The sequence below is a fragment of the Corynebacterium senegalense genome (assembly GCF_900411315.1).
In the GTDB taxonomy this organism is placed as follows: domain Bacteria; phylum Actinomycetota; class Actinomycetes; order Mycobacteriales; family Mycobacteriaceae; genus Corynebacterium; species Corynebacterium senegalense.
This window is the reverse complement of the sequence record NZ_LS990887.1, coordinates 338447-396117: the sequence shown is the minus strand read 5'-3', so window position 1 is coordinate 396117 and position 57671 is coordinate 338447. Positions and strand designations below refer to the sequence as shown.

Below are 57671 nucleotides of genomic sequence, written 5' to 3'. Positions count from 1 at the left end.
GCTGCTTTTTGCTTGTCGGCGCCCCACCGGTGCGACGGGGTAAGGATCACAATTTGGGGTTACATCTTTAACCTGCCCGGGGTCGTGGTTCGGATTGGGTTGGACTGGGTGGTCCAGGATGCAGTAATCGGTGTTGGTGGCCCGCATGGAGGGAGCCCATTCGTTGGAATACTCGTGGGTGTGCCGACCAGGCTCGTTGTAGCGAATATAGCTATGGATGGAGGGAAGTCGCGTTGAATGCGTGGCCAATTGGTTGCCGCGCGGGTCCTTAACCGGCTTTGGATCATGAGGTTCGCCGCTAAGCCAGGCCGGCGGAGGTGTCCCGCTCCTGGAATTGGTAGCCGGAGGCGTGTGGCTCGAACATAAGCTCGCAGGCACCGGGGGGCAGGATGGTGGAGCAGAATCTCGGGTTTGCATATTCTTGGTGGTCGCGCCCGCTGTTCTGCTCACCAGGCGACCGGTCTGCGGTATAATCACGGGGTTGTAATCAAGTGACGGTGGTCACTGTGAGGAGCATATGTCTGACAATCCTGATCAGCCGCAATCGGCAGTTGGAAGCCCTGATAACTCGAGAGTGGCATTCGGTGCTCACCTTTCGAATCATCAAGCAAAATACTTTGCAAAAGAGCTGGAGCGAAGCTACGCCAACGACCATGTTGGCAAACTTGCAGGGCTTCTCTTTGATGCCCAAGTGGAGCCGAAGCCGCATCAGATTGATGCTGCCTTATTTGCGCTGAAGGGAAATGCCACTCGCGGCGTCATTTTGGCGGACGAGGTTGGTCTCGGTAAGACGATTGAGGCTGGCATTGTCATTACTCAGTATTGGGCGGAGCGTAAACGCCGAATCCTGATCATTGCGCCAGCTAGTCTTCGTCAGCAGTGGAAGCAGGAGCTTTACGAAAAGTTTCTGATTCCATCCGAGTTGCTCGATTCTCAGTCCAAAGTGTCACTGCTCGCTGGTCAAGGCGCAGGGCAGGTATTGATCGCCTCCTACGAGTTTGTGCAGCAGAATAAGGCCGATTTGGTGCGGGCCTGGGACCTGGTGGTTGCCGATGAAGCGCATCGACTGCGAAATTTCTATAGGGGACAAGCTCAAGCGAAGGTGGCTTCGTCAGTTGGCAACGTGTTTGACGGGGCAAGCAAGATTGTTCTACTGACAGCAACTCCACTTCAGAACCGGCTCGAAGAAATTTATGGTCTGGTTTCCACATTTGATTCGGAGTATTTCCGGTCGTTGGATGTTTTTCGGGAACGGTATGTGAAGTCCGGTGGCGTCGGGTTTAGCACCAATGATCTCGCAGAACGTGTCGGTCACTTTACCAAGAGGACGTTGCGCCGGGACGCCGAAAAATACATTCGCTTCACTAAGCGAGACCCGCTGACGGTCACATTCCAGCCGTCAAAGGCTGAAATGGAGCTGTATGACCTAGTCAATAGCTACCTCCAACGCGAAACCCTTTACGCTTTTAACAATTCCCAACGGGCCCTTTCCTCGCAGGTGATTCGCAAGCGGCTTGGTTCGTCCTCCTACGCCGTTGGAATCACCCTCAGGAAGACGGCAAACCGTCTGGCCGAGGAATTGGCCATGGGAGGTCGACGCGGCGATCGTCTGCCATTGTTCGACTTCGACAGCGACATTCTGGATGAAGAGCAATCAGCTTACGAGTCGTTTGGCAATAGCCTTGAACCGTACGATGACTGGTCTGCTCCAGAAATTCGTGAACAAATACAGCTTGAGATTGACGAACTAAATGACTTTGCTGCTCTAGCAGAGTCAATTCATCAGAACCAAAAATCGCTGAAGCTTGGCGAAGCTATAGAGAGAGGTTTTGCCCGCCTTCGCGAGATCGGAGCTCCAGAAAAAGCCATCATTTTCACTGAGTACACCGATACCCAACATTTCTTGGCAGAAACACTTCGTCAAGCGGGGCATGGCGATGGGTTAGTACTTTTCAACGGCCAGAACGATTCGCCCGAGGCGACCAAGATTTATCGGCAGTGGCTGGACGAGAATGCTGGTAGCGACGTCATAACCGGCAATCCTTCAGCAGACCGGCGCAAAGCTTTGGTTGACTACTTCCGCGACTCGGGTTCGATAATGATCGCTACGGAAGCAGCCTCTGAAGGTATTAACCTGCAGTTTTGCTCGATGTTGATCAACTACGACCTGCCGTGGAATCCGCAGCGTGTTGAGCAACGCATTGGTCGTATCCACCGTTTCGGCCAAAAATACGACGTTGTGATTGTCAACTTCTTCAACGAAGGTAATGCGGCTGAAGCTCGGATCCTGGAGCTGCTTCAGAACAAGTTTCATCTCTTCGATAGCGTCTTTGGTGCCAGCGATGAGGTTCTGGGGCGGATTGAGAGTGGCTTTGACTTTGCCCAAGAGATCGCCCAGATCTACGACAGCTACCGGACGGCCGACGAGATCAACCAGGCCTTTAAGGAGCTGGAAGAAAAGTACGCCGACACGGTCAGTAAGGATATGGCGGAAGCCAGGGCCAAGGTTTTCGACAATCTCGACCCCTCCGTCCGCGACCGGCTGAAATCATATGACAAGCAGTCCGGCGAAGTGCTGAACAAGTTCGAGCAATTGTTGCTCCTGTTGACAATCAACCGCCTGCAAGGCCTGGCGGAGTTTGACGGCGATGGTCGTAATTTCGTCCTGCACACTGCACCAGCCGAGGGGATCGCAACTGGGCGTTACCATTTCAAGTCATCACCGACCGAACACTCCCGGCAGTACCGCTATAGCAGCGATCTAGCGAAGCACGTCATTAACGGTGCGATGAACGCTGATACGCCGCAGCAGACTCTTATCTTTGATATCAACAAGTCCGATCGTGTCAGCTCCCGGATGAAGGAATTGGTGGGCCAATCCGGGTCACTGACGGTTCGCAGCCTGACGTTCAAGATGAAGGCCAGCGACAGTGACATTTCTGAGAGCTACCTGTTGTCTGCAGGCGTGACTGATGGTGGCGAACTTCTGAACGAGGAAGATATCGCCGAGATGATGGACCTCCGGGTAATAGATCAAGCTGATGATGGCATATCGATTGACAACGAGTTATTCGAGGGCGCACTGAAGCAGCAGAAAGTTGTGCTGGAAAAGGAAGTTCAGCACCGTAATTCAAGGTATTACAACCAGCAGGAGGAGTTACTGGAAAGCCGGATCCTTGACCTGGATACGGAGCGCAGAAAAGCAATTCGAGAACTAGAGAAGAAACGGAAAGAGCTGCGGAAGCAAGCCAGCCGGGCCGACGATCCAATGGAGCAGCTCAGATTCAAGAAGAAAGCCCGCAACCTCGATGAGGATATCGATGCGATCGAAGACCGATATCGAAAAGAGAAGCGAGACCTACGCGACAATGTCGACGACCTACTTATTCTGATTAAACAGTCGCTACGAGGTAAGCGGACGGAAACAGAGTTGTTCACCATCAGGTGGCGAGTAACGACGTAATCGAAGTACCGGCAAATGAAGGAGAACCAGATGAACGACGAAGTAGAAATGATTAAAGAAGTACCAGGCAGCAGCCCTGATTTCCGCACAGAGCTGGCGGAGCAACTGGCCGAGTTAGCCCCTGAAGCAATTGCTGACGGAAAAATTGATGTCGGAAAGCTCAAGGAACTCCTGGAAGGGGATGCCTCCGACACCAGCGAACGTTTTGGTTTGTTTTGGCCGGGCAAGAAGCGCGCGATGCGTGCAGCTCAGACCTCGACAACTGCGACCCTGCGCCCCGACAAGGAGAACTCCAAGGATTGGGACACCACTCAAAACGTGTTCATTGAGGGTGACAATCTTGAAGTCTTGAAGGTTCTGCAGAAGAACTACCACGGCAAGATCAAGATGATCTACATCGATCCTCCCTACAACACTGGTAAAGACTTCGTATACCCGGACAACTACAAAGAGGGCCTCGACACCTACCTCGAGTGGACGCGCCAGGTCAACGAGAAGGGCAAGAGGGTCACGACGAACGCCGAGACCGAAGGCCGCTACCACTCCAACTGGCTCAACATGATGTATCCGCGCCTCAAGCTCGCGCGCAACCTGCTCACCGATGACGGGGTAATCTTCGTTTCGATCGATGACAATGAAGCGGCGCACTTGCGCAGACTATTGGATGAGGTTTTCGGCGAGGGAAACTTCGTTGCTGCTATCAACCACAAGTCGCGCGGATCCGTTTCGAATGACAAGATCATCTCTCCGAACCACAATACGATTCTCGTTTACGCGCGCCGTTTTGAGGATATCTATTCGAATCGCAAGTCGATTGGGCTCGATCCCGACTTGTCTGGCTTCGAGGCATCGGACGAGCGTGGAGCCTACAAATTAGTTCCGGTCGATGGGCCGGGTGGCGCTCGAAAAGGAAACCCGTACTATGAGTTTTTGGGAGTCGAGGGATACTTCCGATACTCGCGCGAAACTATGCAAGAACTCTACGACGCAGGTGAGATCGTAAAGCGAGGTAACACCCTTCAGCGAAAGTATTATCGAGAGAAGGCGGAGGCGAGTCGGAAGACCGACACTACATGGTGGGACGATGCCGGATATACGTCCAGCGCCACCACGGCATTGAAGTCACTCATGGGTGGTGCCTATTTCGATAGCCCGAAGCCGATCAGCTTGATCGGCCGTATGCTCACCCAGTTTTCAGACAAGGACTCCTTGGTTCTCGACTTCTTCGCGGGATCAGGGTCGACTGGCCACGCTGTAATGAAGCAGAATGCGCTCGACGGCGGTTCCAGACGGTTCGTTCTTGTGCAACTTCCTGAGCCGACCCCCGAGACCTCTGAAGCACACAAAGCTGGTTTCGCAACAATTTCAGATGTGGCCCGAAGGCGCTTGGACCTCGCGGGCCACCAGATCAAAGCCGCGGTCACGGCTCAGTCGGTGGACTGCGGCTTCCGCTCCTACAAACTTTCAGACACAAACTTCGCCAAGTGGCGCGTTTCGAGTGATGTTGAGGAGGACGCACTGCAGGAGCACCTGCTCAGCCTTCGTGACAGCGCGACCGATGATGCGACTGTCGATGACCTGCTCACCGAGATCCTGCTTAAACAGGGCTACTCGCTGGTGGAACAAATTCGCGATCGTGAGATTGACGGCTTGTCGTTCAGGGCGGTCGTCGAAATCGATGTCGAAGCCGACAAGGAAGATACGTTGGTGCTGGCATACCTTGATGAGCGCACCAAGCCAACGCTGGGGCAGCTACGTGCAGCAGTGGAGGCGAAACCAGTTCAGTTCATTATGCTTGAAGATGCTTTCCAGGGCGACGATGAACTAAAGACCAATTTGGCTCAGATCTGCAAGACAAACGGCATTGAGCTCTGGACGGTGTAGCGGTGGGTATGGAGTTCAAGTTTGATGCCAAACAGGAATACCAGCTCCAGGCGATTAGTTCTGTGACTGATCTGTTTGATGGTCAGCCCAGTGACGCCGGGGATTTTCTCACTGCGTTTCACACCACGAAGCTGCTGCCGGAAACGAGCAATCAGTCCCTCGACATTGATTTAAGTGAAGAAGTGGGCGCAGTCGGCAACAACTTCTTGCTGGAAGAAGAGACAGTGCTCGAGAACCTCCGGGTGGTGCAAAACCGCCAGGGGCTTAAACCGACGCGTGAGCTTATCGACGGGCTGCAGTTCGATATCGAGATGGAGACCGGTACCGGTAAGACATACGTTTACCTCCGAACCATTTTCGAGCTAGCAGAGAAATACAGCTTCACCAAGTTTGTCATTCTCGTGCCCAGCGTGGCGATTCGCGAGGGTGTTAAGACCAGTATTGAGTTGATGCATGATCACTTCCGTCAGCTGTATCCAGCGCGGCCATTCGATTACATGGTCTACAGCGGTAAGAACGCTGAAGAGGTGCAGTCGTTTGCTACGTCGACGAGCATCCAGATCATGATCATGACGATTGGTTCGGTGCGCGGTCGAGGCAATAACTTGATCATGAATCAGACGCGAGACAAGCTCAACGGATTGCGTCCGATCGATTTTCTGCGTGCAACCCGTCCTATACTGATCATGGACGAGCCACAAAATATGGAGTCGGAACTTTCGAAGACAGCGTTGTCGGGTATGGATCCAGCCTTCATCCTTCGCTATAGTGCGACACACCGTGAAACTCGCAACGTGACATACCGGCTGGACCCGGTGGATGCCCATGAACTCGGGCTAGTCAAGCAAATTGTCGTGGCGGAGGCGACGGAGCACGGTGGAGACGCCAAGCCGTACATTAAGCTCTTGAGCGTTGACAGAAATCCGTGGCAGGCGAGCCTGGAGTTGGTGTGCCGCAAAAAGGATGGTTCGCTTGATCGCCAAGTCAAGAAGGTCAAGCAGAACCAGGATCTAGCGAAAGTGACTGGCAACAATGCTTACGAGAACAACTGGCGTATCAATGAAATTAACCTCGAAGGTGCTGGGTTTATTGAACTCACTCACCACGGCATTCTGCAGGTCGGCGAGTCTATTGGCAGTAATGACGAGGCTGTTTACCGTGAGATGATCCGTGAGACCATCCGCGAGCACTTCCGCAAAGAGTCGCTGCTGCGTAAACACGGCATCAAAGTGCTAAGTCTGTTCTTTGTAGATAAGGTTGCAAGTTATTTAGGAGAGGGCGCAGATAACGCATCTGCTAACGGGAAGTTTGCGCAGTGGTTCGATGAACTATTCCTTGAGGAGAGGGAGCGGTTCTCAGAGTACAAGGAGCTCTTGCCGCAAGATCCGATCGACCTCAGGCGCGCATACTTCTCTCAAATCAAGAAGGGAGTGTATGGAGACACCTCGGGTGAAACCGCGAAGGATGATGACTCCTATGATTTGATCATGAAAGACAAGGCGCGTTTGCTGAGTGAAGAGGAACCGGTTCGTTTCGTCTTCTCTCACTCCGCTTTGCGGGAGGGATGGGACAACCCGAACGTCTTCCAAATTTGTACATTGCGCGAGATGGGCTCTGACACTGAGCGTCGCCAGACAATCGGACGAGGCTTACGCCTTCCAGTCAACCGGGACGGTGTACGTGTCGCTGATCGAGCAGTGGCCCAGTTGACCGTTGTCGCAAATGAGTCTTACCAAGAGTTCGCCACCAACCTGCAGAAGGAATACAAGAAAGCGGGTGTGGCGATCGGCTACATTCGCAAGGGCGATTTTGCCAAACTTCCAAAGCCAGGATCTGGAGGCCAAGAGAACCTAGGCTACAACAATTCGGCAGAGATTTGGGACCAGCTCAAGGATCGGGGATTCCTAAATCAAGACGGCTACGTTACAGAATCTTTCACTCCAGATGCTGATGATTTCTCTCTTGGCTTGGAGGCAGAGTTCAGCCCGGTCGAGACCGCGATTCGTGAGGTGCTGCGACGGGCTAACATCGGCCATTACGTGAAACCGAAACGAGCACGAACAACCCGCAAGCTAAACAAGCAGCTATATTTCACGTCGCGTGAGTTTGAAGAGTTCTGGGAAAAGATTAGCCAGCGCACCACATATAGCGTCTCGGTTGATCGCGATGTGCTGATCAAGAATGCAGTACGAAAGATTGAGAAGGCCGAGGGAATCGATCCACTTCGAATCGAAGTGAAAAAGGCAAAGCTGACCATTGCTCGTGGGGGCACTAAAGGAGCGGAAACCAGCAGCCGTACCGCTGACCTTCGGGGCGGGTATAAGTTGCCGGCTATTGTGTCGGAACTCCAGGAGGCGACGTCGCTAACCCGCATGACGATTATCGACATCCTGATCCAAAGCGGACGACTCGATGAATTCATCGCGAACCCGAACGACTACATCAAAATGGTCCGAGGAATCATTGAAGCTGAGCTTGCCGCGATTGTCACCGAAGGTGTCCAATACGAGCGGATCGGCGGCAGTGTTTATTCGCTTACCGAGCTCCAAAAAGACGGACTGGAAGAAAAGCAGTACTTTCTAGACAACCTTTACGAGGTCAACAACAAGGACAAGACTGACTATGACTTCGTTGTCTACGACTCGGAGACCGAGCGCCAGTTCGCCGAACTTCTCGATGAGCGCGATGACATCAAGCTGTTTTTGAAACTACCGCCCAAGTTCAAGATCGATACACCGGTAGGGGCGTATAACCCGGACTGGGCAATCGTGAAGCATGTGGATGGCGAGGACAAGCTGTACATGATTCGTGAGACAAAGAGCACAATGAGCGAGCATCTGTTGCGCGCCACAGAACAAGCGAAGATCGATGCCGCGACTGAACATTTCAAGACCATTGGCGTGGACTACGCGAAAGCTGCGCCAGGGAAGTGGAATGTGTGAGGTGTGCAGATGGGCCTAGTGTATGTGGGGAAAGAAGCCGATGATGAGTGGCATAGGGGAGACGATTGAGCTTCTGAGGTCTCGGGCCGTACTGTCTCAGGCTCTGTACCGTTTTGCGTGAGTGGTGCTTTAGGGGCGGGTATTCGATGGGAAGACTCGATCGCGGCGAAAGCGCCATGAAAACGAGTAACCCACAGGAATGACGTCGAAAAGCGGGCACCCGCAAGAGGGGCGCCCGCTGGAAAGGTTGCCGGGGGATTAGTGCTCGTCCCAGTGGCCCTCGTGGGCGGCGTGGCGGTGGCCGTCGTGGATGTAGTCCACGTGGTCGCCGTGGGGAACCGCGACGTGGCCGCAGCCCTCGCCGTGCTGGTGCTCGTGGTCCTCGTGGGTGCGGTGCTCGGCGGGCTCGCACTCGTCCCAGTGGCCGTCGTGCTCGCGGTGGATGTGGCGGTCGTGCAGGTAGTCCACGTGGTCGCCGGGGGGACCGCGACGTGCCCGCAGCCCTCGCTGTGCTCGTGGTCGCGCGTTTCGTGAACGGTGTGGTTGTTCACGGTGTCTCTTCCTGGAGCGGTGTGCGGAGGGGATTTTTAGTTCACTTTCATTAAACCTCGCCAGTTGCCCATTTCCAATAGGTTTTCAAGAAGGTGGCGGAATACACAGCCCTGTTGTGTGCGGGCTCGCGCGCTGGATAGAGTTTCTCCCGTGTTGCGCACCATGCTGAAATCCAAGATCCACCGGGCCACCGTCACGCAGGCGGACCTGCATTACGTGGGATCCTGCACCATCGACGCCGACCTGATGGACGCTGCCGACATCCTCGAGGGCGAGCAGATCGACATCGTCGACATCAACAACGGAAACCGCCTGACCACCTACGCCATCACGGGTGACCGGGGCACGGGCGTGATCGGCATCAACGGGGCGGCCGCGCGTCTGATCAGCCCGGGCGACCTGGTGATCATCATCGGCTACGCGCAGTACTCGCCGGAGGAGCTGGAGGGCTACAGCCCGCGCGTCATCTTCGTCGACGGGGACAACCGCCAGCTCGAGGCGGGAGAGGACCCGGCCCACGCGCCCGAGGGCTCCGGGCTGGTCAACCCGAGGCACCCGGAGTAGCCGGGGCGGCAAACGCTTGACTCTGTGGCGGGCCGCACTCTACGCTCACTTAAAGTCAAAATGACATTAAGTAGTCGGAGAGAGCAGGAGGCTCGCGATGCCCGGCTGGCACAGTCTCAACGTCGCGGAGCGGCGCCGGCAGAAACCCACGGTGGCGGTGTCCACCGTGGCCTTCGCCGTCGAACCGCCGCACCGCCCCCCGCGCCCCGGGGCGCTGTGGGTACCGCTCGTCCGCCGCACCCGCTCGCCCTTCAAGGGCGCGTGGGCGCTGCCGGGCGGGCCCACCGAGTGGAACAAGACGCTCACCGAAACGGCCCACGAGACGCTCGTCGCGGCGACGAACGCCGAGCCCAACCACCTGGAGCAGCTCTACGCCTTCGGCTCGGTGGAACGGTCGGCCCAGGCGGAGCGCACGGTCACCATCGCCTACTGGGCCCAGTTCCGGGCGGCGGACTTCCGGGGCGCGAAGCCTGTCGACGACCCCAACATCCGCTGGTGCCCCGCCGACGACCTGCCCGAGCTCGCCTTCGACCACGCGGAGATCATCCGTACTGGGGTGGAGAGGCTGCGGCGCCGCGCCGAGCAGGCGCTCATCGCCCACCGCTTCCTCGAAGACCAGTTCACCCTCGCTGAGCTGCGCTCCGTCCACGAGGTGATCGTGGGAAAGGCGGTCGACCCGGCCAACTTCCGCCGCCAGGTGCTCGCCTCCGGCGAGCTCGAGGAGACCGGCGCCACCCAGGCCGGGGCGAAGCACCGCCCCGCGAAGTTCTACCGTTTCACCAGCGACAGCAAGGACCAGCTATGACCTCCGTGACCAACCTCATCCTCACCGCCGCCCGCGCGGAGCGCGCGACCTGCGACTCCCAGCTCCCCGCCGAGCCCTGGGAGGTCGACCAGGCGGGCTCATACGGCCCCGGCGCCTCCCGCGCGGACCGCTTTCCCGCCTCCGCCCCGCAGCAGGGCCCCCTTCCCGAGCGCTACACGCGCGCCAGCGCGGAGGAGCTCGACGCCATGATCGCCGCGGCGAAGCAGCAGCTCGGCGACCGCGTGAAGATCCTCGGCCACTTCTACCAGCGCGACGAGATCGTGAAGTTCGCCGACTTCGTGGGCGATTCCTTCAACCTCGCGCAGGCAGCGAAAGCACACCCGGAGGCCGAGGCCTTCGTCTTCTGCGGGGTGCACTTCATGGCGGAGACGGCCGACATCCTCTCCGGCCCGGACCAGGCCGTGATCCTGCCCAACCTCTCCGCCGGCTGCTCGATGGCGGACATGGCCACCATCGGCCAGGTCGAGTCCTGCTGGGACGCGCTTGTCGACGCCCTCCCAGCCGCCCCGGACTCAGCTTCGGACTCAGTCCCGGTTAAAGCCCCGCTCGTGCCCGTGACCTACATGAACTCGAGCGCCGAGATCAAGGCGTTCTGCGGCCGCAACGGCGGCATCGTCTGCACCTCCTCCAACGCGCGCACGGTGCTGGAGTGGGTCTTTGAGCGCGGGGAGCGCGTCGTCTTCCTTCCGGACCAGCACCTCGGGCGCAACACCGCCCGGGCGATGGGCATCCCGGACGAGCAGATCATCCTGTGGAACCCGCACCAGCCCCTGGGCGGAAACACCCCGGAGCAGATCGCGCAGTCCAAGGTCATCCTGTGGAACGGGTTCTGCTCCGTGCACAAGCGCTTCACCGTCGCCCAGATCGAGCGGGCGCGCGCCGAGTACCCCGGGGTGCGGGTGATCGTGCACCCCGAGTGCCCGGCCCCCGTGGTCGACGCGGCGGACGTGTCGGGGTCGACGGAGGTGATCCGTCGTGAAGTGGAGGCGTCCGGCCCCGGCGACGTGCTGGCCATCGGCACCGAGATCAACATGGTCAACCGGCTGGCCCAGCAGTACCCGGACCGAACGATCTTCTGCCTCGACCCGGTGGTGTGCCCGTGCTCCACGATGTACCGCATCCACCCGGCCTACCTGGCGTGGGCGCTGGAATCGCTGGTGGCGGGGGAGACGCCGAACCGCATCGTCGTGCCCGACGACGTCGCCGCGGACGCCCGCGTCGCGCTCGAGCGCATGCTCGCAGCGAAGCCATGAGACACGTCGTCGTCCTCGGCTCCGGCGCGGCCGGCCTCGCCGCCGCCCTGGGCGCGGCGCGCGCGGGGGCGGAGGTTACCCTGGCCTACCCGGGCGAGGGCATCGATGCCAGCCCGGGGTCGACCCAGCTCGCGCAGGGAGGCATCGCCGCAGCCCTCGGGCCCGGCGACAGCCCGGAGGCGCACGCCCTCGACACCGTGGCCGCCGGGGCGGGGCTTGTCGACAAGCGAGCAGCCGAGCACCTCGCGCGGCGCGGGGCGGGGGAGGTCGAGGCGCTGCTCGCGGCGGGTTTCCCGGCTGATCCGGGCCTGTCGCTCGAGGCGGCCCACCGCGTCGCGCGCATCGTGCACGCCGGCGGCGACCGGACGGGTGCGGCCCTGCACCGCTTCCTCGCAGGGCGGGTGCTCGAGGAGCCTCGCATCCGCCACGCGCCGGGGACGCGGCTTCGCAGCCTCGTGCTTCGCGACGGCACCGTGGCTGGCCTCGACACCGCCGACGGCACCCGGCTCACCGGCGACGCCGTCGTCCTCGCCACCGGCGGCTACTGCGGCGTCTACCCGCGCTCGACGGGCGCCCCCGGGGCGATCGGCACCGGCATCGTCGCCGCGGCGCGGGCCGGGGCGCTGCTGGCGGACATGGAGTTCGTCCAGTTCCACCCCACCGTCCTCGAGGGCACCGGGCACCTTATCTCGGAGGCCGTGCGCGGCGCCGGGGCCCACCTCGTGGACGGCGAGGGCAGGCGCTTCCTGTTCGACACCGACCCGCGCGGCGAGCTCGCGCCGCGCGACGTCGTCTCCGCCGGGGTGTGCCGCGCCCTGGACGCGGGCCCGGTGTGGCTCGACGCGCGCCACGTGCCCGACCTGCCCGGGGCGTTCCCCGGCATCACCGCCCGGCTCGCTGAGGCGGGGATCGACTGGACCCGCCAGCTCGTCCCCGTCGCCCCCGCCGCGCACTACAGCATGGGCGGAGTGGTGACCGACCTGAGCGGGCGCACCACGCTGCCCGGCCTGTACGCGGTGGGCGAGGTGGCCCGCACCGGGGTGCGCGGCGCGAACCGGCTGGCGTCCAACTCGCTGCTCGAGGCGCTGGTGTTCGGGGCTGCGGCGGGGGAGGCGTCGGCAAGCGCGGGCGAGTGGGTGGCACCCGCCGTGAGCGGGGAGTTCCTCGACGTCGCCCTGCCCGGCCCCGGCCCCGACGGGGACGCCCGGGACGCGATTGCCGCCGGCCTCGGCGTCGAGCGCACCGGGGAGGGGATCGTGCGGACCCTCGCCGCACTCGACGGACCCGGCGGCGACGCAGCGAGTATCGGCCGGCTCATGGCCGCCGCCGCGCAGTCGCGCACCGAGTCGCGCGGGGCGCACCGCCGCCTCGACCACCCCGACACCGACCCCGCCCAGGCCCGCCCGATCCTGTTGCGCGCCACCGAAGGAGTAACCACATGCTGACCCACCGCACCATCACCGCCGCCGTGCGCGCCGCGCTCGACGAGGACGCACCCTGGGGCGACATCACCGCCGAGGCCGCCATCGCGCCTGACGCCCGCCTGCGCGCGGCGCTCGTCGCCCGCGAGCCGGGCGTGTTCGCCGGGGGAGAGGTGGTCCGCACCGCCTTCGCGCTCACCGACCCCGCCATCGAGGTCACCGACCTCGCCCCGGAGGGGGCGCGCTTCGCGGCCGGGGACCGCCTCGCACTCGTGGAGGGCCCCGCCCGCGGCGTGCTCACCGCCGAGCGCGTCGCGCTGAACTTCGCTCAGCGCATGTGCGCGGTGGCCACGCTGACCGCGCGCTACGTCGACGCCGTCGAGAGTTTCGACGTGCGCATCGTCGACACCCGCAAGACCACCCCGGGGCTGCGCGCCTTCGAGAAACACGCCGTGCGCGCCGGCGGCGGGCACAACCACCGCCACAGCCTCTCGGACGCCGTGATGGTCAAGGACAACCACCTCGCGGCCCTCGGCGGCGACGTCACCGGGGCGCTGCGGCGCATCCGCGACCGCGTCGGCCACACCACCCACATCGAGGTGGAGGTCGACGGCATCGAGCAGATCGAGGCCGTGCTCGCAGGGGGCGTCGACAGCATCATGCTCGACAACTTCACCCCCGACGAGCTGAGCCGCGCCGTCGCGCTCATCGACGGCCGCGCAGCCACCGAGGCCAGCGGCAACGTCACCCTGGAGACTGTCGCCGCCATCGCCGCCACGGGCGTCGACGTCATCTCCGTCGGCCGCCTCACCAACAGCGCGGGCGCGATCGACCTCGGGCTCGACGAGGTGAACTAGGTGGTTTACCTCGACGCCGCCGCCACCGCGCCGCTGCGCCCCCAGGCCCGCGCCGAGATGCTGCGCATCTGGGACGCCGGCGGGGCCAACCCCTCCAGCGTGCACGCGGCGGGGCAGTGGGCCGCCCGCGAACTCGCCGCCGCCCGCGCGTCCATCGCCGCGGCCTTCGGGGTGCGCCCCGACGGCGTCGTGTTCACCTCCGGCGGCACCGAGGCCAACAACCTCGGCATCATCGGCCGCGCGCTCGCCGACCCGCGCGGGCGCCGCGTGGTGACCACCCGCATCGAGCACTCCTCGGTCCTGGCCAGCTGCGAGCACCTCGCCCGTGTCCACGGGTTTGCGGTGGACTACCTGCCCGTCGACGCCGACGGGAGGGTCCGCGCCGACGCCCGCCCGCCTCACGACGCCACACTCCTCGCCCTCGGGCTCGCCAACGCTGAGGTGGGCAGCGTCGGTGACGTCGCGAAGCTTGCCGACGCCGCACCCTGCCACATCGACGCCGTGCAGGCCGCCGCCAACCTCCCCGTCAGCCTGGCCCCCGGCGGCTGGCCCGGGCCGGGCGCGGCGAGCATGGCGATCGCCTCCCACAAGTTCGGCGGGCCCCAGGGCGTCGGCGCGCTGCTCCTGCCGCGCGACGTCCCCCTCGAGCCGCTGATTCACGGCGGCAACCAGGAGGGCGGGCGCCGCGCCGGGACCCCCGACCTCGCCGGGATCGTCGGTTTCGCCGCGGCGGTGCGGGCGTGCGCCGCGGAGGTGGGCACGCGCGCCGTGGAGCTGATGCGCTCGCGCGACGCGCTCGTCGCGGCGATCGAGGGCGGCGTGCCCGGGGCAAGACTGACCGGCCACCGCACGGAGCGCCTGCCGAACCACGCCTCCTTCGTCGTCGAGGGTGTCAGCGGGGAGGCGCTGCTCGTCGCCCTGGACGCGGCGGGCTACGCCGTCAGCTCCGGCTCGGCCTGCCGCGCCGGGCAGTCCGGACCCTCGCCCGTGCTGCTCGAGATGGGCTACGACCCCGAGCTCGCGCAGTCCGCCCTGCGCTTCACCCTGCCCGCCCCGCTTGCCGACGCCGACATCGCCCGCATCGTCGAGGTGCTGCGCGCCGGCGCCCTCGCGGGAAGACCTCACGCCCCCGCGGGAAGACCTCACGCCCCCGCGGGAAGACCTCACGCCCCCGCGGGAAGACCTCAGCGTCAAAACGGGGTCAAAACGCGCCCCGAAACGCGCTGAGGTCTTCGCACGCCCGCGCGGCGGGATTAAGAACGCGTCAAGGCGCCTCAGATTTCAGTCAGGCCCCCCGCGTGCGGGAACTCGCGGTGGTTATTTATTCCGCATGACTCAAGATCTCATCGGAGCCATTCTCAGTGTCGGTGTCCTCGTGTACCTCGTGTACGCGTTGCTCAACCCCGAGAAGTTCTGAGGATGCCATGCCACTGCTAATCCAAACCATCTGCGCCCTGCTGCTGGTCCTGATCCTGCTCGCAGCGGCCCGCGTGCCCGTCGGCACATACCTGTACAAGTGCTTCACCGACGAGAAGCACAACCGCGCCGAGCGCGTCATCTAGAAGCTCATCGGCGTCAACCCGGACAACGAGATGCGCTGGGGCTCCTACTCCATCGCGGCCGTCGCCTTCGGCGGCCTCATGCTCAACTTCGCGGAGTCGGAGGCGTCGAAGGGCGGCCGGCCCTTCCACCTCACGCCCACCGAGTGGCGCATGCTGAGCACCCTGGCCAAGGCGCAGGGCAAGCTCGTGCGCCACGACGAGCTCCTCGCCTCCACCTGGGGCCCGGCTACGGCCGCGAGCTCAATTACCTGCGCGTCTACGCGCACCAGATCCGCAGCAAGATCGAGGACGACCCCACGCACCCGCGCCACCTGCTCACGGAGCCGGGGGTGGGCTACCGCCTCTCGCGCGGCGCGTAGCCCTGCGGTCCGGGGCGGGGTGTGCCACCCTGAAGCGGTGACATCTTCGCTTTCCGACGCCCCGGGTTCAGCCCCCGGTTCAGCACTGGGTGTCTTCCGAGTCTTCCTCCGCCTCGGCATGACCTCCTTCGGCGGCCCCGTCGCCCACCTCGGCTACTTCCGCGAGGAGTTCGTCGAGCGCAAAAAGTGGATGGGGGAGAAGGAATACGCCGACATCGTGGCCCTCTGCCAGTTCCTGCCCGGGCCCGCCTCGAGCCAGGTCGGCATGGCGGTGGGCCTGCGCCGCGCCGGGTTCACCGGGATGCTCGCGGCCTGGGCCGCGTTCACGCTGCCCTCGGTGGTGCTCATGGTGGCCTTCGCCCTGGGGGTGGCCCGGCTCGGCGACATCGCGGGCGCGGGCTGGCTGCTCGGCCTGAAGGCGGCTGCGGTGGCGGTAGTGGCCCACGCCGTTCTGGGGATGGCCACGAACCTGGTCACCGACCGCTGGCGGGCGCTCATCGCCGCCGCGGCGGCGTGCGTGGTGCTCCTCGTACCCGGCCCCTTCGCGCAGGTGGCCGCCATCGCGCTCGGCGCCCTCGGCGGGCTGGCGCTGCCGCGGAAGCGGTCCGAGGCTGGTTCCGGCACCGCCGAGCGTGCCTCGCGCGTGCCGGTTCCGGTGGCCGTGGCGTGCCTCGGCGCCTTTGTCGCCTTGCTCGTCGTGTTGCCGATCCTGGCTCGGGCCGGGGGAGCCGCGGCGCACATCTTCGACACCTTCTACCGCGCCGGGGCGCTGGTCTTCGGCGGGGGCCACGTCGTCCTGCCGCTGCTCGAGCAGGCGACGGTGCCCCCGGGGCTCGTGGACCACGACACCTTCCTCGCCGGCTACGGGGCTGCCCAGGCCGTCCCCGGGCCCCTGTTCACCTTCGCCTCCTTTCTGGGCGCGAGCGCCCACGGCGTGACCTGGTGGTGGGGCGCGCTGGTGGCCACCGTGGCGATCTTCCTGCCGGCCGCGCTGCTCGTCGTCGGCGCGCTGCCGTTCTGGGAGTCGCTGCGCCGCCACAGCGCCGCCGCCGGGGTGCTCGGCGGGGCCAACGCCGCCGTCGTGGGAATCCTCGGCGCGGCGCTCTACAACCCCGTGTTCACCGCCGGGGTCACGGGGGCGGCGACCATGGCCGTGGCCGTCGCGGCCTTCACCGCGCTGCAGGCGTGGAAGGCGCCGGCGTGGTCCGTCGTCATCGGCGCCGCCCTGGTGGGCGCCGTCGCGCTGTAGCCGCGAAAACGGTGCGTGAGCAGGCGATTTGTTAGATGATCATGCGATGCTTTAAGTTTAACGAGTCGCAAACGACAAGCGAACAAGCCCCGTTCGTCTAGCGGCCTAGGACGTCGCCCTCTCACGGCGGTAACACGGGTTCAAATCCCGTACGGGGTACACAGTGAAGCGGCCGGTGGAACACATCCACCGGCCGCTTTTTCGCGCGTGGGCCACATGCTCGTTAGCAAATGCTCGTTAGTCGAGCGGAGCACGTTGTAGCGCCCCCACCTTCTCGACTAACACGCATTCACTAACGGGCATGTGCGAGGACAGCACGGCAAACACTTTCCCCGCACATCACCCCTCGTCGTGCGCCACCACGATCACGGTGCGCAAGGGCTTTGGGCCGGGCAGCGGCCCGCGCAAGAGAGTGTCGAGCAGCGACTCAGCCGCGTCGGGGGAGAGGTGCGCCGTCGGCTCGTCGAGCAGGAGGACGTCGGCCTCGCTGCACAGTGCGCGGGCGAGCAGCAGGCGGCGACGCTGGCCCGAAGACAGCGAGTCGGCGCCGTTGGCCAGCAGGAAGTCCAGTGGGAACTCGAAGCCGACGGCGGCGAGGACGGCGGTTGCGGTGGCGTCGTCAAGCGAGGGCGCGGCGACGAGCAGGTTGTCGCGCACCGTGGTGGCGAAGACCCAGGCATCCTCGGCGAAGAGGCGGGTGCCGGCGGGGGCGAGGGCCTCGCCGGCGGCGGGGGCGCGCAACCCCGCGAGGGTCTCGAGCATCGTAGTCTTGCCGCAGCCGGACGGACCCTGGACGAGCAGACGCTCGCCCGGCTCGAGGCGGAAGTCCCACACGGCGTCCCCGTGGGTGGTGCGCAGCCCGCGGGCCTCCACAACCCCGCCCGTATCCGCCGCGGCGGGCGGCGGCGGCGGGTACGGGCTGGCTCTTATACACGGGCTGGCTCCTATACACATCTCCGATCNGCGGCGGCGGGGTGGGGTGGGTGAGGATGCGGCGCAGGCGCGCGGCGGACTCGGCGGCGTCGCGGGCGTGGACGGCGGCGTCCGGCAGCGCGGCGTGCGACTCGAAGGCGGCGAGGGGGAGCATGACCAGCATGCCCAGCCAGACCGGGGAACCGGGGTAGGCGGTGACCCCAATCAGGGTGATCGCCAGCGTGACCGCTCCCGTCGCCCACGCCTGGACGGCGTCGGCGGTTGCGAGGGGCCGCTGCGCGTCGACGACGGCGCGGGTGTCGCGCCCGGAGGCGGCGACGGCGGCGTCGAGGCGCTGCTCCGCCAGGCCCGCGGCGAGGAACTCCGCGCGGTGGCCCAGGACGTCGTCGAGCCGGGCGAGGTACTCGTCGGCGGTCTCGCGGTAGCGCACCTGCCCGCGCAGTGCGAGGCGGGGCACCGCCAGGCCCGTCACCGCGAAGGCGGCGGCGAGCACCGCGGCCGCGGCGGGGTGCAGCCACGCCGCGAAGATCACGCAGGCGAGCGAGAGCACCGCGGCCACGCCCCGGGGCACCACCGAGCGGACGATGTAGTCGGTGACCCGCTCGGTGTCGCCCACCAGGCTGGCGTGGCCGCGGGCGCGGGTGACGGGCGCGGAGGCGGCCATCGCGTCGTAGACCCTGGCGCGCAGCGTGGTCAGCGCCGACAGGCCCAGGCGGTGGGAGACAAGGCGGTCGACGTAGCGGAACACCGCGCGCGAGATGCCCAGGGCGCGCACGGCGGTGATCGCCACCGACAGGTGCAGCACCGGCGGCATCTGCCAGGCGCGGGTGATCAGCCAGCCCGACAGCACCGTCAGGCTCAGCGCGGAGAGAAGCGTCACCGAGCCCGCGAGCACCGCGGCGGCGAGGTCGCGGCGACGCACGCCCGCGACCCGGAGCAGAAAGGCGAGGTCCCTCACAGCCGCACCACCTCGTCGGCCGCCGCGACGACGCGGGGGTCGTGGCTGGCCACCACGACAGTGCGCCCAGCAACGGCCTCGCGGTGCAGCGCGGCGAGCACCTCGCCCACGAGCGCCGGAGAGAGGTGGGCGGTGGGTTCGTCGAGAAGCAGCACTGGCGCGTCCGAGGCGAGCGTCCGGGCCAGGCCGATGCGCTGCAACTGCCCGGCGGAAACCCCGCGGCCCGCAACGCCGATCCGCTGGTCGAGCGCGACGCCGACCGACGGGTCGCGGGGCGCGGTGCCCATCAGCGCCAGGTTCTCCCGCACGGTGCCGGGCACCGTGGCCGGGCGCGGCGGAGCGTAGGCAGCCTGTCCGCCGACGCGCACGGACCCGCTCACCGCCGCGTCCGGCAAGGCTCCCAGAGCGGCGAGGAACACGGTGGACTTCCCGGCGCCGTTGGGCCCGGCGAGCACGGTCACCGCACCGGGGCGCGCCGTGAAGGTGAGGTGGTCGGGGCGCACGCCGTCGCGGCCCCGCACGCAGAGGTCTCGGACGGCCAGACCCTCGCCGGCGCGCGAGAGGTAGGCGCCGGTGGCGGCGGGGGTGGCGTCGATAAGCTGCAACAGCTTCTCGGCGGCTTCGAGACCGTCGGCCGCGGCGTGGTAGTTCGTGCCCACCCGGCGCACGGGGGCGAAGACCTCGGGCACGACGATGAGCACGACGAGGCCCGCGAGCAGGGAGATCTCCCCGTAGACGAGCCTCAGGCCGACGCTCACCGCGACGAGCGCCACCGACAGCGTGGCCAGGAACTCGAGGGCGAAAGACGACAGGAAGGCCAGCCGCAGCACGCCCATCGTGGCCTCCTCGTGGCGGGCGCCGATCTCGCGGATCTGCCGCGCGGGGCGCGCGGTGGCGTGCAGCGCGCGCAGCGTGGGCGCCCCCCCGAGCAGGTCCGCCAACTGCTGGCCCAGCCCCGCCGTGACCCGCAGGCGGCGCTCGGTGCGCGAGACGGTCAGCCGGCCGATGAGGACCATAAACGCCGGGATCAGCGGCAGCGTCACCGCGGCGAGGACGCCGGAGACCCAGTCGAAGGCGAAGACGGCGGCGAGCGCTGCGGGCGTGGCCACCGCGAGCGCGACGAGCGAGGGCACGAACTCCGACAGGTAAGGGCGGAAGTCGTCCATCCCGCGGGTCAGCACGTGCCGCCACGTCGCCGCCTGCTCCTCGACCACCCGGGGATCCTCCCGCGCTAGCGCCCGCAGCGCCTGTTCGCGCAGCTTATCGACGCTCTGCCCAACCGCCCGGGCCGACGCGCGCCGCGCCGCCCACACCACGGCGCCGTGGGCGGCGAGGATCGCGCCCAACCCGAGGAACAGCGCCGCGAAGGAGACCTGTCGTTCTTCCACGACCGAGGCGGCGATGACACCCAGCACCACGCCGCGAGCGACGACGAGGGCGGTGGCGAGGCCCTGGTAGACCCCGGCGCGGACGATGAGCCCGCGGACGGGCGGCACCAGTCGCAACAGACGTGGGTTGACGGGGGAGGCCATGGCCTAGACCGTCACCCGCTTGCGGAACGCCCAGTACGACCAGCCCTGCGCCACCACGACGAGGGGCACCATGACCAGCGCCGCCCAGCTCATCACCTTGAGCGTGTACGGGCTCGAGGAGGCGGAGTAGATGTCCCAGCCCGGGTGCGCACCGATCGACGGCAGCACCTCCGGAAAGAGGGAACCGAAGATCAGCACCACCGCGGCGGTGACAGCGAGCGCGGTCAGCCCGAAGGCGAGGCCGTCGCGACCGCGCAGCGCCGCGAGCACGGAGGAGACCAGCGCCACGAGCGCAATCGCGAGCGCCGCCCAGGTCCACCGTGCCCCGGCGTCGTTCTGCAGCCACAGCAAGTACGCGGCGGCGGCGAGGACCGCGGGCGCCGTGATCCGGCGCGTGGCCAGGGAGTGCGCCCGCCCGCGCAACGGCTCCTCCGCCTTGAAGCCGACGAAGAACGCCCCGTGCAGCGCGAACAGCAGGGCGAAGGCCACCCCGCCGAGAAGCCCGAGCGGGCTGAACAGCCCGAGGAAGCCCTCGCTGAATGAGGTGACCCGGCCGGAGGCGTCGAGCGGGGCGCCCGTGACCAGGTTGGTGAACGCGATGCCCCACACGACGGCGGGCACGTAGGAGCCGAAGGCGATCCCGGCGTCGCAGCGCGCCCGCCAGCGGGGAGTGTCCACCTTGCCGCGCCACTCGAGCGCCACCCCGCGCACGATCAGGGCCGCGAGGATGAGAAGGAGGGGCAGGTAGAGCCAGGAGAACAGGGTTGCGTACCACTCGGGGAAGGCGGCGAACAGGGACGCGCCCGCGGTGATGAGCCACACCTCGTTGCCGTCCCAGACAGGCCCGATCGTGGCCACCTGGGCGGTGCGGCGGCGGTCGTTGTCCTCCGGGGTGTCGCCGCCGACGAAGGGCAGGAGCATCCCGACGCCGAAGTCGAAGCCCTCGAGCACGAAGTAGCCGGTGAAGAAGAAGGCGATGACGAGAAACCAGGCGGTGTTGAGGTCCATTACTTTTCTCCTTCGGTGGCGGTGCGGTCGGCGGGGGCCGGCGCGAAGCTCAGCGGGGCGAGCTCGCCGTCCTCGGCCGGCCCGTAGGTGGCGTCTGCGATGTGGGCCGAGTCGCCGGCGCGCAGCCCGGGCTGGTCGAGGCCGTAGCGCACGTAGCGGCGCATGAGCAGGAACCACACGATCGCCAGCGCGCCGTAGAGCAGCGTGAACACCGTGAGACTGAGCAGCACCTGCCACGCGGAGTGGTTGGTCACTCCGACGTCGACAAGCAGGCGGATCTGCTCCTCGCCGTTCGGCCCGCCGCCTTGGAAGGTGGGGTTGGGGTGAACCACCCAGGGCTGGCGGCCCATCTCGGTGAACACCCAGCCGGAGAAGTTCGACAGCCACGGGGCGGGCAGCGCCGCCAGGCAGGCGAGCGAGATCCAGCGGGCGGAGGGCACGCGGTTCTTCCTGGTCATCCACAGCGCCACCACCGCCATGATGACGGGCACGACGAGGAAGCCGATCATGAGGCGGAAGGACCAGTAGGTGACGAAGAGGTTGGGGATGTAGTTGCCCGGGCCATACAGCGCCTCGTACTGCGCGTTGAGGTCGAGCGCGCCCTGCAGCGTCACCCCGGTGAAGCGGCCCTGGGCGAGGAAGGGCAGCACGTAGGGCACGTCGATGACGCGCACGGCGGTCTCGCAGTTGTTCAGAGTGGAGATTGTCAGGATGGAAAACGCCGGGTCGGTCTCGGTGTGGCACAACGCTTCGGCGGAGGCCATCTTCATCGGCTGCTGGAGGAACATGAGCTTGGCCAGGAAGTCGCCCGTGAGGAAGACACCGGCGGTGGCGACGAGGATGACCCACGCCCCGAAGCGCGTGCACGTGCGCCAGATGGTGGCTGCGTCGCCGGAGGGGTCCCCCGCGCGGCGCTCGCGCACCATCCACCAGCCGGCCAGCCCGCAGACGAAGGTGCCGGCGAGCAGCCACGCGGCGAAGATCGCGTGGGGGACCGCCTGGACGGCGGTGGGGTTGGTCAGCAGCGCCCAGAAGTCGGTGAGCTCGGCGCGGCCGGTCTCGGCGTTGTAGCGGGCGCCGACGGGGTGCTGCATGAAGGAGTTCGCCACGATGATGAAGTAGGCGGAGAGGTTGACCGCCACCGCGACGGTCCAGATGGAGGCCAGGTGGGCCCAGGCAGGCACCCGGCCCCAGCCGAAGATCCACACCCCGAGGAAGATGGACTCGAAGAAGAAGGCCGCCAGCCCCTCGAACGCCAGGGGAGCGCCGAAGACGTCGCCGACGAAGCTGGCGTACTCGGACCAGTTCATGCCGAACTGGAACTCCTGCACGATGCCGGTGACCACCCCCATCGCGAAGTTGATCAGAAAGAGGTTTCCGAAGAACCGGGTGGCCCGGTACCAGCGCTCGTGGCCGGTGCGGTGCCAGATCGTCTGCATGATGGCCACCATCGGGGCAAGCCCGATGGTCAGCGGGACGAAAATGTAGTGATAGACGGTGGTGATGCCGAATTGCCACCGCGAAAGGTCGACCACATCGAGATCCATGGTCACGCCTCCTCGTGCACCCCGGCGGGGGCGCGGTTGCGTGGTCCGCGGCCGGTGCCGCGGATGGGGAAGCCACGGGGGCGGGAAGGACCGCCCGTATCTAACAGGTCGGAGGAACTTAATAGAGAGTTCCCATTCAAAAGGTTTACCTACAAAAGGGGGTGCACGCTTGTCGACGCCCCACCCGCGCTTAGCTCTCATCTGGCGGACATAAGTGGCCCGCGCCCAAAAATTACTCGATGTGATGTGGATCACGAACATTGGGAGTGTTCGCTGCGTGGGATTCCGCAGGTGGCGGCGCGTTAGGCGCAAAAAATATTTAGCCCCGCCGAGCGCCGTCGGGCGGTTCCGCGCCACCCCCATATGAGAGTAGTTTCTACCAGTTCCGGTGGTGTGGCCCGTTTCCGCAGTTCTAGCGTTGTCTCTGTAGCAACCACGCCATCGGAAGGAGTACCGACATGCGCTACACAAACGGCAACTACGAAGCTTTCGCCCGCCCCCGCAAGCCCGCCGGGGCGGAGGAGAAGACCGCCTGGATCCTGGGATCGGGCCTGGCAGGGCTGTCCGCGGCCGCGTTCCTCGTGCGCGACGCGCAGGTCCCGGGGGAAAACATCCACATCCTCGAGCAGGACGACATCGCCGGCGGCGCCCTTGACGGGATCAAGGAGCCGGAGGACGGCTTCGTCATCCGCGGCGGGCGCGAGATGGAGAACCACTTCGAGTGCCTGTGGGACCTGTTCCGCTCGGTGCCCTCCCTGGAAATCGAGGGTGCGAGCGTCCTCGATGAGTTCTACTGGTTGAACAAGGACGACCCGAACTACTCGCTGCAGCGCGCCACCCGGAACCGCGGCGAGGACGGCCACACCGACGGCAAGTTTACCCTGAGCAAGAAGGCCCAGAAAGAGCTGATCAAGCTCTTCCTCGCCACCCGCGAGGAGGTGGAGAACGTGCGCATCAACGAGTGGTTCGGCGAGGACTTCCTCGACTCGAACTTCTGGCTCTACTGGCGCACGATGTTCGCCTTCGAGGAGTGGCACTCCGCGCTCGAGATGAAGCTCTACGTGCACCGCTTCATCCACCACCTCGGCGGCCTGCCGGACTTCTCGGCGCTCAAGTTCACCAAGTACAACCAGTACGAGTCCCTCGTCCTCCCGCTGACGAAGTACCTGCAGGACCACGGGGTGAAGTTCGAGTACGGGGTGCGCGTCACCGACGTCGACTTCCGCATCGAAAACGGTGAGAAGCACGCCACCTACATCCACTGGGTCAAGGACGGTCAGGAGGGCGGCGTCGCCCTGGAGGACAACGACCTCGCCTTCCTCACCATCGGCTCGCTGGTGGAGAACTCGGACAACGGCAACCACCACCGCCCGGCCGCGCTCAAGGAGGGGCCGGCCCCGGCGTGGGACCTGTGGCGCAGGATCGCGGCGAAGGACGAGTCCTTCGGCCACCCGGACGTCTTCGGCTCGCACATCCCCGAGACGAAGTGGGAGTCCTGCACCGTGACGACGCTCGACGAGCGCATCCCCCGCTACATCGAGAAGATCGCCAAGCGCGACCCCTTCTCCGGCAAGGTGGTCACCGGCGGCATCGTGACCGCCAGCGACTCCAGCTGGCTGCTGTCCTGGACGGTCAACCGCCAGCCGCACTTCAAGAACCAGCCGAAGGACCAGATCGTCGTCTGGGTCTACGCCCTGTACTCGGACACGCCCGGCGACTACACGGGCAAGACCATCGAGGAGTCCACCGGCGAGGAGATCACGCGCGAGTGGCTCTACCACCTGGGCGTGCCCGTCGAGGAGATCGACGAGCTCGCCGCCACCGGCGCCAAGGCCGTCCCGGTAATGATGCCCTACGTCACGGCCTTCTTCATGCCGCGCGCCGCGGGCGACCGCCCTGACGTGGTGCCGGAGGGCGCGAAGAACTTCGCCTTCATCGGCCAGTTCGCCGAGTCGGCGCAGCGCGACTGCATCTTCACCACCGAGTACTCCGTGCGGACCCCGATGGAGGCCGTCTACACGCTCATGGACATCGAGCGCGGTGTGCCTGAGGTGTTCAACTCCACCTTCGACGTGCGCACGCTTCTCGACGCCACCGTCCAGCTCCGTGACGGAGAACCCCTCGCCACGTCGCCGGACCACCGGGCCGGTCACTTCATGCGCAAGCACTTCTTCGACAAGCTCGAGGACAGCGAGATCGGCGAGCTGCTGCATGAATACGGCCTGATCCAGGCCGCGAAGTAGCTCGCACCGACACGAAAACCCCCGAAGCCGCGTCGGCTTCGGGGGTTTCTGTAACGCCCGTCAGCGGGAAAGGTCCGCCACGAGGCGCTCAGCGAGATCCTGCGAGGACGAGGGGTTCTGCCCGGTGTAGAGCGCGCCGTCGACCGTGACGTGGGGCGCATACGGCTCCTGCGCCTTCTCGTAGTCCACGCCCAGCTCCACGAGCCTGTCCTCGAGCAGCCACTTCGCCTTCTCCGCGAGGCCGCTCGCGCGCTCCTCGTCGTTGGAGAAGCCGGTCATCTTCCGCCCGGCGAAGGGGGAACCGCCGGTCTCGTTCTCGGCGGCGAGGACGGCGGCCGGGGCGTGGCAGAGGAGGGCGACAGGGGTGTCGTCCTGCACGCGCCGGGCGAGGATGCGCCCGGAGGTCTCGTCCACGGCGAGGTCCTCCATCGGGCCGTGCCCGCCGGGGTAGAACACGAGGTCGTAGGCGGAGTCGTCGACGTCCTCGAGAACGAGGGGCTGGGACAGGACGGGCTGCAGCTCGTCGAGCTTCGCGCTGACGCGGGCGAGGGTGTCCGCGTCGCCCGCCCCGTCGCCGAGGCTGACCTTGTCCACGGTCGGGGCGCGCCCGCCCGGGGTGGCCACGTCCACGTCCCAGCCCGCGTCGGTGAAGACGGTGTAGGGGGTCACCAGCTCCTCGGCCCAGAAGCCGGTGGGGTGCTGTGTGCCGTCGTTAAGCGTCCAGTGGTCGGACGCGGAGACGATCATGAGTACCTTGGTCATTTACTCTTCCTCCTGAAGTGCGACGATCATCTTGCCGGTGTTGCTGCCCTCGAAGAGCTCGAGGAATGCGTCCGGCATGTTGTCGATGCCCTCGCGCACCGTGGTCTCGTAGGTGATCGAGCCGTCGAGCACGAGCGGGGCGATCTTCTCCTGGAACTCGCCGGCGAGGTGCGAGTACTTGCCCACCACGAAGCCGCGCAGGGTGAGGCACTTGCCGATGGACAGGCCCAGGTTGCTCGGGCCCGGCGCGGGCTCGGTGTCGTTGTACTGGGCGATCGCGCCGCACATGGCGATGCGCGCGAAGGTGTTGGCGTTGTCGATGGCGGCCTCGAGGTGGTCGGCCCCGACGTTGTCGAAGTAGAAGTCGATGCCCTCGGGAGCCGCCTTGGCCAGCTGGCCGGACACGTCGCCGTCCTTGTAGTTGAAGGCCTCGTCGAAGCCGAGCCCCGTGACGTAGTCGATCTTCTCGGCCGAACCGGCCGAGCCGATGACCTTCGCCGCGCCCAGCTGCTTGGCGATCTGCCCGGCGGCCGAGCCGACCGCGCCCGCCGCGCCCGAGATGAACACGACGTCGCCCTCCTTCATCTCGCCCACGGCGGTCAGCCCCGCGTAGGCGGTCAGGCCGGTCAGGCCCAGGATGCCCAGGTAGGCCTCGGCGGGCGCCGCGTCGGTGTCGATGTGCTCCGCTTCGTCCTCGCCGAGCACGGCGCGGGTGCGCCACCCGGCGAAGTGGCGGACCGTGTCGCCCACCTTGAACTTCTCCGACCGGGACTCGGCGACGGTGCCGATGGCGGTGCCGGTGAGCGGCTCGTCGATCTGGAACGGCGGGATGTAGGACTTCACGTCGTTCATGCGCCCGCGCATGTAGGGGTCGACGCTGGCGAAGGTGTTGTCGACGAGTATCTGGCCGTCGGAAAGCTCGGGGAGATCGGCCGTCTCGAGTCGGAAGTTGTCCCTGGTGGGGGTGCCTTCCGGGCGGGAGGCGAGGACCCATTGTGTGGTCGAAGTCATGCTGCACTCCTTGGTCGTGGTCATCGCTGACTTGGGCCACTGTACGCCTGTTTGTCCTCACACAAACGTGGCCCACTTCACAACGTCGCTACGAGTGCGCATTGTGTAGCTAGCAATTTTTCACGCCCAAGAAAGTGCGGGTCATCGCAATGGGACACACCAGGAAAGCACGGTTCGCGGCGGTGCTCGGTGCCGGGCTCCTCCTGCTCGGAGCGGAGACGACGGTCATGGCGCAGTCGGGGCTGAGCGCCCGGCTCGCCCTGTCGAACGTGATCTTCACCCAGCACGTCGGCAGCATCGAGGGAACCGGCTTCACCCTCTTCATCGACAAGCAGGCGATGGCGGACAAGGACGTCGCCGTCTCGCGCCTCCACTTCACCGACGCCACGACCACCGACCTGTGCATGTCTGCGCCCATCAACCTGCCGGGGCTTGGGGGAGAAGAAGTTTCAGATGATGGTGCCCGGCACCGGCACGACGGCGCACAACCGCGTCATCGGTGCGGAGAGCCTCGCCGGCTCCCTGTCCATAGACAACGTGCAGATCGGCGTCGCCGCCACCCAGCTGTCCGAGGACGCGATCCCCGGCTCCTTCGGCATCAACGCCACCAACCTCAACGCCATCCAGCAGGACATCCGGGCCACGTCGATCGCCGCCGACAAGCTCAACGCGAACGGCGGCACCATCACCATCGAGGACGGGGACGGGGGCCAGTGCTAACGATGAGCAGCCACGCCAGCACCGCGCCCGAGACCAGGGAGCTCGGAGCGCTTGTCGACGCCCACCCGGCCGCCCCGGCCCCCACCCGGCNGAAGGCCTTTTACGACGGCTGGTTCCGCACCGGCGACATGGCGGCGATGGAGGAGGACGGCTTCATCAGGCTCGTCGCCCGCATCAAGGAGATGATCATCACCGGCGGGGTCAACGTCTCCCCCCCCCGCGGCGGCGAGGGGGTGGAGAAGGACCCCGCCCGCGCCCACCACGCGGCGGGCGGGCGGCCCCCCCCCGGCGCCGCCGCTTCCGCGAGTGGGCCGCCGCCCGCCCCTTCAGCGCGGGGCTGTTCATGATCCTCGGCGGCACTGTGATCCTCACGCCCGCGTACCTCTCGTTCGAGGTGTCCAACCTGCAGGTCCAAATCTCCACGATGTCCGGTGTGCCCACCCTGCTCATCGGGGTTCTGCTCATCGCCAGCGGCCTGATGGCGTGGTTCCAGCGTGCGGGGCGGATCCTCACCGGGCTCACCGCCCTCATCCTCGGCGTCGTGGCCGTGCCGACCTCCAACTTCGGCGGGTTCATGCTGGGCTCGCTGCTCGCCGTCGCTGGGCAACGCGCTGGTGCCGGAGCCGCCCGAGCCGCCGCAGATCCCAGGCCTGAGCCTCGACCCGCCCGTGCCCATCGCGGGGATGGGCACGCCGGGCGGCACCCCCTTCATCGTCCAGGCGGACTCGACGCAGCTGACGGGCAACATCAAACTCAGCGTCGTCACACTCGACACCGCCCTCGGGCCGCGCCGGGCGATCCGCATCGACGCCGACCGCGTCGACCTGGACAACCTCCGCGTCCAGTTCCCCGCGGCCAAGGCGGGGATCGCCGACCACTGGCTGCGCTCCGGGTCCGGTCAGATCACCACGCTCACCGGCAACCTCCACATCATCGTCGCCTCAAAGAACGTCACCCCCGAGATCGCGGGGGTGGCCTCGCCGGTGCCCCTCAACATCCGGGCCGACATGGCCCCGGGCCAGCTCGCCGCAGAGCTGCAAAAGGTGGGCCTCGGGACCCCGGACGCCATCTCCGAGTGCATGCGCATGCTCAACGGAACCATGGAGGTCTACTACATCTCCGCGGACCGCCTGCAGGGCGCCAGCGGCGGCGCGATCATGCAGTAGACCCCGCGCCTACCCCCGCGCTTACGATGTGTGGGGTGCGATGCGACATCCTCGAACTCGACGTGTTTTCCACCGGCCTGTTCACGGGCAACCCCCTCGCCGTGATCGCGGGGGCGGACGGGGCGGACACCGTCGCGATGCAGCGCGTGGCGGCGTGGCTGAACTACTCGGAGACGACCTTCCTCCTCCCGCCGACCGGCCCGGGTGCCGACTACCGCGTGCGCATCTTCACCGCCTCCGAGGAGTTCGACTTCGCTGGCCACCCCACCCTCGGCACGGCGGCGGCGTGGCTGGAGCTCGGCGGGACCCCCGCCCGCGAGGGCGTGGTCGTGCAGGAGTGCGGCGCCGGGCTCGTCCCCGTCCGCGCGGGGGAGGCCGGGTTCGCCTTCGCCACCCCGCCGCTGCGCCGCAGCGGGGCGCTGAGCCCCGGGGAACTCGACGGGGTGCTGCGCCGCTTCGGCCTCGGGCGCTCGGACGTGGTCGACGCCGCGTGGGCCGACAACGGGCCGGGGTGGAAGGTGGTGCAGCTGGGGGACGTCGACAAGCTCCGCTCCCTCGAGTTTTCGAGAGGAGGGGACAAGGTCGGCTTCGTGGCGCTCACGGGCGGGGCCGAGCCGTGGTGCGAGGTGCGCGCGTTCACCACCGACCGCGAGGACCCGGTCACCGGAAGCCTCAACGGCGCCCTCGCCCAGTGGCTGCGCGCCCGCTCGCTGGCGCCGGAGAGCTACGTGGCGGACCAGGGGCGGCACGTCGGGCGCGCGGGGCGCGTCGAGATCACCGACGACGGCCGCGACATCTGGGTGGGCGGTAAGGTCACCGCCCGCGTGCGCGGCACCATCGACCTGTAGGCGCGGCTAGGTCATCATCACCTTGGTCTGCGCAACAGCCTCGTCCATGCGGCCGATCGCGTGGTGCAGCCGGTGGCGCAACCAGAGGCCGAGGAAGAGGAAGGGCAGCGCGAAGAGGACGAGGATGCCGAGGGCTCGCCAGAAGTCCCAGCCGTAGGTGCCGAAGACCGCGGCGCGCATAGCGCGGATCGAGTAGGTCGCGGGCAGCCAGGGGCTGATCGCCTGCGCCCAGCCCGGCAGCAGCTGCAGCGGGTAGGCGCCGCCCGCCGCCGAGACCTGGAGCACCAGGATGAGCACGCCCACGGCCTTGCCGGCGTTGCTCAGGGAGAGCACCAGCGTGTAGCAGATCAGGTGGAAGACCAGGCTCGAAACCCACCCCGCCACGAAGAGGAGGAAGGGGTGTGCGGGCTCGATGCCCACGTAGAGGATGAGCCCCGCCATGAGGAGCGTGGATTGGGCCAGGCCGGTGGTCACGAACGTCAGGTAGCGGCCGAAGTACTTCTGGCCCGCGGTGAGGCGGCCGGGATCGACCACGTTCTGTTCGATGGAGCGGTCGTCCGTGCGCACGGCCACCGACGTCAGCAGGGCGCCCACCCACAGGGCGAGCACCGTGTAGAGCGGGGCCATGCCGGCGCCGAAGCTGACGCGGGGGAAGACCTCCTTGCGCTCCACCTCGACGGGGTCGACGAGGGCGTCGGCGAGCTCCTCCGGGTGGCTGGAGACGAGGTCGGCAAGCCTCGTCAGGTCCCCGCTCGAGCGCGCCTGCGCGATCGACTGCTGCGCATCCTGCATCCTCGCCGCGTTGGAGCGCAGAGATTCCGCCGTGTCGCGCAGGTCCGCGCCGGAGGCTGCGAGGGTGTCGCGCAGCGAGCCGGGCCGGTTGGCCAGGGCAGAGGAGACGCCGTCCATGTCCGAGCGGGCCTTGTCGACGTTCGCCCGGACGTTGTCCAGCGAGCCCGACAGCGCCTCGAGGCGCGGGCGGATCCCGGTGTCGTAGGAATTCTTGGCCGAGTCCATCGCCTCGCGGGCCCGGGCGATCGAGTCCTTGATCTCCTGCCGGTCCGCGTTCTTCCCGTCCCGGCTGCCCTGCCCGGCGGTGAGGCGCGCGGCGGCGTCGTTGAGTCGGTCGCGCACGGCCGTCTGGCGGGCGATGGCGTCGTTGAGGTCGCCGACCACCGCGCGCACCCCCGGCTGGGCGTCGGGGGGAAGCGCGGGGGCTACTTGGCCGTTGATGGTGTCGCGCAGGGCCGTGTACTGCTTCACCTGGACATCGATGCGCGCGGCGATGTCCGTCAGGCTCGCGGCGGTGGCCTGGGAGGTGGCGGAAGAGTCCGCCAGCAGCTGGTCGACGCGGTCGCTTACGGCGGCAAAGCTTTCCGACGTCGCCCCCAGCGCCGCCGCAAGCGCCGCGCCGTCTCCGCCGATGCCCGCCCCGGCGGCCCCGAGGTCGACGGGGCGGACCTGCCCGAGGGAGTCGCCCAGCGCCCCGGAGATCCGCTCGGCGCTGTCGACGAGCGGCACGCTCGACTCGGTGAGCGAGGCGAGCGCATCCACGGTGCTGGCGCTGGAGAGCAGCTGGTCGCGGGCGCTGGCGGTGCGCGTCTCGATGGAGTCGAGTGCCTGCTTGGTCTCCGCCTCGTTGAAGAAGTCCGAGGCCGTCTCGATCAACCCGAAGGACACCTCGGCGAGGGCCCTGGTGAACGACGCGCTGATCTGGGCGCTGACGCCCTGCGTGCCGTTGGAGATGAGCAGCGGGGAGATGGGGTTCTTCTTCTCGTTGACGTAGAGGTCGATGCGGCTGGGTTCGGCGTTTCCGGCGTAGAAGGTGAACATGTCGTCGCTCAGCGTGGGCGGCAGGACGATGGCGGCGTAGTACTCGCCGGACTTCGCGCCCTCGATGGCGTCGTCGGCGTCGGTGATGACCCAGTCCATCGAGTCGTCGCGGTAGAGCTGGGAGAGCACCATGTCGCCGACGTTGACGGCCAGCGGGGTGAGGTCGCTCGTGTGGCCGCGGTCGGTGTTGGCCACCGCCACCTCGAGGCGCTCCGTGTTGGCGAAGGGGTTCCACGTGGCCAGCACGTTGAACCAGGCGAAGAGGCAGGGGATGGCGATGAGGCCGACCATGACGATGCCCGCCATGACGTTGGTGTAGAGCCGGCGCAGGTCGTTGTAGGCGATGGAGAAGACGGTTCTCACTTGGTGTCCTCGCTTTCGGCGTCCGCGGGCCCGATGGTGACGCTGGTGCCGGCGGAGTCGTGGCGGTGGATCACGGCGTCGCGCAGCTCGGCCTCGCCGAGGCGCGAGACCTGTTCGGCGTCGACGAGGCTCTGCGTGAGGTACTCCACCGCGCCGAGGTAGAGGATGACCAGCAGCGACCAGGCGACGACGATGGCCAGCATGATCGTCTTGTCGGTGGGCAGGAGCATGGTGAGCAGGGTGATGATGGCGATGCCGACAACGCCCGCGCCGATCCCGCCGAAGATGAGGGTGCGGTAGTTCTCCCGCAGCATCCGCGCCCGCTTCTCGACGCCCCCGCGGAACTCATCCCGGTCCGACAGGGCGGCCATGATGTCGGACGCGCGGTAGGGCGAGCCCATGACCTCCACCTTCTCGTTGGTGATCAGGTTCGTGCGCGCGAGCTGGCGGTTGAACAGGAGGTTGGCGTGCGAGGAGGTGAGTCGGAACAGCCACCCCAGGGCGAAGGCCGCGGCGGACATGGCGAGAAGCGTCGCCAAAAAGCGGAGGTAGTGATGGCCGTAGAACCCGGCGATGGTCTCGCGCATCGCGTCGATGCCGTAGCGGAAGGGGAGGAAGGGGTAGATGCGGCGGAAGAAGCCGGGCATGAGCTCGATGGGGTAGAGGCCCGACGCGCCCGGGATCTGGATGACGACGAGGAAGACGGCGATGCCGCGGCCAATGTGGCCGAGCGCGGAGACGATGGAGTAGATGATCCCCGTGTAGGCGACCCCGATGGCGATTGCGGTGGCGAGGAAGGCCGTGACGGACTGCATCTGCACCCCGAAGGCCACGTTGCCGAGCGTCACCACGACGGCCTGGAGCACCGAGAGCGTGGCGAAGAGGAGGAAGCGGCCGAGGTAGGCTTGGCCGACGGTGAGGCGGCGGAAGCCCTCGGTGTCGACCTCGACGCGGAAGATGATCGTCAGCACGAACGCGCCGATCCACAGGGCCAGGTTGGTGAAGAAGGAGGCCATGGAGCTGCCGTAGTTCTCGGTGGGGAAGACGGCCTGCTGCTCGACGGTCACGGGTGAGGAGATATACTCGCCGATCTTCGCCGAGTTGAGGTTCGTCACCGTGTTGAGGGTCTCCGAATCGGAGGTGGCCAGGAGAGCGTTGATGTCGGCCTGGGCGGAGCGGGCGCCGTCGGCAAGCGTGCCGAGATTGCCCGAGACCTCGTCGAGGATGCCGAGGCTGGCCGCGAGCTGGTTGTCCACCCCGGCGAGCAGGGAGGTTGTCTCCTCACGCAGGGCACGCTGGCTGCTCAGCGCGCCGCGCACGGAGGCAACGCTGCCGGAGGCCTGGGCGAGCGAAGCGTTGATCGCGGGCACGGACTCGCCGAGCTGCGTGCTTGCGGCGCGCGCTGCGGCGTTGGAGTCGGCGGTCGCGGCCTCGAGGGAGTCGCCGAGCTCGCCTATCGACGCCAACGCAGCGCCCGTGCTGCGGTCCACGTCGTTCAGGCCGTCGAGGACGGTGCGGGAGGCGGCGGTGCGCTCCTCCAGCGCGCCGGCCGCGGCGTCGAGCTGAGCGCGGACCTCGGGCGACAGGGCCGCCCCGGCCGACAGGGCGCGCAGCTGCGCGACGGCAGACTCGCCCTGCTTGACCACGCCGTCGACCTCGCCGACGGCGGAGCGCACCCGCCCCTGGGCGGTGCCGAGCTGGTCCGTCGCCCCCGCGATGGAGGCGTTGGCGGAGGCGGCGCCGAGGCTGAGCGCGTTGGTGGACTCGACGAGCGCGGTGGAGGTGTCCGCGCTGAACCCGGCGGAGGACTTCTGTAGCTCGGCGATGATCCCTTCGACCTCCCCGAGGGAGGAGTCCACGGACCCGAGGGTGTCGTCGACGGAGCCGACGAGGGTGTTCAGCTCGGCGACGACCGGGCGCGCCCCGCTGATGCTCTGGTTCATCGTGGCCACCCGCCCCTGGGCGGCGTCGAGGTCGGCGGCGACCTGGGCGAAGCTCCCGGAGGTCTTGCCGCGGGCCTCCTCGGCGCCGTCGCGGAGGGTGTAGCCCGTGTTACGCAGCTCGGTCGCCGCAGCCTCGCCGACCTTCTTCTTGAAGGCCTCGGACACGGCTGCGTCGACAGCGGAGGCGCCCGCGTCGGTGATCGAGGGGGTGACGCCGTTGCTCTTCTCGTTGACGTAGTACTCCAGCACCGGCTGCGTGTAGGTGCCGCTCACCAGGCTCAGCAGGTCCTCGCTGAATTCGGGCGGGATGAGGAACATGGCGTAGTAGTCGCCGCGCATGAGCCCGTCGCGGGCCTCGTCCTCGGGGAGGAACACCCACCCGATCTTGTCGTTGCCCTTGAGCTGCTCGGTGATCTGGTCGCCGACGTCAACCTCGCCGACGCGCTCGGCGGAGGCGCCACGGTCGTTGTTGACCACCGCGATGCGGATGTTTTGGGTCTGGGCGTAGGGGTCCCAGAAGGCGTTGATGTTGAACCACGCGTAGAGCGCGGGGGTGATCAGCACGCCGACGATGATGATGAAGGCCCGGGGAACGCGCAGCAGGCGACCAATGTCCCGTCCAAGAATCTGCCCGCTTTTTCTCACGTGGCGAGCGTACCCTCGAATGGCGCGTTAGGGAAACGCCCCGCGGCGGCCCCGCCGGGCCCGAAACGCATAAGCTGGCGTTCATGCGTTCTGAATCGTCCCCGGGCCTGCTCGCCGCCGTCGGCGGCACGCCCCTCGTCCCCCTTCCCGAGCTCGGCGGCGGGAACGCCCGGGTCTGGGCCAAACTCGAGTCCTTCAACCCCGGCGGCAGCGCCAAGGACCGCACCGCCCGCGCCCTCGTCGCCGACGCCCACGAGCGCGGCGTGCTCGGCCCGGGCAGCGTCGTGGTGGAGTCGAGCTCCGGAAACCTGGGCGTGGCCCTGGCCCGCGAGGCGGCCGTCGGCGGGTGGGAGTTCCACTGCGTTGTCGACCCGCGCACCAACCAGGCCACGCTCGCCCACATGCGCGCCCTCGGCGCGCACATCCACCCGGTCGAGGAGCCCGACCCGGAGACGGGGGACTGGCTGACCGCGCGACGCGCGCTGGTGGGGCGTCTCATCGACGAGCTCGGCGGCCTCAACCTCGACCAATACTCCAACCGCGCGGCCTTCCGCGCCCACAGCGAGGGGACGATGCGCGAGATCGTCGAGCAACTCGGCCACGCGCCCGACATCCTCGTCGTCGCCGTGAGCACCACCGGCACCATCGGCGGGTGTGTCCGCCACATCCGCGAGAACGGGCTGCCCACCCGCGCCGTCGCCGTCGACGCGGAGGGCTCCGTCCTCTTCGGCGGCGCCCGGGGCGAGCGTATCCTCCCCGGCTACGGGGCAGGCGTTGTCACCGAGCTGTCGCGTGAGACCGTGCCCGACGAGGTGATCCGGGTCAACGCGCGCGACGCGGTGGCAGCGGCGCGACGCTGCGCCCGGGCGACGGGCTTTTTGCCCGGCGCCTCCGGCGGGGCGGTGTGCGTGGGCGTCGAGAAGCTCGCGCGCGAGAACGAGGGCGCGGAGATCGTGGCGGTCTTCCACGACGACGGCCGCGCGTACCTGGATACGATCTACAACGACGAATGGGTGGAAAGGAACGTGAACTGATGAGGGTAGCGATCATCGGGGCCGGCCCGCGCGGGCTGTGGGCCGCGGAGGAACTCATGGCCAGGGCGCGCGAGCGCGGCGCGGCGATCGAGCTGGACGTCTACAACGATGGCCCCGTCAGCGGCGCGAGTGGGCCGGGCGCCTACCAGCCGGGTCTGCCCTCCCAGTGGCTGCTCAACGTCCCCTCGGAGGTCGTGGAGACGCACCTCGGGACGTTCAACGAGTGGCGCGGGGCGGGCGACACCTTCCCGCCGCGCCGCGAGGTCGGCCGCTTCCTCGCCGCCTCGTGGGCCGCGCTCGCAGCGCACGTCCCCCGGTCGTGCTCGCTGCGCTTCGTGGACGCGCGGGTGTGCGAGCTCACCCCCGCCGGGGAGGGGGTCGAGGTCGAGGGCACGCTTTACGACGAAGCCCTGCTCACCACCGGCCACGCCCGCGACTGGCCCGGCGCCCTGACCCACGGCGGCGTCGAGGGCGTGGGCAAGGTCCTCAGCGCCTTCGCCCCCGGCGACCTGGACGCGGTGACCGAGGAGGACACCGCGATAGTCAGGGGTGCCGCCTTGACCTTCATCGACGTCGTGCGCCACGCCCGGGCCGCGGTGTTCTACCCGCTGACCCGGGGCGGGCGGTTCATGGATGTCAAGGCCTACCTGCCCGACGACGCCGCGGCCCAGCTCGGCCCGGCGCTGACGCTCGCGCGGGAGCACATCCGCACTGCGGAGGGTTTCGGAGACGTGTACGAGGCGCTCGTCGAGTTCTCCGGCGAGGTCCTCGCCGTGGCCGGGGCCGGCCCGGACGAGGCGGGCGTTCGCGCGGTGCTGGACGGCGAGGACGGCGCGGACCCCGTCGAGGACCTGCGCGCCTCCCTCGGGGTCGCACTCGGCGAGCGCGCCTGGACGCCCGCGGCGGCGGTGGGCTACGCCTTCCGCGCCGCCTACGACGCGGTGATCGAGCGCTCCTCCTTCGGCGGCCGCGACTCCCTCGGCGGCGAGCGCTTCGGCCGGCTCACCCGCACCCTCGAGCGCGTCGCCTTCGGTCCGCCGGCCGCTACGGCGAGGGAGGTGCTCGCCCTCATCGACTCCGGGCGCATCCGCACGGACCTGCTCGGGCGAGGAGACGAGGACCTGGCGCAGCTTGCCGGTGAGGTCGGCGCCACCGCCGTCATCGACGCCGTCAACGCCCCGCCCGGACTCGTCGAGAGCACGCTCGAGGCGGAGCTGGTGCGCCGGGGCGTCGGCAGGGAGCACCCGGAGACCGGCTCGCTCGTGGTCGAACGCGACGGCACCCTCGCGGGCCAGCGCCACATCGCCGCCGCCGGCAGGGTGAGCGAGGGGTGGATCCTCGGGCACGACACGCTGCGCCGAGGCGAGCACGAGGTCATCCCCGCGTGGGCGCGTCGCGTAACCCGCGCCGCGCTGGCCGACCCGGAGCGAGTGCACGGCCTGCCGCCCCTCGAGGCCCGCCTGGAGCCCTGGGCCCGGGAGCTGGTGGGCGACGCTCGCATGGCCCAGGGGCTTCTCGACGCCTACTCCAGCCCCGTCAACATCCTCGACGCCGCGCCCATGCTGCGCAACGTCGAGGAGCTCGTCGATGCCGCGGCGGGCGAGGGCGTCGACCTCAGGGTCTTCTACGCCCGCAAGGCGAACAAGGCTCTGACCTTCGTGGACACCGTCCGTGACGCCGGCCACGGTGTCGACGTGGCCAGCGAGAACGAGCTGCGTCAGGTGCTCGCCTGTGGCGTGCCCGGCGAGCGCATCATCCTCTCGGCGGCGGTGAAGACCGACGCGCTGCTGCGGCTCGCCGTCGAGGGCGGCGTGGTCATCTCCGCCGACAGCCGGGACGAGTACGACCGGATCGCCGCGCTGGCATCCGGCGCGCCCGCGCTGGTGGCGCCGCGCCTGGCCCCGGACCCGGAGATGATGCCGCCGACCCGCTTCGGGGAGCGCTTCGCTGCCTGGGCCGAGCACCTCGACCAGCCGGTGGACAACGTTCGCGTGGTCGGCGTCCACGTCCACCTGCACGGTTACGCGGCCGCGGACCGGCGCGCCGCGCTGGCCGAGGCGATCGGCCTGACCGACGCGCTGCGCCACGCGGGGCACTCGCCGCAGTTCATCGACCTCGGCGGCGGGGTGCCGATGAGCTACCTGGACAGCGAGGAGCAGTGGCGCGCCTGGAGCGAGGCCATCGCCACGCAGCGCGAGGGCTACGGCGAGCCCTTCACGTGGAAGGCGGACCCGCTGCGCACCACCTACCCCTACTGGCAGCACCCGACGCGCGGGGAGTGGTTGCGCGAGGTTCTCGCCGACGGTCTCGGCGACGCGCTCACCTCCCGCGGCTTGCGGCTCCACCTCGAGCCGGGGCGCTCGCTTCTCGACGGCTGCGGGCTCATCCTGGCCCAGGTCGCCTTCGTCAAGGAGCGCAGCGACGGCGTGCCGCTGGTCGGCCTGCACATGAACCGCACCCAGTGCCGCACCACCTCAGACGACTACCTCGTCGACCCGCTGCTTATCCAGCGCAGCGCGCCCTCGGCGGAGCTGGAGGCCTTCCTCGTCGGCGCCTACTGCATCGAGGACGAGCTCATCCTGCGCCGCAAGGTGCGCTTCCCCCGCGGCGTGGCGGCGGGGGACATCGTCGCGATCCCGAACACGGCGGGCTACTTCATGCACATCCTGGAGTCCGCCTCGCACCAGATCCCCCTGGCCAAGAACGTGGTGTGGCCGGGCGGCGAGCTCGACGCGATCGACCGGCCGGTTTAGAGCGCCGATCTCAGCGCGGCGGCGGCTTCGCCGAGCTGGGCGCCCCACTTCGCGGCCGGGCTCGGGCTGAGCCGCTCGACGGGCCCGGAGATGGACAGCACCGCCACCACCGCGCCGTCGGCGTCCGTGATGGGGGCCGAGACGCTGGCCAGGCCGACCTCGCGCTCGGCGACGGACTCGGCGAGGCCGCTGTCGCGGACCGCCTCGAGCTCTTCGGCGGGGAAGGGGTGGGCGTCGATAAGCCCGAATGCGGCGTAGACGCGCGCGGCCGAGCCGGCGGAGAGGGAGAGCTGCGAGCCGACGGGCACCGTGTACGTCAGGCCGCTGGCCGGTTCCTCGGCCGCGATGCACGTGCGGGTGTCGCCGGTGAGCTGGTAGAGCTGCACGGACTCGCCCGTCGCCGCGACGAGGTCGCGCATGATCGGCTCCGCGGCGGAGAGAAGCTGCGGCGGCGTCTGGGTGGCGTAGCTGGCCAGGGCCGTGCCCACGGTCCACTCCCCGGCGGGGGTGCGGGAGAGGATATGGTGTGTCTCGAGGGCCGTGGCGATGCGGTGGGTGGTCGCCCGGGGTAGGCCGGTGTCGGCGCTGAGCGCCGCGAGGGTCTTGTCGCCGGCCGCGACGGCGCGCACGATCGCAATTGCGCGATCGAGGACTTTAATCCCGGAATCTTCGCTATACTGTCTCACGAAATGGATTCTACCATCCCGCATCATGGGAATGTGCGGGGTAACGTGAGGAGGAACGCGATGGCTGACAAGCCCCTGACGCTCGCTGAGAAGGTGTGGCGCGACCACGTGGTCACGCCCGGTGAGAACGGCAACCCCGATCTCATCTACATCGACTTCCAGCTCCTCCACGAGGTCACCTCCCCGCAGGCCTTCGACGGGCTGCGCATGTCCGGGCGCACTATCCGCCACCCCGAGCTGCACCTGGCCACCGAGGACCACAACGTGCCCACCATCGGCATCTCCTCGGGCAACCTCCTGGAGATCGCGGAGCCGACCTCGCGCACCCAGGTGGAGACGCTGCGCAAGAACTGCGCGGAGTTCGGGGTGAAGCTGCATTCCATGGGCGACGTCAAGCAGGGCATCGTCCACACCGTCGGGCCCCAGCTGGGCATCACCCAGCCCGGCATGACGATCGTCTGCGGTGACTCCCACACCTCCACCCACGGCGCCTTCGGCTCGATCGCCATGGGCATCGGCACCTCCGAGGTCGAGCACGTCATGGCTACCCAGACGCTCTCGCTCAAACCCTTCAAGACGATGGCCATCGAGGTCTCCGGCGAGCTGCGCGAAGGTGTGACCGCGAAGGACCTCATCCTCGCCATCATCGCCAAGATCGGCACCAACGGCGGGCAGGGCCACATCATCGAGTACCGCGGCGAGGCCATCGAGAAGCTGTCGATGGAGGCGCGCATGACCATCTGCAACATGTCCATCGAGGCCGGCGCCCGCGCCGGCATGGTCGCGCCCGACCAGAAGACCTTCGACTACGTCGAGGGCCGCGAGTACGCCCCGAAGGGCCGGGACTGGGACGAGGCCGTCGCCTACTGGAAGACCCTGCCCACCGACGAGGGCGCCGAGTTCGACACGGTCGTCGAGATCGACGGCGACGCCCTGACCCCGTTTGTCACCTGGGGAACCAACCCCGGCCAGGGCCTGCCGCTGGCCGAGTCCGTCCCGGACCCGGAGTCCTTCGGCGACGAGTCCGCCAAGCGCGCCGCCGAGACGGCGCTGCGCTACATGGACCTGACCCCGGGCACCCCGCTGCGCGAGATCAAGATCGACACCGTCTTCCTCGGCTCCTGCACGAACGCGCGCATCGAGGACCTGCGCGCCGCCGCCGACGTGCTCAAGGGGCGCACCATCGCCCCGGGCACCCGCATGATGGTCGTGCCCTCGTCCACGATGGTCAAGCAGCAGGCGGAGGAAGAGGGCCTGGACAAGGTCTTCACCGACTTCGGCGCCGAGTGGCGCACCGCGGGCTGCTCGATGTGCCTGGGCATGAACCCGGACCAGCTGGCGCCGGGGGAGCGCTCCGCGTCCACCTCGAACCGCAACTTCGAGGGCCGCCAGGGCCCGGGCGGGCGCACGCACCTCGTGTCCCCGCTCGTCGCCGCCGCCACCGCCGTCGCCGGCCACCTGGCCAGCCCCGCAGACCTGTAAAGGAGCCCCACCATGGAGAAGTTCACCACGCACACCGGCGTCGGGGTTCCCCTGACCCGCTCCAACGTCGACACCGACCAGATCATCCCCGCCCGCTACCTCAAGCGCGTCTCCCGCACGGGCTTCGAGGACGGCCTGTTTTCCAACTGGCGCGACAGCGAACCCGACTTCGTGCTCAACCAGGACGCCTACCGCGACGGCTCCGTGCTCTTCGCGGGCACCGACTTCGGCACCGGTTCCTCGCGCGAGCACGCGGTCTGGGCGCTGGGCGACTACGGCTTCCGCGCCGTGTTCAGCCCGCGCTTCGCCGACATCTTCCGCGGCAACGCGGGCAAGGCGGGGCTGCTCGCCGGCCTGATGAGCGAGTCCGACATCGAGCTGATCTGGAAGCAGCTCGAGCAGCACCCGGGCCAGGAGGTCACGGTCTCGCTGGAGGACCGCACGGTCACCGTGGGGGAGTCGACCTACACCTTCGACGTCGACGACTACACGCGCTGGCGCCTCATGGAGGGTCTCGACGACATCGGGCTCACGCTGCGCGACGAGGGCGCGATCGAGGACTTCGAGGCCCGCCGCCCCGCGTTCAAGCCGAGCGTCTAGCTTGTCGACGCCCCGCCGCGCGCCCTACTGAACCGGAAGCGCGGAGGGGATATAGTCGGCCCCGGTGAGCTCGCCCTCCCGGAAGGACAGCACCCACACGCTGCCCTTCTTCACGTTGATCTCGTCGTCGATGGGCAGGCGACCCCGGGCGGCGAGCCACGCGATCATCTGGGGCATGACGGTGCCCTGGCCGCAGATGACGCTCGTGCCGCCCTGGGCGACGACGTCCGTGAACGCCTTCTGCGCCTCGACCTGGCTCTGCGCCCACCCAGCGTCGCCGAAACGGACGTCGACGGCGACGTCGAGGCCGAGCTCGTCGGCCAGCGGGGCGACGGTGTTCTGGCAGCGGTCCGGCAGGGCGGAGAAGATGCGCTCCGGCTCGAAGGGGGCGAGCAGCGGGACGAGCATCTCGGACTGGCGCCTGCCCTTCTTGTCCAGGGGGCGCAGGTTGTCGTCGCCGGACCACTTCTCGCGCTCGTGGGCGCGGCCGTGCCGGACGTAGAGGATGCGGGCGTCGGCGGGCAGGCGGAAGCGCTTCTCCGCCTTCTCCAGCACCTGGCGGTCGAGGTCGTAGGTCATGAGCTCCTTCGCCTCGTCGAGCGGCAGCCAGCGGATCTCGTCCACCTCGTCGTTGGGCACGAACTCGCCGCCGGTGACCTCACCCGTCCAGTAGTAGACCACCTTGGTGGTGTTCTTGACCGGGTAGATCGTCTTGCCCAGCAGCTTGCCCAGGCGGACGCGGTAGCCCGTCTCCTCCCAGATCTCGCGCACCGCGGTGGTCACCAGCGACTCGCCCGGGTCGAGCTTGCCCTTCGCGAGGGACCAGTCGTCGTAGTGGGGGCGGTGGATGCAGGCCACCTCGATCCCCTCGACGCTGCCCTCGCCGGGCAGCGCTCCGCGCCACAGGACCGCGCCCGCGGCGAGGGTGGTCCGGGCGAATTCCTTCTCGGGGCGGCGGGGGATCTGCTGGTGGCGGCCGGTGAGGAACATCTCGCCCTGGTCGTCCTTGTCCTGCTCGTGCAGGCCGGACTTCCTGGGCCGCTGGGGCTTTTCGATGTCGTCCTTGCCGTGCTGTGTTCCGGTTCCGGTGTCCTTCGCCATGAAAACATTGTGACTCACTTCGAGCGGGGGCGCGAACTGTTCTAAGCTTGTTTTGTTTTGCGCAGCTTCACCACGCCCCGTCGCGGGCTGGGGAGCCGGATCTCACAGCAGGATGGAGGAGCTGACCGATGGTCAACGTCGCGGTGATGGGTGCCGGTTCGTGGGGCACGACGCTGGCGAAGGTGTTCGCGGACGCCGGCAACGCGGTGACCCTCTGGGCGCGCCGCCCCGAGCTCGCGGAGGCGATATCGACAACCCGCGAAAACCCCGACTACCTGCCGGGCATTGAGCTGCCCGCGGGGATCTCCGCCACCACCGACCCAGCCGAGGCGCTGAGCGGGGCCGCCATCGCGGTGTTCGCGGTGCCCAGCCAGACGATGCGCGACAACCTCACCGCCTGGGCCCCGCTGCTGCCCGCCGACGCCACCCTGCTGTCCATCTCCAAGGGCATCGAGTCGGGCACCTACATGCGGATGAGCGAGATCATCGCCGAGCTCACCGGCGCGGGCGAAGAGCGCATCGCGGTGCTCACCGGGCCGAACCTGGCGCGCGAGGTGGCGCTGGAGCAGCCCGCCGCGACCGTCATCGCCTGTGCGGACCTCAACCGGGCGAAGCTGGTGCAGGCGGCCTGCGCGACGGGCTACCTGCGGCCCTACACCAACACGGACGTCGTCGGCTGCGAGATCGGCGGCGCCTGCAAGAACGTCATCGCGCTGGCGTGCGGCATGGCCGCCGGCCTGGGGCTGGGGGAGAACACCCAGGCCTCGCTGATCACCCGCGGGCTGGCCGAGATCACGCGCCTCGGCAACGAGCTCGGCGCGGACCCGCGCACGTTCGCCGGCCTGGCCGGCATGGGAGACCTCGTGGCCACGTGCTCCTCGCCCCTGTCGCGCAACCGCACCTTCGGCGCCGCCCTCGGCGAGGGCAAGAGCGTCGAGGAGGCGAAGAAGGCGACCCGGGGCCAGGTCGCCGAGGGCGTGATCTCCTCGCAGAGCATCTCCGAGATGGCGCAGCGCCACGGGGTGGACATGCCGATCACCCACACGGTCTACGCCGTGTGCCACGAGGGCCAGTCGGTGCCGGACAGCATCACCAATCTCATGGGGCGCTCGAAGAAATCGGAGTAGCCGGCTGTAGGATCGGTCGGGTGATTCGCATAGCTGTCGTCTACGGTGGCCGGTCCACCGAGCACTCCATTTCCTGCATCTCCGCCGGCTCGATCATGGCGGAGCTCGACCCGCAGCGCTACGAGGTCTTCCCCGTGGGCATCACCCGCGAGGGCGCCTGGGTCGTCGGCGAGCTTGACCCGATCGCGGGGGAGACGCTGCCGGAGGTGACGGGGGGCCGCGAGATCGCGCTGTCTCTCAACCCGGCCCGCCGCGGCGAGTTCGTCGACGCGCTCAGCGGAGAGGTTCTCGCCTCCGTCGACGTCATCTTTCCGGTCCTGCACGGCAAGTACGGCGAGGACGGCACGATCCAGGGCATGTTCGAGCTCTCGGGCGTGCCCTACGTCGGCCCGGGCGTGCTCGCCTCCGCCTGCGGCATGGACAAGGAGTACACGAAGAAGCTCGTTCACCTCGCGGGCATCCCCACCACGGCGGAGGCGATCCTCGCGCCGGGGCAGACGCTTGACGACGCCACACGCCAGCGCCTCGGCCTGCCCGTCTTCGTCAAACCGGCGAGCGGTGGGTCGTCGATAGGCGTGTCCAAGGTCTCCTCCTGGGAGGAGCTCGACGCGGCGGTGGAGCTCGCGCTGGAGTCGGACAACAAGGTCATCGTCGAGGCCGAGCTCGTCGGCGACGAGGTGGAGATCGGCGTGCTCGAGTTCCCCGACGGGCAGGTCAAGGCGTCCGTGCCCGCCCGCCTCAACGGTACCGAGGACAGCGCGGAGGGCTTCTACGGTTTCGAGACGAAGTACCTCGAGGACGAGGTCACCGCGACGATCCCGGCCCCCTACGACGAGGAGACGCTCGGCCAGCTGCGCGAGCTGGCGGTGCGCGCCTACCGGGCCCTGGACTGCAAGGGCCTGGCGCGGGTGGACTTCTTCGTCACGGGGGACGGCCCGGTGCTCAACGAGGTCAACACCATGCCGGGCTTCACGCCGATCTCGATGTACCCGCAGATGTGGCTCGCCTCGGGCCTGAGCTACGGGCAGCTGCTCGACACGCTGGTCTCTACCGCTCTGGCAGGCTCCGGGCGATAGCCTCCGACAGCGTGGTCACCGCCTCGTTTCCCTCCGCCTGGGGGAGGTTGGCGGCCACGACGGCCCCGCGCCCGAGGGCGAACCACGTCGCCGAGGTCGTGCCGTTGGCCAGGGTCGTGTCCTCGAACCAGGTGACGTCGTTGACCTGGTAGAGCTGGATGCCCGGCTCGTAGTTTTCCGGGTCTGCTACGCCGCAGCGCACGACGATCGGCTCGCGGCCCTCGGCCACCCACACCGCGGTGTCAGCGGCCCCGACGCGGTCGGCGCCGAGGCGCTCGAAGCCCTCCGCCACCGTGCCCGGCAGGTCGGCCATGAGTGCGGAGCAGCCCTCGGCAGGGCCCGAGGCCAGGTCGCTGAGCGGGGCCGGGGCCGGGCGCAGCTGGGCCTGGGGCAGTGCCGACAGGTCGAGCTCCGCGCGCGGGTCGTGCCCGTTCAGCCCCGCCTCGTCCGAGGTCACGGCCACCACCGGGTCGCGGTCCACGCTGTACCAGGTGGTCATCGTCGAGCCCGGGGTGGCGTCGTCGACGCGCAGCCACCGCGTCCCGCCCACCTCCTCGGTCGGGCTGTACTCGTTGTACTGGGCGGGGGCGTCCACGCCGCAGCGCAGGGTGACGCGCTCGGTGGAGGAGGACTGCCAGGCCGCGGCGCCGGCCGGGGCGGGCTCGGCGAGCTCGGCGCGGCGGTGGTCGGCAAGGGACGTGGGGAGGGCGTCGACAAGCTGCGCGCACTCCGCGGACCCCGCCTTCGGCGAGGGAAGCTCCGTCATCGAGACCGGCTGGAGGGCGACCCGGTCGAAGAAGAACTTCGCCCCGGCGAGTACGCCGATGACGAGCGCAACGGCGAGGGCGAGGCTGACGTAGGCCACGCCCCGATTAATGTGGGGGTGCAGCTGGGGTTCGCTGCCGGCGCCCCCGGCGCTCGGAGCGGGCGGACGATTCTCGCTGTCGATCCCAGTCATGGAGCCACAGTCTACTGAAAGGGCCGAATACCCCAGTGATCCGCACAGGCTTCCCCACCGCGGGGCCGACCCTCGGCGAGGTCGGCGAGGAGCAGGTGATCCGCGCCATCGTCGGCGCCGCGCCCTCGACCATCAACGGCGACGACGCCGCCGTGCTCGCCCCGGCCGCGCCGAACTCGCGGGTGGTGGCCACCACCGACATGCTCGTCGAGGGCCGCCACTTCCTCCCCGCCTACACCACGCCCTACCAGCTCGGGCGCAAGGCGGTGGTGCAGAACTTCGCGGACATCGAGGCGATGGGGGCCCGACCCATCGCGGCCCTGCTGGCCATCTCGGCGCCGGACACGCTGCCGCTGGCGGTGGTCGAGCAGCTCGCCGAGGGCATCCACGCCAAGGTGGAGGAATACTCCACCGAGCTCGTCGGCGGCGACGTGACCGGCGGAGACAGCCTCGTCGTCTCGCTGTCCGCGATCGGCTCGCTCGGCGGCAACCTCGAGCCGCTCAAGCTCAACCGGGCGCGCCCGGGCCAGCGCGTCGTCGCCCACGGCAGGATCGGCTACTCGGCGGCGGGGCTCGACCTGCTTCGCTCCGGCGCGCGCGTCCCCACCGTGCTCGAGCCGCTCATCGACGCCCACCAGGCCCCCGAGCTCACGCCCGGCCGCGGGGTGATCGCCCGGGCCGCTGGGGCGACCTCGATGACCGACAACTCCGACGGCCTCGTCCGCGACATCGGGCTCATCGCCGCCCGCTCGCGGTTGTCCGTCGACCTGGAACCCGCGGCGATCGCCCCCGACGCCCTGCTCACCGCGGCCGGGGAGCTGCTGGGCGTGGACCCGTGGCGCTGGGTCCTCGCCGGCGGTGAGGACCACACGCTGCTGGGCACGATCGACGGCGAGGCGCCCGCGGGCTTCCGCACGATCGGCACCGTGCGCAAGGGCGACGGGGTGACCGTGGGCGGGGAGCCGCCCGCCTACACAACTGGATGGGAGAGCTTCCGATGAACCTGCCCGTGCACGAATCCTGGCGCGAGCCGCTCGCCCCGGTGGAGGACCGGATCCACGCGATGGGCGATTTCCTCCGCGCGGAGGGTAAGTACCTGCCGCGCGGCAACGACATCCTGCGCGCCTTCGCCGACCCCTTCGACGACGTCCGCGTGCTCATCCTCGGCCAGGACCCATACCCGACGCCGGGACACCCGATGGGCCTGGCCTTTTCCACCCAGCCCGGGGTGGCCGCCCCGCGCTCGCTGGTGAACATCTACGCCGAGCTTCACGACGACCTCGGGGTGCCGCCCCGCAGCGACGGCGACCTGAGCTCCTGGTCGAAGCAGGGGATACTGCTGCTGAACAGGGTGCTCACCGTCCGCCCCGGAAAGCCCGCCTCCCACCGCGGAAAGGGCTGGGAGGCGGTGACGGAGCAGGTGATCAGGGCGCTGGCGCGGCGCGAGACGCCCCTGGTGGCCATCCTGTGGGGGCGCGACGCGCAGTCGGCGGCGCGCTTTCTGGGCGACGCCCCGCGCATCGAGTCGCCGCACCCCTCGCCGCTGTCGGCACACCGCGGTTTCTTCGGCTCGCGGCCCTTTTCGCGCGCCAACCGGGCCCTCGAAGAGCTGGGGGCGGAGCCTGTCGAGTGGTCGCTGTAGCCCGATGTAAACTCTGTTGCCATGGTCACTGCTGCTGAGCCCGCGGTCTTCGACGGCGCCCGCCTCATGAGCTGGGCGCGCAGGTCCACCGCCGAGCTCGAGCGCAGGAGGATGGAGATCAACGAGCTCAACGTGTTCCCCGTGCGGGACTCGGACACCGGCTCGAACATGGCGCACACCATGCGCGCGGCGGTTGCCGAGGCCGAGCGGCTGGGCGAGGGAGCCGGGGCCCGCGAGGTGGCCGAGGCCCTCGCCGTGGGCAGCATGCGCGGGGCCCGGGGCAACTCGGGTGTGGTGCTCTCCCAGGTCATCCGCGCGGTGGCGCAGAACGTTGGGGGCGGGGAGATCGACGGGTCCGTCGTTTCCGCCGCGCTCGATTCCGCCGTGCACTTCGTCGACCGGGCGATCTCCGAGCCCGTCGAGGGGACGGTGGTGACGGTCCTGCGGGCCGCCGCGCTCGCCGCCGCGGAGCAGCCGGGGGACGCAGAGCTTGCCGACGTCTCCCGAGCCGCCCTCTCCGCCGCCCGCACCGCCCTGGCCAGGACGCCCTCCCAGCTCGAGGTGCTGCGCGAGGCGGGCGTGGTGGACGCGGGCGGGACGGGCCTGGTGATCCTGCTCGAGGAGCTGGTCAAGGAGATCGCGGGGGATGACGCCGCCCCCGAGGACGTGGCGGCCGCTGAGGAGCCGCACTCGCAGCTGGCGAACCTGGAGGTGATGTTCCTCTTCGACGGCCCGCTCGACGCCCTGGAGGCGGAGCTGTCCCGGATGGGAACGAGCCTCGTCATCGCCCACGCCGGCGAGACGGAGGGCAAGGTGCACATCCACTCCCTCGACGCGGGCAGGGTCATCGAGACGGCCTTCGCGATGGGCCGGGTCACGGACCTGCGGCTCGAGGTGCTCCCGGCGACGCCGGTGACGGAGAACCCCGGCCGGCTCATCGTGGCGGTCACCCCCGCGGGCTCCCTGGCGGCGCTCTACGGCGAGGCCGGCGCCGTGACGGCCGCGCCCGGGCCGGACGTCGTCTCCGGCGTGCTGGCGGAGATCCGCCGCTCCCCGGCGGGCGAGGTCATCCTGCTGCCCAACGGCCAGTTGGACAACCGCCAGCTCGGCGCGGTGGAGAAGGCGGCGCGCGCGTTCAAGCAGACCGTGACCGTCCTGCCGACGGTTCGGCTCGTCTCGGGCATCGCGGCGCTCACTGTGCACGACCCGGACCAGCCGCTGTCGACGGTGTCCTACGCCATGTCGGAGGCCGCCGGGGAGATGCGCACTGCCGCCGTGCAGCGCGCGGAGAAGGCGGGCCTCGTGCAGGGGGGAGCCGTCTCGCGCGGCGATTTCATCCTGGTGGCGCACGGGGAAACCTCGCGCGCTCCCGAAAACGCGGGGGAGGCCGTCGCCTACGCCTGCCGCCGCCTCCTGGAGCACGGCGGGGAGCAGGTCTCCATCCTCTACGCGCCGGAGGAGTTCACGCGCTTTGAGACGGCGCCGCTCGTCGAGCAGCTCGGCGTCGACGTGCTCGCGTACCCGGCCGACGGCCTGGGCGCCGTCGCGGAGATCGGGGTGGAGTAGCCCGGTGCTGGGGTTTCAGGACGCGCGCCCGCTCAACCTTGTGCTGCCGTTGAAGCAGGCCAAGGCGCTGGCGAAGCACCTGGACATCGAGACGTGCGGCGACCTGCTGCGCTATTACCCGCGGCGCTACCTGCACTACGGCTCCGGCGGGGCGCTGGACAACGCCCTCGAGGGGGACACGGTCACCGTCGTCGGCCGCGTGGAGCGCAGCAGGCCGATCGATTCCGACAAGGCGGACATCCACAAGGTCAGGGTCAGCGACGGCGCGTACGCGATCGACGCGACCTTCTTCAACTCGAAGTACGCCAAGATGGTGCTCACCCCAGGCCGGCGCGTCATGCTCACCGGAAAGCTCCATTCCTACCGGGGCATGCCCCAGCTCCAGCACCCGGACTTCGTGCTTCTCGACGGCCCCACCGAGGCCACCGGGTCGCTGCGCCAGCTGCAGCACTTCGGGGACCTCGAGGAAATCCTCTCCGGCCGGGAGTGGCTGCCGCTGTACCCCGCGACGAAGAACGTGAGCACCTGGAAGATCATGGGCGCGGTCCACGCGGTGCTGCGCACGCTGCCGGAGGTCGGGGAGCCGCTCGGGCAGACCCCGGAGGGGCTCATCCCGCTGGACCGGGCGATCCGGGAGATCCACGAGCCCGGGCCCGCAGGCCCGGGGGAGGCGCTGGCGCGCCTGAAGTACGACGAGGCCATGGGGGTGGCCCTCGTCATGGCGGTGCGCCGGGCGGACGCCGCAGCCGACGCGGCGCGCCCCCTGCCCCGGGTGGAGGGCCGGGACCAGGACGGGCTGCTGCGCCACCTGCCCTTCCCGCTGACGGCGGGGCAGAACGAGGTTTTGACGCAGATCAGCGACGACCTCGCGCGGCCGCGCCCGATGAGCCGGCTGCTGCAGGGCGAGGTGGGTTCGGGCAAGACGATCGTCTCTCTGCTGGCCATGCTGCAGGCCGTGGACAACGGCGCCCAGTGCGCGCTGCTCGCGCCGACGGAGGTGCTGGCCATGCAGCACGCCCGCTCGCTGACCGAGACCCTCATGCGCGCCGGCGTGCCCGCGCGGGTGGTGGCTCTGACCGGCTCACTCAGCGCCGCCCGGAAGCAGGACGCGCTGCTGAAGATCATGACCGGGGAGGCCGACATCGTCGTCGGCACGCACGCGCTCATCCAAGAGGGCGTGGAGTTCTTCCGGCTGGGCCTGGTTGTCGTTGACGAGCAGCACCGCTTCGGCGTCGAGCAGCGCGACAGTCTGCGCGCGAAGGCGGGGGAGGAAGCGCCGCACCTGCTGGTCATGACGGCCACCCCGATCCCGCGCACCATCGCGATCACGGTGTTCGGTGACCTGGAGGTCTCCACCCTGCGGGAGCTGCCCGGCGGCCGCAAGCCGATCCAGTCCTCGGTGGTGCCGGAGTTCCGCCCGACGTGGGTGGCCCGGGCGTGGGAGAAGATCCGGGAGGAGGCGGCCGCGGGCCACCAGACCTACATCGTGTGCCCGCGTATCGACGGCGAGGGCGGCGTAACGGAGGTCGCGGCGCAGCTCGCGGCCGGCGAGTTCAGCGGGCTCGAGGTGGGGGTGTTGCACGGGCGGATGCGCGGCGAGGAGAAGGACGCGGTGATGAGCGACTTCGCCCGCGGAGGCATCGACGTGCTCGTGTCCACCACGGTCATCGAGGTCGGGGTGGACGTGCCCAACGCGACGGTGATGATGGTGCGCGAGGCGGAGAACTTCGGCGTCTCCCAGCTGCACCAGCTGCGCGGCCGCGTCGGCCGCGGCGGCAACGCCTCGCTGTGCCTGTTCCACACGCTCGCCGAGCCGGGCTCGCCCGCGTTCGAGCGCGTCAGCGCCGTCGCCGCAACCACCGACGGGTTCAAGCTCGCGGAGCTGGACCTGCGCAACCGGCAGGAGGGCGACGTGCTCGGCGCGCAGCAGTCGGGCGCGCACCGCACGCTGCGGCTGATCAACCTGCTGGAGGACTACGACGTGGTGGTGCGGGCCTACGGTGACGCCGAGCGTTTCGTCGACAAGCACCCGGCGAAGGCCCGGGAAGTGACCGAATCTCTGGCGCTGGAGCGCTTCGAGTACCTGGAGAAGAGTTAAGGTAATGGGAATGAACCGCATCATTTCGGGCGAGGCCCGAGGCCGCAAGATCAAGGTGCCGCCGGAGGGCACGCGCCCGACCTCCGACCGGGCGCGCGAGGGGCTGTTCTCGTCGCTGCAGGTGCGCTTCGGCATCGTCGACCAGACGGTGCTGGACCTCTTCGCCGGCTCGGGCGCCCTCGGGCTCGAGGCGGCCTCGCGCGGGGCGGCGGAGGTCGTGCTCGTGGAGAACGACCCGCTCGCGGTGCAGGTCATCGAGTTCAACGCGGGCGTCGTCGGGCACCCCAACGTGCGCATCGAGCCGGTCAAGGCATCGACCTACCTGGCCCGCGCCCCGCGGAGGCACTTCTCCATGGTGCTCGCGGACCCGCCCTACGACCTCGCCGACGAGGCGGTCGCCGAGATGCTGCGCGCGCTCGAGCCGGCGCTTGTCGACGGCGCCGTGGTCGTCGTCGAGCGCCACCGCGAAAGCCCCGAGACGGACTGGCCGGCGTCGTTCACCCCGACGACCCAAAAGCTGAAGAAGCGCCTCTACGGCATCGCCCGCATGGACATGGCCGTCTACAGCGCCGCTGAGGCACCTGCGGCGACCGAGACACCTGCAGCAACCGAGACCCAAGGAGAGTAGAACATGACGATCGCGGTCTGCCCCGGGTCCTTCGACCCGGTCACCAACGGCCACCTGGACATCTTCCACCGCGCGGCGCGGCACTTCGACGAGATCATCGTCCTCGTCACGGGCAACCCCACCAAGACCTCGGGGCTGTTCTCCGTCGAGGAGCGCGTCGCCCTGATCCGCGAAGTGACGCGGGACGCCGGGAACATCAGGGTGGACTTCTGGGGCGGGCTGCTCGTGGACTACACCACCGCCCACCACGTCACCGCCCTGGTGAAGGGGCTGCGCTCCTCGCTGGACTACGAGTACGAGGTGCCGATGGCCCAAATGAACCGGCGCCTCTCGGGGGTGGACACCTACTTCCTGCTCACGGATGAGAAGTACGGCTACACCTCGTCCTCCCTGTGCAAGGAAGTGGTCAAGTACGGCGGCGACGTCTCCGGCCTCGTGCCCGACCTGGTCGGGGAGGCCATGCGGGAGAAGTTCAGGTGACCGCGGCGGCAGCTGGCCTGTTCACGGCGGTACTGCTGGGCTCGCTGCTGCAGCGCGTCTCCGGCATGGGGCTGGGGCTCATCGCGGGCCCGGTCGTCTCGATCCTCCTCGGCCCGGTGGAGGGGATCCTGCTGGTCAACGTGCTCGCCGCGGTCAACGCCACGCTGACGGCGGTAACGGTGCGCAAGAACGTGGACTGGCGCAAGTTCGCCTCCATCGCTCCCTACCTGGTGCTCGGCGCGGTGCCCGGGGCGATCCTCATCCGGCACTCGCCGACGGACCTGCTCCTCGTCATCGTCGGCGTGCTGCTGCTCATCGCCCTGAGCGTGGTCACCCTGGGCAAGCGCTACGTCCCCCGGGTCAACGGCGCGCTCCCGGCGGCGATCTCCGGGGTCATCGGCGGGTTCATGAACACCCTCGCCGGGGTGGCGGGTCCCGCCATCACCGTCTACGCCCAGGCGGCCAGGTGGGAACAGCGTGTGTACGCGGCCACGCTGCAGCCCATCTTCGTGGTCAGCGGCGTGGTGTCCTTCGCCATCAAGGAGCTCACCGGGGCGGCGGACGTGTCCGCCCTCGGACCCGAGCTGTGGATCGCCGGGCTCGCGGCGATGGTGCTGGGAATCTTCCTCGGCGTGCGGATCGCCCCGCACGTGCCCAGCGCGAAGGCCCGCAACATCGCCCTCGGGCTCGCCATCCTCGGTGGGGGGACGGCGCTCGTGCGCGGCGCTGCGGGCCTTCTCGGCTGAGTAGCTGAAACAGGCTAGAACAGGCTAGAACAGGGTGGACAGGAACGCCTTGGTGCGCTCCTCCCGGGGGTTGCCCAGCACCTCGTCCGGGGTGCCGTACTCGATGATGCGTCCTTCGGCCATGAAGGCGACCTTGTCCGCCACCTCGCGGGCGAACGCCATCTCGTGGGTGACCACGAGCATGGTCATGCCCTGGTCGGCAAGGTCCCGCATCACGCGGAGGACCTCGCCGACGAGCTCTGGGTCCAGGGCGGAGGTGGGCTCGTCGAAAAGCATGAGCTTGGGGTCCATGGCCACCGCGCGCGCGATGGCCACGCGCTGCTGCTGACCGCCCGAAAGCTGGATGGGGTAGACGCCAGCCTTGGCCTCGAGCCCGACCATGGCGAGCAGCTCCATCGCACGGGCCTTCGCCTCCTCGACGGGCTGGCCCTTGACGTGGACCGGGGCCTCGATGATGTTCTCCAGGACCGTGCGATGGCCGAAGAGGTTGAAGTTCTGGAAGACCATGCCGATGTCGCGGCGCTGCTCCGCGGCGTTCTTCTCGCTCATCTCGTGGAGCACGCCGTCACGCTCGCGGTAGCCGATGAGGTCGCCGTCGACGAAGAGGCGCCCGGCGGTGATCTTCTCCAGGTGGTTGACGCAGCGCAGGAGGGTGGACTTGCCGGAGCCCGAGGGGCCGATGAGGCAGGTCACCTCGCCCGGGGCGACCTCGAGGTTGATGCCCTTGAGCACGTCGAGGCTGCCGAAGGACTTCCACACGTCCCTGGCTTCAATCATGGGGGTCATGGTTTAACGTCCCTTCTTCTCGGGAGTGCCGACGATCTGGACATTGCTAGGGATCGTCCCCTCCGCGTCGGCCAGGCTGGCCACCTGGCGGGCCGTGAGCTGGCGCGTCGCGCCCTTCTCGAAGTATTTCTCCAGGTAGTGCTGGCCCACCATGAGCAGCGAGGTGATGACGAGGTACCACGTCGCGGCCACGAGCAGCATCGGCACCGGCTGGAACAGGGCGGCGGCGATGTCCATCGACCGGCCGTACAGCTCAAGCGAGTAGGGCACGGCCACGACCAGCGACGACGTCTTGAGCAGCGAGATGAACTCGTTGCCGGTGGGCGGGATGATGATGCGCATCGCCTGCGGCAGCACCGTGCGCCGCATGGTCTGCGACCAGCTCATGCCCAGCGCCTTCGACGCCTCGACCTGGCCCTCGGGCACGGAGGAGACGCCGGAGCGGACGATCTCCGCCATGTACGCGGCCTCGTTGAGGCCGAGGCCGACGACGGCGAGCATGAACGCCGAGGAGGTGAACGGCTCCAGCGAGACGCTGGCGAAGCCGAGGTTGATCGAATCGTAGATCGCGCCGAGGAGGCCCCAGAACATCAGCTGCACGTAGACGGGGGTGCCCCGGAAGATCCACAGGAACACCCACCCGATGGCGCCGAAGACAGGGTTCGGGCTCATCCGCATGACGGCGAGGAGGATGCCCCCGGCGACACCGATGACCATCGCCAGCAGCGTGATCGCCAGGGTGTGCAGTGCCGCGGTGGCGATGCGGGTGTCAAGCAGGTAGTCGAAATAGGTCGACCACCCGTAGGCGGGGTTGCGGGCCGCGCCGATGACGAACCAGGCCACGAGCGCCAGCAGCACGGCCGCCAGGACCCAGCGGCCGGGGTGGGGCAGAGGCTTGGCCCGGATGCGCTCGGGCGGCGTGTTCGTTGTTGTACTCATCGTGGTTTAGCCCTGTCCTTTCAGTGGCTCTTCGTTCAATAGCGCTTCCTCGAGGTAGCCGGTGCGGACGTTCCACTGCTGCAGGATGCGCGTGTACTCGCCCGTGTCGATGAGGTACTGCAGCGCGGCGGCCAGGGCGGGGCCGAGCGGGGAGCCCTTGGGCACCGCGAAGCCGTAGGGGGCGGCGTCGAACATGTCGCCGATGAGCTCCAGCTCCCCGTCGGAGCGCTCGACGGCCCAGGCGGTGACGGGAGAGTCGGCGCTCATGGCGTCGGCGCGGCCGACCAGGGCAGCCAGCGCGGCGTTATCGGAGGTGTCGAAGGCGAGCACCGTGATCGGCTGCTCACCGTTCTTTACGCACTCGTCGCTCTTGGGGCGCACGTCGTCCGTCTCGGAGACGGTGGTGCGCTGCACCGCCACGGTCAGTCCGCAGGGGTGGCCAGGGTCGACGTTGCTGCCGGGCGCGGCCGCCCACTGGATTCCCGCGTACATGAAGTCCGCGAAGTCGAAGGTCTCGCGCCGCTCGGCGTTGTCGGTGAAGCCTGACATTCCCGCATCGAGGCTGCCCGCCTGCACGGCGGGGAGGATCATGGCGAAGTCCATGTCCTGCGGGTCGAACTCCAGGCCCAGGATGCCGGCGACGGCGCGCCCGAGGTCGAGCTCGAGGCCGATCATGGTGCCCTGCGAGTCCTTGAACTCGAACGGCGCGAACGGCGGGTTCGTCCCGATGGACAGCCTCCCGTCAGCCGAGACGCTTTCCGGCACCATCGCGGCGATCTCGGGAACGACCTCCTGGTCGACCGGCTGCCAGCCCTCCGGGTTTCCCCCCTCGACGTTGGTCACGCACCCCGAGAGCACGCTTATCGACGCCACCCCCGCCGCCACAGTGCGCCAGGCCCTGCCCGGTGCGATTGAAACACTCATGACGGTCGGATCAGCGGTTGATGCTGCTCATGATGATCTGCGCGATCTGGCCGAACACGAGGGTGATCCCGAAAGCGAGCAGCCACGCGGACGCCGCCTGCGACGAGCCCTGCGCGCTCATTTCGATATCCCCGGAGGACATCATTCCGAATCCCCCGACTTCGTTCTTCAACCAGTCAATCGGGTTGGCGGAATCGATAGCGGTCCAGCCTTCTTTCCACGCGTCGAAGACACGCTGGGTGTCAGCAGAGGACTCGACGGCACCGGGGGTGGACGACTCGTCGGCGGAGTAGGCGGGGGCGGCGACGGGGCCAGCGACAAGAGCGCAGGCAGTTGCCAGAGAGATGAAGGATTTACGCATAAGCGAATAATAACCAGTTGTCGCCCCGTCGTGTGAATTGTCACCTGTCGCGATTGTCCTGTCGGCAAAGCCGTGCGCTAGAATCTCTTGGCGCGCCCCAGTAGCCCAATTGGCAGAGGCAACGGATTCAAAACCCGTTCAGTGTGAGTTCGAGTCTCACCTGGGGCACGAAAGTAGGAGGTCAACGCGATTTACTTCCTCCCACGCTTGGCCGTTGGCCCCCGTTTGGGCCCCTTTGGGTTTTTTAGTTCGACGTTTTCCCAGGTCGCGGCGTCGGTTGAAACGGGGGCCACGACCACCGCCGGGAGGTGGAGTGGTCAACGCGATTTACACGCTCGCGGGGCAACACCGCGGGGTTGGCGGCTCGGTGGCGTTGCGTTCCAGGTGCTCTCCCCGCGGGGCGGAGGCTTCGATCTGGTCTGTATTCACGCCTGCGAGACTAGCAGTTGCTCTTTCCCGAGCTCGTGGCGCAGCGCCGCCTCCAAAGTGGGGTAGCGGAACAGCCAGCCGCGCTCCGTCGCCGCGGCGGGCACAACCCGTTGATCAGCCAGCGCCAACTCGCGGGCGCCCTCGTTGCCGAGCAGTAGCTTCGGGCCGAACGTCGGGATGGACAGCACGTCAGGCCGGTGCAGCAGCTCAGCGAGCTGCGCGGACATCTGCGCGTTCGTCACCGGCTCCGGCGCGGTCGCGTTCACCGGGCCGTAGACCGTGTCGTCGAGCAGCGCGCGGGTGTAGAGGTCGGTCAGGTCGTCGAGCGCGACCCAGCTCATCCAGAAGCCCCCGGCTCCGAACTGTGCGGTCAGCCCGGCGTTGACGCTCGCTTTGAGCACGGGCAACAGCCCACCCGCGCCGGACAGGGCGAGGCCGGTGCGGATATTGACGGTCCTGATGCCTTCCGCCTGCGCCGCGTCTTCCCACGCCGCGCAGACGTCGGCCAGGAACCCAGCGCCTGGGCCGTCTGTTTCGGTGTGCGGAAAGCCACCCGCGTCAGTGCCGTAGTAGCCGATGGCAGAGGCGCCGACAAAGACGTCCACACCGGAATCCGCAGCAAGCTGGGCAAGCTTCCTCGTCGGCTCAATGCGGGAGTCGCGGATCTTGCGCTTCTTGTCATCGGTGAATCGCCCCATAATGCTCTCGCCCGCGAGGTGGATCACCCCGTCCACGCCAGCGAGCAGATCAGGTGCAGGGTTGTCCATGTCCCAGTGACGCTCGCCGGGGCCCGCCTCGCCGCGCACCAGCGGGATCACGGAGTGGCCGGCCGTTGTCAACTGCGCGCGCAGGTGGGTTCCCACCAGTCCGCTCGAGCCGGTCATGGCTACCGTCTTCGGCGCTGCGTCGGGCAGCGACGCGATGAACTTCAGATCCTCCACGAGTTGGCGCTGGCGGTACGCCCATGCGGGCCGGAGCACGGTTGCTGGGATGGTTGCGGACACGTCGTCGACAAGCAATGTGCCCTCGCCAGCGTCCTTGAAGCGGTGCTCGTGGCGCCACTGCGTCGCCGCTCGTAGTGGCTGGTTGGCGGCGATGTCGGTGAATTTGTGGCCGGCGGTGTAGCCGTCAGCGAGGTGGCGGGCTTTCCATTGCAAGCCTGCGGGGAAGCTGAATACGGTTGTGCCGTTGCGTATCGACGCCGCTTCGCTTTGCACCCGCATGGGCAGGAAACCGGGAGTCAGCCGCGTGACAGCACCCGGCCGGGTGTGCCAGCGCCAGACGTCCTCGCGAGAGAAGGGGAGGGTGTACTCGGCGTGAATGCCCATGGGTTCATCCTTCGCGGTCAATCGGAGAGAGTGCGACTGTAAGTGCCGGTCCCAAGACTACATACGGATCCGGTTACCTGAGCCGTTGTCGACATCCTTTAAATTCCGCACAGCGAGGCGGGGAAAAGGTTCGATGAGTGGAAATGAACGGTCGACCGTCGAGTTGCTGAACGCGCAAGACGTCGGCCGCACTGTTGCACGCATCGCGCACCAGTTTATCGAGAAGACGGCGTTGGACGACGCTGCGAGCCCGCAGGTAGTGCTGCTGGGCATTCCGTCGGGGGGAGTGCCGCTGGCGCAGCGGATTGCGGCAGCGGTGGAAGAGTTTTCCGGGGTTGCTATCCCTGTTGGCAGTCCCGACGTGACCCTGTACCGAGACGACCAGCGCAACCGGCCCCACCGCCGCGACGCGCTCGTCGCCGAGGCCGCGGCCCTGGCCGCTCCGCGCGAGGCGGTGGCCGCGGCCGCGGGGTTGTCGCGCCA

The 57671-nt window shown here is 68.0% G+C and carries 45 protein-coding genes, 2 tRNA genes and 5 pseudogenes; 34 read left to right on the top strand and 18 right to left on the bottom strand.

The window, feature by feature from the left end; translation table 11 throughout:
- Positions 1–517: 517 nt before the first annotated feature.
- The 3 genes from DYZ02_RS01895 to DYZ02_RS01885 are packed head-to-tail and all read left to right on the top strand — an operon-like array spanning position 518 to position 8289.
- Positions 518–3463, top strand: a complete 2946-nt coding sequence (locus DYZ02_RS01895; protein ID WP_115684748.1) for an SNF2-related protein — start codon at positions 518–520, stop codon at positions 3461–3463.
- A 15-nt stretch (positions 3464–3478) separates the two neighbouring features.
- The gene (locus DYZ02_RS01890) at positions 3479–5347 is read left to right on the top strand and encodes a site-specific DNA-methyltransferase (protein WP_245945528.1); all 1869 of its coding nucleotides are present in this window, start codon (positions 3479–3481) and stop codon (positions 5345–5347) included.
- A gap of 8 nt (positions 5348–5355) precedes the next feature.
- Positions 5356–8289: a restriction endonuclease gene (locus DYZ02_RS01885; RefSeq protein ID WP_115684747.1), complete on the top strand. Its 2934-nt coding sequence runs from the start codon at positions 5356–5358 to the stop codon at positions 8287–8289.
- Positions 8290–8547: 258 nt separating this feature from the next.
- Here the strand turns inward: DYZ02_RS01885 and DYZ02_RS01880 are convergent.
- Positions 8548–8840, bottom strand: a pseudogene (locus DYZ02_RS01880) (hypothetical protein).
- Between the two features lie 151 nt (positions 8841–8991).
- Here DYZ02_RS01880 and panD point away from each other — a divergent pair.
- From panD to DYZ02_RS01830, 11 genes and pseudogenes are all read left to right on the top strand, one after another.
- Positions 8992–9405: an aspartate 1-decarboxylase gene (panD, locus tag DYZ02_RS01875; RefSeq protein WP_115684746.1), complete on the top strand. Its 414-nt coding sequence runs from the start codon at positions 8992–8994 to the stop codon at positions 9403–9405.
- Positions 9406–9502: 97 nt separating this feature from the next.
- Positions 9503–10210 carry an NUDIX hydrolase gene (locus DYZ02_RS01870; RefSeq protein WP_115684745.1) on the top strand — a complete coding sequence of 236 codons (708 nt, stop codon included), beginning with the start codon at positions 9503–9505 and terminating at the stop codon, positions 10208–10210.
- Positions 10207–11484, top strand: a complete 1278-nt coding sequence (gene nadA, locus DYZ02_RS01865; protein WP_115684744.1) for a quinolinate synthase NadA — start codon at positions 10207–10209, stop codon at positions 11482–11484. Before DYZ02_RS01870 ends, nadA begins: the two co-directional genes overlap by 4 nt.
- Positions 11481–12929, top strand: coding sequence for an L-aspartate oxidase (locus tag DYZ02_RS01860; protein ID WP_115684743.1), 1449 nt, complete (start codon positions 11481–11483; stop codon positions 12927–12929). Before nadA ends, DYZ02_RS01860 begins: the two co-directional genes overlap by 4 nt.
- Positions 12923–13762, top strand: a complete 840-nt coding sequence (gene nadC, locus DYZ02_RS01855; RefSeq protein WP_115684742.1) for a carboxylating nicotinate-nucleotide diphosphorylase — start codon at positions 12923–12925, stop codon at positions 13760–13762. The genes DYZ02_RS01860 and nadC overlap by 7 nt, the downstream gene beginning before the upstream one ends.
- Positions 13763–14989, top strand: coding sequence for a cysteine desulfurase family protein (locus tag DYZ02_RS01850; protein WP_115684741.1), 1227 nt, complete (start codon positions 13763–13765; stop codon positions 14987–14989).
- A 103-nt stretch (positions 14990–15092) separates the two neighbouring features.
- Positions 15093–15179 carry a K(+)-transporting ATPase subunit F gene (gene kdpF / locus DYZ02_RS11705; RefSeq protein ID WP_115684740.1) on the top strand — a complete coding sequence of 29 codons (87 nt, stop codon included), beginning with the start codon at positions 15093–15095 and terminating at the stop codon, positions 15177–15179.
- Positions 15180–15186: 7 nt separating this feature from the next.
- Complete coding sequence (locus DYZ02_RS11290; protein WP_181896865.1) at positions 15187–15324, top strand: hypothetical protein; 138 nt, start codon at positions 15187–15189, stop codon at positions 15322–15324.
- Positions 15325–15438: 114 nt separating this feature from the next.
- Positions 15439–15683, top strand: a pseudogene (locus DYZ02_RS01840) (winged helix-turn-helix domain-containing protein); the annotation flags it as partial.
- 118 nt (positions 15684–15801) lie between these two features.
- Positions 15802–16932, top strand: a complete 1131-nt coding sequence (gene chrA, locus DYZ02_RS01835; protein WP_115684739.1) for a chromate efflux transporter — start codon at positions 15802–15804, stop codon at positions 16930–16932.
- Positions 16933–17018: 86 nt separating this feature from the next.
- A tRNA-Glu gene (locus DYZ02_RS01830) sits at positions 17019–17091 on the top strand.
- Between the two features lie 180 nt (positions 17092–17271).
- Here DYZ02_RS01830 and cydC read toward each other — a convergent pair.
- From cydC to DYZ02_RS01810, 4 genes and pseudogenes are all read right to left on the bottom strand, one after another.
- Positions 17272–18787: pseudogene (cydC, locus tag DYZ02_RS01825) on the bottom strand (thiol reductant ABC exporter subunit CydC).
- Positions 18788–18819: 32 nt separating this feature from the next.
- On the bottom strand, positions 18820–20355 hold the full coding sequence (locus DYZ02_RS01820) for an ABC transporter ATP-binding protein/permease (RefSeq protein WP_115684738.1): 1536 nt from the start codon (positions 20353–20355) through the stop codon (positions 18820–18822).
- Positions 20356–20358: 3 nt separating this feature from the next.
- Positions 20359–21363, bottom strand: coding sequence for a cytochrome d ubiquinol oxidase subunit II (cydB, locus tag DYZ02_RS01815; RefSeq protein ID WP_115684737.1), 1005 nt, complete (start codon positions 21361–21363; stop codon positions 20359–20361).
- Complete coding sequence (locus tag DYZ02_RS01810; protein WP_115684736.1) at positions 21363–22910, bottom strand: cytochrome ubiquinol oxidase subunit I; 1548 nt, start codon at positions 22908–22910, stop codon at positions 21363–21365. The genes cydB and DYZ02_RS01810 overlap by 1 nt, the downstream gene beginning before the upstream one ends.
- 458 nt (positions 22911–23368) lie before the next feature.
- Between DYZ02_RS01810 and DYZ02_RS01805 the strand changes: the two genes are divergently transcribed.
- The gene (locus DYZ02_RS01805; protein WP_115684735.1) at positions 23369–25153 is read left to right on the top strand and encodes an oleate hydratase; all 1785 of its coding nucleotides are present in this window, start codon (positions 23369–23371) and stop codon (positions 25151–25153) included.
- Positions 25154–25213: 60 nt separating this feature from the next.
- On the opposite strand, the gene DYZ02_RS01800 is transcribed toward DYZ02_RS01805, so the two are convergent.
- The 3 genes from DYZ02_RS01800 to DYZ02_RS11485 all read right to left on the bottom strand — a co-directional run bounded on the left by DYZ02_RS01800 (position 25214) and on the right by DYZ02_RS11485 (position 27332).
- Positions 25214–25915 (bottom strand): type 1 glutamine amidotransferase domain-containing protein, encoded by a 702-nt coding sequence (locus DYZ02_RS01800; RefSeq protein WP_115684734.1) that lies wholly within the window; start codon positions 25913–25915, stop codon positions 25214–25216.
- Positions 25916–26926 carry an NADP-dependent oxidoreductase gene (locus DYZ02_RS01795; protein ID WP_115684733.1) on the bottom strand — a complete coding sequence of 337 codons (1011 nt, stop codon included), beginning with the start codon at positions 26924–26926 and terminating at the stop codon, positions 25916–25918.
- A 109-nt stretch (positions 26927–27035) separates the two neighbouring features.
- Positions 27036–27332, bottom strand: coding sequence for a hypothetical protein (locus DYZ02_RS11485; protein WP_245945526.1), 297 nt, complete (start codon positions 27330–27332; stop codon positions 27036–27038).
- Positions 27333–27358: 26 nt separating this feature from the next.
- On the opposite strand from DYZ02_RS11485, the gene DYZ02_RS11480 reads away from it, so the two are divergent.
- The 4 genes and pseudogenes from DYZ02_RS11480 to DYZ02_RS01775 all read left to right on the top strand — a co-directional run bounded on the left by DYZ02_RS11480 (position 27359) and on the right by DYZ02_RS01775 (position 29660).
- A complete protein-coding gene (locus tag DYZ02_RS11480) occupies positions 27359–27646 on the top strand; it encodes a DUF6230 family protein (protein WP_245945524.1) in 288 nt (95 codons plus the stop codon).
- Between the two features lie 343 nt (positions 27647–27989).
- Positions 27990–28193: pseudogene (locus DYZ02_RS11700) on the top strand (DUF6114 domain-containing protein); the annotation flags it as partial.
- A gap of 67 nt (positions 28194–28260) precedes the next feature.
- Positions 28261–28812 (top strand): hypothetical protein, encoded by a 552-nt coding sequence (locus tag DYZ02_RS01780; protein WP_115684732.1) that lies wholly within the window; start codon positions 28261–28263, stop codon positions 28810–28812.
- A gap of 26 nt (positions 28813–28838) precedes the next feature.
- Positions 28839–29660, top strand: coding sequence for a PhzF family phenazine biosynthesis protein (locus DYZ02_RS01775; RefSeq protein ID WP_115684731.1), 822 nt, complete (start codon positions 28839–28841; stop codon positions 29658–29660).
- A 6-nt stretch (positions 29661–29666) separates the two neighbouring features.
- Here the strand turns inward: DYZ02_RS01775 and DYZ02_RS01770 are convergent, their stop codons facing one another.
- Complete coding sequence (locus tag DYZ02_RS01770) at positions 29667–31856, bottom strand: YhgE/Pip domain-containing protein (protein WP_115684730.1); 2190 nt, start codon at positions 31854–31856, stop codon at positions 29667–29669.
- Complete coding sequence (locus DYZ02_RS01765; RefSeq protein ID WP_115684729.1) at positions 31853–34444, bottom strand: YhgE/Pip domain-containing protein; 2592 nt, start codon at positions 34442–34444, stop codon at positions 31853–31855. The genes DYZ02_RS01770 and DYZ02_RS01765 overlap by 4 nt, the downstream gene beginning before the upstream one ends.
- Positions 34445–34527: 83 nt before the next feature.
- Here DYZ02_RS01765 and DYZ02_RS01760 point away from each other — a divergent pair, with 83 nt between their 5' ends.
- Positions 34528–35478: a pyridoxal-phosphate dependent enzyme gene (locus DYZ02_RS01760; protein ID WP_115684728.1), complete on the top strand. Its 951-nt coding sequence runs from the start codon at positions 34528–34530 to the stop codon at positions 35476–35478.
- Positions 35478–38231, top strand: a complete 2754-nt coding sequence (locus DYZ02_RS01755) for an FAD/NAD(P)-binding protein (protein ID WP_115684727.1) — start codon at positions 35478–35480, stop codon at positions 38229–38231. Before DYZ02_RS01760 ends, DYZ02_RS01755 begins: the two co-directional genes overlap by 1 nt.
- On the opposite strand, the gene DYZ02_RS01750 is transcribed toward DYZ02_RS01755, so the two are convergent.
- Entirely contained in the window at positions 38228–38941 is a 714-nt protein-coding gene (locus DYZ02_RS01750) for an IclR family transcriptional regulator (protein WP_115686322.1), read from the bottom strand. The genes DYZ02_RS01755 and DYZ02_RS01750 overlap by 4 nt on opposite strands.
- Before the next feature lie 36 nt (positions 38942–38977).
- Here DYZ02_RS01750 and leuC point away from each other — a divergent pair, with 36 nt between their 5' ends.
- Complete coding sequence (gene leuC / locus DYZ02_RS01745) at positions 38978–40399, top strand: 3-isopropylmalate dehydratase large subunit (RefSeq protein WP_115684726.1); 1422 nt, start codon at positions 38978–38980, stop codon at positions 40397–40399.
- Positions 40400–40411: 12 nt separating this feature from the next.
- Positions 40412–40999, top strand: coding sequence for a 3-isopropylmalate dehydratase small subunit (gene leuD / locus DYZ02_RS01740; RefSeq protein ID WP_115684725.1), 588 nt, complete (start codon positions 40412–40414; stop codon positions 40997–40999).
- Positions 41000–41023: 24 nt separating this feature from the next.
- Here leuD and DYZ02_RS01735 read toward each other — a convergent pair whose 3' ends face one another.
- Positions 41024–41989, bottom strand: coding sequence for an NUDIX hydrolase (locus DYZ02_RS01735; RefSeq protein WP_245945819.1), 966 nt, complete (start codon positions 41987–41989; stop codon positions 41024–41026).
- A 239-nt stretch (positions 41990–42228) separates the two neighbouring features.
- On the opposite strand from DYZ02_RS01735, the gene DYZ02_RS01730 reads away from it, so the two are divergent.
- Together DYZ02_RS01730 and DYZ02_RS01725 are read left to right on the top strand one after the other, a co-directional pair.
- Entirely contained in the window at positions 42229–43227 is a 999-nt protein-coding gene (locus DYZ02_RS01730; RefSeq protein WP_115684723.1) for an NAD(P)H-dependent glycerol-3-phosphate dehydrogenase, read from the top strand.
- Between the two features lie 20 nt (positions 43228–43247).
- Positions 43248–44303: a D-alanine--D-alanine ligase family protein gene (locus DYZ02_RS01725; protein ID WP_115684722.1), complete on the top strand. Its 1056-nt coding sequence runs from the start codon at positions 43248–43250 to the stop codon at positions 44301–44303.
- On the opposite strand, the gene DYZ02_RS01720 is transcribed toward DYZ02_RS01725, so the two are convergent.
- Positions 44275–45261, bottom strand: a complete 987-nt coding sequence (locus DYZ02_RS01720) for a DUF3515 domain-containing protein (RefSeq protein WP_115684721.1) — start codon at positions 45259–45261, stop codon at positions 44275–44277. The two genes, DYZ02_RS01725 and DYZ02_RS01720, sit on opposite strands and share 29 nt — an antisense overlap.
- A gap of 35 nt (positions 45262–45296) precedes the next feature.
- Here DYZ02_RS01720 and DYZ02_RS01715 point away from each other — a divergent pair, with 35 nt between their 5' ends.
- From DYZ02_RS01715 to DYZ02_RS01685, 7 genes are read left to right on the top strand one after another with little or no spacing between them, the layout of a single operon-like run.
- Positions 45297–46262 carry a thiamine-phosphate kinase gene (locus DYZ02_RS01715; protein WP_115684720.1) on the top strand — a complete coding sequence of 322 codons (966 nt, stop codon included), beginning with the start codon at positions 45297–45299 and terminating at the stop codon, positions 46260–46262.
- A complete protein-coding gene (locus tag DYZ02_RS01710) occupies positions 46259–46903 on the top strand; it encodes a uracil-DNA glycosylase (RefSeq protein WP_115684719.1) in 645 nt (214 codons plus the stop codon). The genes DYZ02_RS01715 and DYZ02_RS01710 overlap by 4 nt, the downstream gene beginning before the upstream one ends.
- Before the next feature lie 21 nt (positions 46904–46924).
- On the top strand, positions 46925–48469 hold the full coding sequence (locus DYZ02_RS01705) for a DAK2 domain-containing protein (protein WP_115684718.1): 1545 nt from the start codon (positions 46925–46927) through the stop codon (positions 48467–48469).
- A 4-nt stretch (positions 48470–48473) separates the two neighbouring features.
- The gene (locus DYZ02_RS01700; RefSeq protein ID WP_115684717.1) at positions 48474–50567 is read left to right on the top strand and encodes an ATP-dependent DNA helicase RecG; all 2094 of its coding nucleotides are present in this window, start codon (positions 48474–48476) and stop codon (positions 50565–50567) included.
- Between the two features lie 10 nt (positions 50568–50577).
- The gene (locus DYZ02_RS01695; protein ID WP_115684716.1) at positions 50578–51195 is read left to right on the top strand and encodes an RsmD family RNA methyltransferase; all 618 of its coding nucleotides are present in this window, start codon (positions 50578–50580) and stop codon (positions 51193–51195) included.
- A gap of 3 nt (positions 51196–51198) precedes the next feature.
- Positions 51199–51675: a pantetheine-phosphate adenylyltransferase gene (coaD, locus tag DYZ02_RS01690; protein ID WP_115684715.1), complete on the top strand. Its 477-nt coding sequence runs from the start codon at positions 51199–51201 to the stop codon at positions 51673–51675.
- Positions 51672–52421 (top strand): sulfite exporter TauE/SafE family protein, encoded by a 750-nt coding sequence (locus DYZ02_RS01685; RefSeq protein ID WP_245945520.1) that lies wholly within the window; start codon positions 51672–51674, stop codon positions 52419–52421. Before coaD ends, DYZ02_RS01685 begins: the two co-directional genes overlap by 4 nt.
- A gap of 24 nt (positions 52422–52445) precedes the next feature.
- Here the strand turns inward: DYZ02_RS01685 and DYZ02_RS01680 are convergent, their stop codons facing one another.
- The 4 genes from DYZ02_RS01680 to DYZ02_RS01665 are packed head-to-tail and all read right to left on the bottom strand — an operon-like array spanning position 52446 to position 55431.
- Positions 52446–53207, bottom strand: a complete 762-nt coding sequence (locus DYZ02_RS01680; protein WP_115684714.1) for an amino acid ABC transporter ATP-binding protein — start codon at positions 53205–53207, stop codon at positions 52446–52448.
- A 3-nt stretch (positions 53208–53210) separates the two neighbouring features.
- Positions 53211–54146: an amino acid ABC transporter permease gene (locus DYZ02_RS01675; RefSeq protein ID WP_115684713.1), complete on the bottom strand. Its 936-nt coding sequence runs from the start codon at positions 54144–54146 to the stop codon at positions 53211–53213.
- A gap of 6 nt (positions 54147–54152) precedes the next feature.
- Complete coding sequence (locus DYZ02_RS01670; RefSeq protein ID WP_115684712.1) at positions 54153–55070, bottom strand: ABC transporter substrate-binding protein; 918 nt, start codon at positions 55068–55070, stop codon at positions 54153–54155.
- Between the two features lie 10 nt (positions 55071–55080).
- Positions 55081–55431 (bottom strand): hypothetical protein, encoded by a 351-nt coding sequence (locus DYZ02_RS01665; protein WP_115684711.1) that lies wholly within the window; start codon positions 55429–55431, stop codon positions 55081–55083.
- A gap of 94 nt (positions 55432–55525) precedes the next feature.
- On the opposite strand from DYZ02_RS01665, the gene DYZ02_RS01660 reads away from it, so the two are divergent.
- Positions 55526–55599, top strand: a tRNA-Leu gene (locus DYZ02_RS01660).
- 257 nt (positions 55600–55856) lie between these two features.
- Here DYZ02_RS01660 and DYZ02_RS01655 read toward each other — a convergent pair.
- Entirely contained in the window at positions 55857–57188 is a 1332-nt protein-coding gene (locus DYZ02_RS01655; protein WP_115684710.1) for a TIGR01777 family oxidoreductase, read from the bottom strand.
- A 102-nt stretch (positions 57189–57290) separates the two neighbouring features.
- On the opposite strand from DYZ02_RS01655, the pseudogene DYZ02_RS01650 reads away from it, so the two are divergent.
- Positions 57291–57591 (top strand): annotated as a pseudogene (locus tag DYZ02_RS01650) (bifunctional pyr operon transcriptional regulator/uracil phosphoribosyltransferase PyrR); the annotation flags it as partial.
- Positions 57592–57671: the final 80 nt, after the last annotated feature.

What these genes read in the sequence shown, in the direction of transcription:
- DYZ02_RS01655 (WP_115684710.1), bottom strand. Translation starts at nt 57,188, where the DNA reads ATGGGCATTCACGCCGAGTACACCCTCCCCTTCTCTCGCGAGGACGTC.
- DYZ02_RS01760 (WP_115684728.1), top strand. Translation starts at nt 34,528, where the DNA reads ATGCGTTCTGAATCGTCCCCGGGCCTGCTCGCCGCCGTCGGCGGCACG.
- DYZ02_RS01665 (WP_115684711.1), bottom strand. Translation starts at nt 55,431, where the DNA reads ATGCGTAAATCCTTCATCTCTCTGGCAACTGCCTGCGCTCTTGTCGCT.
- DYZ02_RS01820 (WP_115684738.1), bottom strand. Translation starts at nt 20,355, where the DNA reads ATGGCCTCCCCCGTCAACCCACGTCTGTTGCGACTGGTGCCGCCCGTC.
- nadC (WP_115684742.1), top strand. Translation starts at nt 12,923, where the DNA reads ATGCTGACCCACCGCACCATCACCGCCGCCGTGCGCGCCGCGCTCGAC.
- DYZ02_RS01890 (WP_245945528.1), top strand. Translation starts at nt 3,479, where the DNA reads ATGAAGGAGAACCAGATGAACGACGAAGTAGAAATGATTAAAGAAGTA.
- DYZ02_RS01705 (WP_115684718.1), top strand. Translation starts at nt 46,925, where the DNA reads ATGGTCACTGCTGCTGAGCCCGCGGTCTTCGACGGCGCCCGCCTCATG.
- DYZ02_RS01885 (WP_115684747.1), top strand. Translation starts at nt 5,356, where the DNA reads ATGGAGTTCAAGTTTGATGCCAAACAGGAATACCAGCTCCAGGCGATT.
- DYZ02_RS01805 (WP_115684735.1), top strand. Translation starts at nt 23,369, where the DNA reads ATGCGCTACACAAACGGCAACTACGAAGCTTTCGCCCGCCCCCGCAAG.
- DYZ02_RS01800 (WP_115684734.1), bottom strand. Translation starts at nt 25,915, where the DNA reads ATGACCAAGGTACTCATGATCGTCTCCGCGTCCGACCACTGGACGCTT.
- DYZ02_RS01675 (WP_115684713.1), bottom strand. Translation starts at nt 54,146, where the DNA reads ATGAGTACAACAACGAACACGCCGCCCGAGCGCATCCGGGCCAAGCCT.
- DYZ02_RS01735 (WP_245945819.1), bottom strand. Translation starts at nt 41,989, where the DNA reads ATGTTCCTCACCGGCCGCCACCAGCAGATCCCCCGCCGCCCCGAGAAG.
- DYZ02_RS01695 (WP_115684716.1), top strand. Translation starts at nt 50,578, where the DNA reads ATGAACCGCATCATTTCGGGCGAGGCCCGAGGCCGCAAGATCAAGGTG.
- DYZ02_RS01670 (WP_115684712.1), bottom strand. Translation starts at nt 55,070, where the DNA reads ATGAGTGTTTCAATCGCACCGGGCAGGGCCTGGCGCACTGTGGCGGCG.
- DYZ02_RS11290 (WP_181896865.1), top strand. Translation starts at nt 15,187, where the DNA reads ATGCCACTGCTAATCCAAACCATCTGCGCCCTGCTGCTGGTCCTGATC.
- coaD (WP_115684715.1), top strand. Translation starts at nt 51,199, where the DNA reads ATGACGATCGCGGTCTGCCCCGGGTCCTTCGACCCGGTCACCAACGGC.
- DYZ02_RS01755 (WP_115684727.1), top strand. Translation starts at nt 35,478, where the DNA reads ATGAGGGTAGCGATCATCGGGGCCGGCCCGCGCGGGCTGTGGGCCGCG.
- DYZ02_RS01710 (WP_115684719.1), top strand. Translation starts at nt 46,259, where the DNA reads ATGAACCTGCCCGTGCACGAATCCTGGCGCGAGCCGCTCGCCCCGGTG.
- leuD (WP_115684725.1), top strand. Translation starts at nt 40,412, where the DNA reads ATGGAGAAGTTCACCACGCACACCGGCGTCGGGGTTCCCCTGACCCGC.
- DYZ02_RS01680 (WP_115684714.1), bottom strand. Translation starts at nt 53,207, where the DNA reads ATGACCCCCATGATTGAAGCCAGGGACGTGTGGAAGTCCTTCGGCAGC.
- DYZ02_RS01895 (WP_115684748.1), top strand. Translation starts at nt 518, where the DNA reads ATGTCTGACAATCCTGATCAGCCGCAATCGGCAGTTGGAAGCCCTGAT.
- chrA (WP_115684739.1), top strand. Translation starts at nt 15,802, where the DNA reads ATGACCTCCTTCGGCGGCCCCGTCGCCCACCTCGGCTACTTCCGCGAG.
- DYZ02_RS01870 (WP_115684745.1), top strand. Translation starts at nt 9,503, where the DNA reads ATGCCCGGCTGGCACAGTCTCAACGTCGCGGAGCGGCGCCGGCAGAAA.
- DYZ02_RS01720 (WP_115684721.1), bottom strand. Translation starts at nt 45,261, where the DNA reads ATGACTGGGATCGACAGCGAGAATCGTCCGCCCGCTCCGAGCGCCGGG.
- DYZ02_RS01775 (WP_115684731.1), top strand. Translation starts at nt 28,839, where the DNA reads ATGTGTGGGGTGCGATGCGACATCCTCGAACTCGACGTGTTTTCCACC.
- DYZ02_RS01730 (WP_115684723.1), top strand. Translation starts at nt 42,229, where the DNA reads ATGGTCAACGTCGCGGTGATGGGTGCCGGTTCGTGGGGCACGACGCTG.
- DYZ02_RS01795 (WP_115684733.1), bottom strand. Translation starts at nt 26,926, where the DNA reads ATGACTTCGACCACACAATGGGTCCTCGCCTCCCGCCCGGAAGGCACC.
- DYZ02_RS01750 (WP_115686322.1), bottom strand. Translation starts at nt 38,941, where the DNA reads ATGCGGGATGGTAGAATCCATTTCGTGAGACAGTATAGCGAAGATTCC.
- DYZ02_RS01810 (WP_115684736.1), bottom strand. Translation starts at nt 22,910, where the DNA reads ATGGATCTCGATGTGGTCGACCTTTCGCGGTGGCAATTCGGCATCACC.
- cydB (WP_115684737.1), bottom strand. Translation starts at nt 21,363, where the DNA reads ATGGACCTCAACACCGCCTGGTTTCTCGTCATCGCCTTCTTCTTCACC.
- nadA (WP_115684744.1), top strand. Translation starts at nt 10,207, where the DNA reads ATGACCTCCGTGACCAACCTCATCCTCACCGCCGCCCGCGCGGAGCGC.
- DYZ02_RS01860 (WP_115684743.1), top strand. Translation starts at nt 11,481, where the DNA reads ATGAGACACGTCGTCGTCCTCGGCTCCGGCGCGGCCGGCCTCGCCGCC.
- kdpF (WP_115684740.1), top strand. Translation starts at nt 15,093, where the DNA reads ATGACTCAAGATCTCATCGGAGCCATTCTCAGTGTCGGTGTCCTCGTG.
- leuC (WP_115684726.1), top strand. Translation starts at nt 38,978, where the DNA reads ATGGCTGACAAGCCCCTGACGCTCGCTGAGAAGGTGTGGCGCGACCAC.
- DYZ02_RS11485 (WP_245945526.1), bottom strand. Translation starts at nt 27,332, where the DNA reads ATGCACAGGTCGGTGGTCGTGGCGTCGGTGAAGTGGAGGCGCGAGACG.